Genomic DNA, 57,671 nt, shown 5'->3' with positions numbered 1-57,671 from the left:
AGCGCCCTGGACATCGCGCCGCCCGACGACGGCGAGCCGGTGGACACCGAGCGTCACCTGGCCGAACTGCTGCTCAGCGCCGACCTGGAGGCCCTCGCCGACCTGCGGGCCCGGGTCCTGCAACCGCTGGCCACGCTGCCCGCCGCCAGCGCCGAACGGCTCGCCGAGACGCTGCGCTCGTGGCTGCTGCACCAGGGTCGACGCGACGACGTCGCCGCCGACCTCTTCGTCCACCCGCAGACCGTGCGGTACCGGATGGGTCAGCTCCGCCAGCTCTACGGCGAGCGCCTCACCGATCCGCGCAGCCTGCTCGACCTCACCGTGGCGCTGGCGCTGCCGGCACCCACCCCGCCCGCCGCAACCACCTGAGCGGCGCGGCACACGGCGCGGTGTGTGGTGCGGCGCGGTACGCGGTGCGGCGCGGTACGCGGTGCGGCGCGGTGCGGTGTTAGGAAGGGTCCCCTGCTATGCACCAGGCGTTAGCAGGGGACCCTTCCTTGCACTCGGCGCGCGGTCATTCCAGCGTGTGCGGCCCGAGCAGGCGGATCTCCTCGACGTCCAGCCGGGCCTGCAACTCGCGCAGCACCACGTCGTCAATCTCCCGGGCGTCGCGCATCCGGGTGATCTCGCGGCGCTTGTGGTCCAACGCGGCCAGCCGTAGCCGACGTTCCGCCTCCTGGGCGGCGGCCGTCTCGTCCTCCGGCTCGGCCTGGGCCGCGTCGAGGTGCCCCGCGTACTCGTCCTGGAGCCGCCGCAGAATGTCCGCATCGGTGCCGATCCGCTCGGCGATGTCCGGCAACGCGTCGAGGGTGACCTGGGTGGCGCGGACCCGGGCCTGCCGGCTCTCGTCCTCGCGTTCCGGGTCGCCGGTGAGCCCTGCCCAGGTCAGCAGGAGCGGCAGCGTGGTGCCCTGCACCAGCATGGTCAGCAGGATCACCGTGGCCACGCAGAAGATGATCAGATCTCGTTCCGGGACCTGGTCGCCGTCGATGCTCAGCGGGACCGCGAGTGCCGCCGCCAACGAGACCGCGCCTCGGAACCCGGCCCAGCCGGCGACGGTACGGATCCGCCAGTTGACCCGGCGGTTGCGCGAGGCCGCTCGATGATCCACCAACCGGGCGACGAAAGCGGTCAGGTGCAGCCAGAGCATCCGCACCGCCACCAGCATCACGGCCACCACCACCGCGATGGCGAGCGCACGCGGCAGCGACACGCTGGTGACGCTGCGTACCGCCCGAGGGATCTGCATGCCGACCAGGACGAAGAGTCCACCGTTGATCAGGAAGGTGGTCAGGTCCCAGAACGACAACGCCAGCACCCGGGACCGGGCCCGGACCACCCGAGGACTGGCGGCGGTCAGCATCAACCCGGAGACCACCACCGCGAGTACGCCGCTCTCGTGCACGACGTCGGCGAGGAAGAACGCGGCGAACGGGGTGAGCACGCTGATCGCGCCCTCCCGCAACGGGTCGTCCAGGCGCTTGCGGATCAGGATGACCACGGTGCCGACCAGCAGACCGGCCGCAATGCCGCCGAGGAACGACAGGCCGACCCGCTCCACGAGCTCGAACACGGTCGGCGCGGCGCCGCCGCCCAGCAGCCCGAGCGCCACGGCGAACAGCACCAGAGCGGTACCGTCGTTGATCAGGCTCTCGGTGTGCAGCGTGGTGAGCAGGCGCCGGGGCATCCGCTTGGCCAGACCGGCGACGGCCGCGGCGTCGGTCGGGGCGAGCACCGCACCGAGCACCCAGGCCACCGCCGGGTCGACGCCGAAGCGCTGCGCGACCAGTGACACCACCACCATCGTGACGCCGACCAGCCCGACCGCCAGCAGAGTGATCACCACGATGTTCGCTCGGACCTCGCGCAGGCTGGTGGTCAGGCTCTCCCGGTAGAGGATGGCCGGCAGGAACAGCAGCAGCACCACCTCGGGGGGAAGGATGACGTGCGACAGCGGCGGCAGCAGCGCCAGCAGCGCGCCCATGCAGATGAGCAGCACCGGCGGCGCGACCCGGTAGCGACCGCCGACGGTGGTGCCGACCAGCACGGTGACGCCCAACGTGATGATCAGCAGCAGCTCGCTCACGTCGCCCCCGTTCGTCGCCCACCACATGGTGGTACGCCGAACGGCCGCCTCGGGCGGATTCAGCCGATGGCCCGTCCCACCGAAGAGATCGACTTACCGACCCTGGCAGTCAACCGGGCCAGCGCCAGCAGGCGTCGATGCGGCCGTCGCGGCCTGCGGGGGCTTCGACCCGGGTACCTCCTTCGGCGCCTGTCGAGCTGAACCGTTTGCGCTATCGCACCGCTGGACCCGTGCGACATGGCCGTTGCCATAGCCGTTGCCGTTGCCGCCTACCTCCGATCCGTTTTCGCTCTCAGCTCGAAAGGGCCCGCCCTGCTGTATGTCAGCCCGCCGCTGTAGCCCCCATCCACACGGATGGGGGCTACCGCCGATCGGCTGTTCCGGGCGGGAACGGCCTGGTCGGACCGCAGACGTGAATCCCGCGATCAGCGCAGCGTGACCCCCGCGATCAGCGCAGCGTGCCGAAGAACGTGCGCAGGTCGGCGACGAAGAGGTCCGGCTGCTCCAGGGCGAAGAAGTGTCCGCCGGTGTCGTACTCGGCCCAGCGCACGACGTGGTGGTCGCGTTCGGCGAGTCGCCGGATGGTGACGTCGCGGGAGCGGGACACCAGCACCCCGGCCGGCACGGTGGACCGCTCCCCCACGCCCCAGTCGCCCGCCGCGTCGTCCCCGGAGGCGGCGTCCCCGAATGCGGCGTCGGACCAACCGGCGGCGGTGATGTCCTCGTAGTAGACCTGGGCGGCGGAGCCTGCCGTGCCGGTCAGCCAGTACAGGGTGACGTTGGTCAGCAGCCGGTCCCGGTCGATCACGTCGTCGAGGTGCCCGTCGGCGGGCCGGTCGGTCAGCCGGTGGAACATCTCCACGATCCAGGCGAGCTGGCCCACCGGCGAGTCGTGCAGCCCGTACGCGAGCGTGTGCGGTGACTTCGCCTGGATCTGGAGGTACCCGTCGTTGTAGGCGCTCAGCGCGTCCAGCCTGGCCTGCTCGACGTCGGTGAGTCCGTCGAGTTCGCCCTCGGTCCCGGAGGGGAAGGTGAGCAGCGCGTTGAGGTGCACGCCGACCACCCGCTCCGGGGCCAGCCGGCCGATCGCCGGGGCGACGTACGAGCCGGTGTCGCCGCCCTGCACGCCGTAGCGGGCGTAGCCGAGCCGGTCCATCAGCTCGACCATCGCGCCGGCCATCCGCTCGCTGCCCCAGCCCGGCCCGGACAGCGGCGCGGAGAAGCCGAAGCCGGGCAGCGACGGGATCACCAGGTGGAAGGCGTCCGCCGGGTCGCCGCCGTGCGCGCGCGGGTCGGTGAGCGGCCCGATGGTGTCCAGGAACTCCAGGAACGAGCCCGGCCAGCCATGCAGCAGGAGCAGCGGGGTGGCGTCCGGCTCGGGTGAGCGTACGTGCAGGAAGTGCAGCCGCTGCCCGTCGACCTCGGTGAGGTGGTGCGGGAGCGTGTTCAGTTCCGCCTCGTGGGTGCGCCAGTCGTAGCGGGTACGCCAGTGCTCGGCCAGGTCCCGGAGGTGATCCACCGGTACGCCTCGGGTCCAGCCGACGTCGGGCAGTTCGGGCCAGCGGGTCGCGGCCAACCGGGCGTGCAGGTCGTCGAGCTGGGACTGCGGGACGTCCAGGCGGAACGGGACGATGTCGTCGGTCATGGGGTCGACGCTAGGAGCCGGTTAGGTCAGTTCCGGTCCTAAGCCGGTGGCATCCTCGATCACATGTCGACGCCCTCCGCACGCCTGCTCCGGTTGCTGTCGCTGCTCCAGACGTACCGCCAGTGGTCCGGCGCGGAGCTGGCCGCGCGGCTCGGGGTGACCGCGCGGACCGTGCGCCGCGACGTCGACCGGCTCCGCGAGCTGGGCTACCCGGTGCACGCCACGCAGGGCACCGGCGGCTACCGGCTCGGTGCCGGGGCGGCGCTGCCGCCGCTGCTGCTCGACGACGACGAAGCGGTGGCCGTGACGATCGGGTTGCGGACCGCCACCGCAAGCGCGGTCAGCGGCATCGGCGAGACCGCGCTGCGCGCCCTGCACAAGGTGGAGCAGGTGCTGCCGTCCCGGTTGCGGCACCGGGTCAGCGGCCTGCACCGCGCCACGGTCCGCGCCGAGGGCCCCGGCCCGACGGTGTCCCCGGACGTGTTGGTGGCCGTCTCCGACGCGTGTCACCGGCGGGAGCGGCTGCGGTTCGACTACACCAGTCATCACGGCGACCGGTCCCGGCGCACCGTCGAGCCGCACGCGCTGGTGAGCTGGGGCCGGTACTGGTACCTCGTCGCCTGGGACGTCGACCGCGAGGACTGGCGCTCCTTCCGGGTCGACCGGCTGCGTCCGCGTACGCCCACCGGGCCCCGGTTCGTCGCCCGCGAGCTGCCCGACGTGGACGCGAGCGCCTACCTGGCGCGGACGCTGTCCACCGGGCCGTACCCCGTCCGGGTCACCGTCACCATGCACGCCCCCGCCGCCGTGGTGGCCGAGCGGGTCTGGCCGGGCATGGGTGCGGTGGAGGCGGTCGACGAGCGCCGCTGCCTGCTGCACCTCGGCGCGGAGACGGCCGCCGACCTGGCCTGGATGATCGCGGTGCTCGGCGTCGACTTCACCGTGCCCGGCCCACCCGAGCTGGTGACCGCCCTGCGCGAACTGGGCGATCGTTGCCACCGGGGCGTGCCGGGCGACGACCGCGACGACGGCGGGAACCGCGACGGCCCGGCGTCCGACTAGAGGGCTGAGCGGCGGGCAACCGGGCGACGGCAGCAACACCGACCCGAAGGGCACGGGCGCGTCCGCAGCAAGACCTTCTAGTCCGATCGGAAAAGCCATGTCTCTGACCGAAGTCTCCGGTGCCTCCACACCGGACTCCACGCCCGGCCCGGGTCAGCCCGCCGTCGAGCCGTCGCCCGCCCGCCCGCAACGACGTCTCTCACCGCTGGCCGCGCTCCTGGTTCGCCTGCACTTCTACGCGGGCGTGCTGGTCGCGCCGTTCCTGGTCGTCGCCGCCCTGACCGGTCTGGCGTACACCGTCACTCCGCAACTGGACCGGATCCTCTACGGCGACGAGCTGACCGTCGCCGCGGTCGGCGACCAGCCGAGGCCGCTGGCCGAGCAGATCACCGCCGCGCGGGCCGCCCATCCGGACGGCAGCCTGTTCGGCGTCTCCCCCGGCAGCGGTGAGCACACCACCCGGGTGGTGTTCGCGCTGCCCGAGCTGGGCGACCGGCAGCACACCGTCTACGTCGACCCGTACACCGCGCAGGTGCGGGGGCAGTTGACCACCTGGTTCGGGTCCACGCCGGCCACCACCTGGCTGGACGACCTGCACCGCAACCTGCACCTCGGCGACCTCGGACGGCACTACTCCGAGATCGCCGCGAGCTGGCTCTGGGTGCTGGCGCTGGGCGGGATCGCCTTGTGGTGGCGTCGGCGCGGCGGACGCGGCCGGGCCACGCACATGCTGGTGCCGGAGATCTCCGCCGGCAAGGGCGTCCGGCGTACCCGGAGCTGGCACGCCACCGTCGGAGTCTGGCTCACGGTGGGTCTGCTCGTGCTCTCCGCCACCGGGCTGACCTGGTCCCGGTTCGCCGGCGGGAACTTCGCCGCCGGCCTGGACGCGCTGGACGCCGGCCGTCCCGCGCTGTCGACCAGCCTGACCGGCGTACCGGCCGACTCCGGCGGCGAGCACCACCACGGTGGGGCGCCGACGGAGACGGCCGACCCGGCCGCCTTCGACCGGGTGGCGACCGCCGCTCGCACCGCCGGTCTGGACGGGCCGATCGCAATCACCCCGGGCGAGCCGGGCAGCGCCTGGACGGTCGCCCAGTCCGACAACACCTGGCCGGTGAACCTGGACCAGGTGGCCGTCGACCCGGCCGACGGTACGGTGACCGCCCGTCTCGACTTCGCCGACTGGCCGCTGTTGGCACAGGTGAGCGCGCTCGGCGTACAGGCGCACATGGGTCTGCTCTTCGGTGTGGTCAACCAGGTGCTGCTCGCCGCGCTCGCCGTCGGCCTGCTCTGCGTCATCGTCTGGGGCTACCGGATGTGGTGGCAGCGCCGCCCCACCCGCACCGACCGGCGGGCGTTCGCCGGTGCGCCACCCGCCCGGGGCGGTCTGCGCGGGCTGCCGCTGTGGGTGCTGCTGGTCGGCGTACCGGTCACCGTCGCGCTGGGCTGGGCGCTGCCGTGGTTCGGTATCCCACTGCTCGGCTTCCTGGTCGTCGACACAATCCTGGGGCTGGCCGCCCGGCGGCGCGGCCGGACCGCGTCACCCGTCACGCGGTGAGCTGTGCCGTCCCGGTCGGGAAATCCGGCCGGGACGGCGCCCGGCGGGCCCACGTGGTGGACGCCCACGGAAATCGATGCGTCCCGACCATGGCGCGCAGCGCGGTTACGGGGTAGAAACATCTCGACCCCTGATTCTTCACACCGTGATACAAGTCCGCCCCGCCGAGAGAGCGCTCTCACGGGGTCCACCGCGTCGTCGGGCCGGAGATCGCGCCGCCCCGACGGGAAGGACGAACGAATGCCGACTCGACCACACCGCCGGCGGCTCGGTCGCGCGCTGGCCTTCGGCCTCGTGCTGACCACCGCCGCCGTCACCATCACCACCCCGGCCGGCGCGGGACCGCCCCGCCCGGTCACCCCGAACTTCGGGCCGAACGTCACGATCTTCGACCCGAGCATGCCGGTCAGCCGGATCCAGGCCACCCTCGACGCGGCCCACGCCGCCCAGGTCGACAACGAGATGGGCACCACCCGGCACGCGTACCTGTTCCGGCCGGGTAGCTACGGCACCGCCGCGCAGCCGCTCCAGATCAAGGTCGGCTACTACACCGAGATCTCCGGGCTGGGCGCCTCCCCCACCGACGTGGTCATCAACGGCAAGATCGAGGCGTACAACCGGTGCCTGACCGAGGGAGGCACCGGCAACTGCATCGCGCTGGTCAACTTCTGGCGCACGCTGTCCAACCTGTCGCTGCGCATCAACGCCGCCGGCCAGGACGACTGCCGCGCCTCGGCCAACTTCTGGGCGGTCTCCCAGGCGGTGTCGATGCGTCGGCTGGACATCAGCGGCGGTGGACTGTCGCTGATGGACTACTGCACCAACGGGCCGCAGTACGCCAGCGGCGGCTTCATCGCCGACTCCCGGCTGCCGGCCACCACCAACGGTTCGCAGCAGCAGTGGCTGACCCGCAACAGCGAGGTCGAGAGCTGGTCCAACGGGGTGTGGAACCAGGTCTTCTCCGGCGTGGTGGGCGCGCCCGACGACGCCGGGTTCCCCGACCCGCCGTACACCACCCTGGACACCACGCCGGTCAGCCGGGAGAAGCCGTACCTGTTCGTCGACGCCAAGGGCAAGTACCAGGTCCGGGTGCCCGCCGCCCGCCGCGACACCCGGGGCATCACCTGGGCCAACGGGCTGACGCCGGGACGCACCATCCCGATCGGTGACTTCTTCGTCGCCAAGCCGTCCGACTCGGTGCAGACGATCAATTCGCAGCTCGCCCGGGGCAAGCACCTGCTGCTCACCCCCGGCGTCTACGACGTGGCCCGCAGCATCGAGGTGCGCCGTCCCGACACGGTCGTGCTCGGCATCGGGCACGCCACGCTCACCGCCGTGAAGGGAGCCGTACCGCTCGACGTCGCCGGGGTGCCCGGCGTGGTCGTCGCCGGAGTCACCATCGACGCCGGCCTCACCGAGTCGCCGGTGCTGCTGCGCGTCGGCCGCAAGCACGGCCGCGACCACAGCACGCCGAAGAACCCGACCACGCTCTCCGACGTGTACTTCCGCATCGGCGGGCCGCACATCGGCAAGACCGACACCGCGCTGGAGGTCAACAGCGACCACGTCCTGATCGACCACACCTGGGTGTGGCGCGGCGACCACGGTGTCGAGGGCTTCGCCGAGGGGGTCAACGGCGACACCGACCGCTGGCGGACCAACACCGGACGGTACGGCGCGGTCATCAACGGCGACCACGTCACCGCCACAGGCCTGTTCGTGGAGCACTTCCAGCGGTACAACACCGTCTGGAACGGCGAGCACGGCACCACGGTCCTCTATCAGAACGAGCTGCCGTACGACCCGCCCACGCAGGCGGACTGGATGAACGGCACGGTCAACGGGTGGGCCGGCTACAAGGTCGCCGACCGGGTACGCCACCACACCCTGTTCGGCGGCGGCGTGTACGTGTTCAACCAGAACAACCCGTCGATCCGGACCGAGAACGGGTTCGAGGTGCCGGTGCGGCCGGGAGTCCGGCTGCACCACATCATGACGGTGAACCTCAGCGCCGGCACCATCGACCACGTGGTCAACGGGGTGGGCGAGGCCGCCGACATGGACCGCGTCGGCGCACCCGTCTATCTGCGCCAGTACCCGTAGGAGTGTAAGGAGGGGTCCCCTGCTAACGCCTGGTGCATAGCAGGGGACCCCTCCTTACATCACGACCGGACTGCGGCGTTCCAGGAGGACGACGTCACGCCAGCGGCCGTGGTGCCGGCCCACCCGTTCCCGGGTGCCGACGACGCGGAAGCCGGCCCGCCGGTGCAGCGCCAGACTGGCGACGTTCTCCGGGAAGACGCCGGACTGGATGGTCCAGACACCGGCCGCCTCGGTCGAGGCGATCAACCCGTCGAGCAGCAGCCGGGCCACGCCCCGCCCCTGGGCGGCCGGATCCACGTAGACGGAGTGCTCGACCACCCCGGCGTACACCGCCCGGGTCGAGGTCGGCGACACGGCGATCCAGCCGAGCACCACGTCGTCGGCGTCCACCGCGACCAGCCGGTGCGCCGGCAGCCGACCGGCGTCGAAGGCGGCCCAGCTCGGCGCGACGGTCTCGAAACTGGCCTGCCCGCCGTCCAACCCGACCTGGTAGATCGTCAACACCCGCTCAGCGTCCCCACTGCCCATCGGTCGAAGCCCGACGTCGGCCATGAGACTCCCACTCCCCCTCGTGAGGCACCCTCGCCCCGATCATCGTGGCACCGTGGCTGTTCGACACGCCGCCCCGGGAACAGCCACACCGCCACGATGAAGCACGCCCCGCCACGATCACCCGCGCACCGCCACGGCGTCAGCGGGAGGCGAGGAAGGTCTCGACCGCGTCGGCGGCGTGCCGCACCCCGCCGTTCGCCTGCACCTCGGACCGGACCGTGTCCAGCCGACGCCGCAGCTCCGGGTCGTCGGCGACCGCGTCCACGGCCGTACGCAGCGTCTGCGCGGTGACCTCCTCGGCCGGCAGCAGTCGGCCGACCCCGGCCGCGACCAGCCGGTCGGCGTTGGCGAACTGGTCCACCGCCTGCGGGATCGCCACCGTGGGTACGCCGCACCAGAGCGCCTCGGTGCAGCCGCCCATCCCGGCGTGTGTGACGAACGCCGAGGCGTGCGTCAGCACCGCCACCTGCGGTACCCGACGGTGCACCTCGACGTGGTCCGGCAGGGGCCCCACCGCGGCCGGGTCCACCTTGTCGCCGACCGCGAGCACCACGTGCCAGCGGGAGTCGGCGAACCCGTCCAGACACGCGCGATAGACCGGCATCTGATCGTTGTACGCGGTGCCGAAGGAGACCAGCAGCACCGGCCGCCCGTCGGCCGGTGGCGTCCAGCCTGGTTCGGCGAGCCGGGCGGGGTCGAGGCACGGGCCGACGAAACGTACCCGCTGCCGCGACACCCGGTCGGCGTACGGCTGCATCACCTCGGGGATCAGCGCGAGGACGTGCGACGGGCGGCTCAGGTACGCGTGCCCGTCCTGCTCGACGCCGTTGTCGGCGAGCCACCGCTCCAGCGTGGCGTAGTAGTCGCGCCCGGACTCCGAGGCACGCAGGGCGGTGTAGAACTCCGCCATGTCCTCGTCGTAGCCGTCCCAGGCGACCATCGCGGGCGACAGTTGCACGGCCGGTACGCCGTACCGGGCACCGAGCAGCGGCCCCGCCAGCCCGCCGATGTCGTACAGCACGAGGTCCGGTCGGTCCTCGTCGTAGCCGGCGGTCAGTCGGGGCAGCACCGCCACGGCCTCGTCGAGGAAGACCCGCATCGCCGTACCCGGGTCCTCCGGCCAGGCCGTGTCGCCCTGCGGCAGGATCGTCGGATGGGTGAGCGGCTCCGCGCCGGTGGACGCGACCAGGTCGGTCAGCGGTGCGCCGACCGCGTACGTGACCCGGTGGCCCCGGTCGACGAGTTCCCGGATCAGGGCCAGCGAGGGATAGACGTGACTCGGCGCGGTGCTGCCGATCATGGCGATATGACGGGGTGCGGGCATGCCGACGATTCTGACGACTATCCGGCCAGATGCCCGCCGATTTTCGTGTAGCCGCGCAGCAGGTCGCGGGCGATGATCAGGCGCTGCATCTCGTCGGTGCCCTCGAAGATCCGGTACAGCCGCACCTGCCGGTACCAGCGTTCGATCGGCAGCTCCCGGGTGTAGCCCATGCCGCCGTGGATCTGGAGCACCCGGTCCACCACCCGGTTGACCATGCCCGCGCCGTAGAGCTTCGCCATCGAGGAGGCGTGCCGTGGGTCCAGACCCGCGTCGACCGTCCAGGCGGCACGCAGGATCAGCCACCGGGCCGCCTCCAGCTCGGTCTCCGAGTCGGCGATCATCCACTGGATGGCCTGGTTGGCGCCGATCTTCGTGCCGAAGGTCTCCCGCGTGTTGGCGTGCTCGATCGCCATCCGCAGCGCCCGCTCGGCGCTGCCGACGGCATGCGAGGGGATGGTGTAGCGCCCCTTGCCGATCCACTCCATGCCGAGGGCGAAGCCCTGGCCGATTTCGCCGAGGATGTTGCGGTGCGGCACGCGTACGTCGTCGAAGACCAGCGACGCCGGCCCACCCTCGCCCATCGTCGGGATGAACTCCGACCGCCAGCCCATCGCCCGGTCCACCAAAAACGCGGTCGCTCCGCCGTTGCGGGCGCCCCGCTCGGGATCGGTGACCGCGATGACGATGGCGAAGTCGGCGTCGTTGCCGCCGGTGATGAAGGTCTTCTCGCCGTTGAGGATCCAGTCGTCACCGTCGCGGCGCGCGCGGAACCGGATGTTGGCCGCGTCCGAGCCGGCGCCCGGCTCGGTGATGGCGAAGCAGGAGAGCCGCTCCCCCTCGATGGTCGGCAGCAGGAACTCCTTCTGCTGCTCGTCGGTGGCGTGGAAGAGGATGTTGTCGGCCTCGCCGCCGAACCGGAACGGCACGAACGTACGGCCGATCTCGGTCCAGATCAGCGACTGGACGACGGCGGGCAGCTCCATGCCGCCGTACCGCTGCGGGGTGGCCAGGCCCCAGAAGCCGAAGGTACGCGCCTTGAGCTGCAACTCGCGCAGCTCGGCGCGTTCCAGGCCGGGCTGGTGGGCCCGTTCCCGGCGCAGCAGTTCCTGCTCCAGCGGCATGACCTCGCGGGTGATGAAGTCGCGGGCGGTGTCGCGGATGGCCCGTTCCTCGTCGGACAGTCCGAAGTCCATGTGCGCACCCGTCCTTTCGGTTGGGCTGGTGACGTCTCTGCGTTTAAACTAGCGCTGCAAGTTTTCGGCTGTCCAGACCTGCGGTGTGGCAGAGTTCCGCCACAGAGCACCGACCCGAGGAGGAAGCCCATGCCCCGGCCACGACAGGCGTTGCTCAGCCGGGAGCGGATCGTCGAGGCCGCGGTGGCGCTGATCGACGCCGACGGGCTGGCCGGCTTCTCCACCCGTCGCCTCGCCGCCGAACTCGGCGTCCGGGGCCCCTCGCTCTACAACCACTTCGCCACCAAGGACGCGATCCTCGACGCGGTGGCCGACAGCATCACCGGCCAGGTGGACGTCTCGTACTTCGGCACGGCCGACTGGCGGGTGGCGCTACGCCGGTGGGGCCACACCTACCGCGCCGCCCTGGCCGCCCACCCGAACATCGTGCCGCACCTGGCACAGGGACCCGGACGCCGACCGGCGGCGCTGGCGATGGCCGACACCGTCTATGGCGCACTCGTCACGGCGGGCTGGCCACCGGCCCGGGCCACCCACATCGGCGCGCTGATGCGGTATTTCGTGACCGGCTCGGCACTCGGCTCGTTCGCCCGGGGCTTCGTCGAGGATCCGAGCCTCTACGCCGACCAGTACCCGCACCTGAGCCAGGCGCACCGGCTCGCCGAGCACCAGCAACAGGTCGACGAGGGCGCCTTCACGCTGGGCCTGGACGCCCTGATCGAGGGGTTGTCCCGCAGCTACGAACGCACGGTGGGCCCGCTGTCACCCCTCCCGCCGACCGACGAGGCGTACTAGGGTCGAAACTTCCACTGCTAGGCGAGGTGAGGGCCGCATGGATCTCGCACGGACCGACTTCTACCTGGACGGGCGCTGGGTCACGCCGGGCGGCGGAGAGTCGCTGGAGGTGCACGACCCGACGACCGAGGAGGTCGTCGCGACCGTACCGGCCGGCACCGCCGAGGACGTGGACCGGGCGGTGGCCGCCGCCCGCGCGGCGTTCGGGAGCTGGTCGGCGACCGACCCGGCGGACCGGGCCGCCCACCTCGACCGGCTGCACGCCGAGCTGACCGCCCGCGCCTACGACATCGCCCGCACCGTCGTGCGGGAACTCGGCACCCCGCTCAAGGTCGCCACCCGGGTACAGACCGGCCTGCCGCTGACCGTGCTGCGCAGCTACGTCGACCTCGCCGCCCGACCACCCGCGCCGGAGACCGTCGGCAACACGCTCGTGGTGCGGGAGCCGGTGGGCGTTGTCGGCGCGATCACCCCGTGGAACTACCCGCTGCACCAGGTCGTGGCCAAACTCGCGCCGGCGCTGGCCGCCGGGTGCACGGTGGTGCTCAAGCCGAGCGAGCTGACGCCGCTGACGGCGTATCTGCTCTTCGACGCCGTGCACGCCGCGGGCCTGCCGCCGGGCGTGGTCAACCTGGTCACCGGCACCGGTCCGGTGGTGGGCGAGGCCATCGCCGCGCACCCCGACGTGGATCTGGTCTCCTTCACCGGCTCGACCGCCACCGGTCGGCGCGTCGCGCACCTGGCCGCCGACCGGATCGCCCGGGTCGCGCTGGAGCTCGGCGGCAAGTCCGCCAACGTGATCCTCGACGACGCCGACCTGGCCACCGCCGTCAAGGTCGGTGTCGGCAACGCCTTTCTCAACTCGGGGCAGACCTGCACCGCGTGGACCCGGATGCTGGTGCAGCGGGCCCGCTACGACGAGGCCTTGGACCTGGTGGCCAAGGCCACCGAGGGTTACCAGCTCGGCGATCCCCTCGAACCGGCCACCCGGCTCGGTCCGCTGGTCTCGGCGCAGCAGCGGGACCGGGTCCGCGAGCACGTCGTCCGGGGGCTGGCCGACGGTGGCCGGCTGGTCGCCGGTGGGCCGGACGCCCCGGTGCCGGACCGGGGCTTCTTCGTCGCCCCGACGGTGATCGCCGACGTCGACCCGGACAGTGCTCTCGCCCAGGAGGAGGTCTTCGGGCCGGTGCTGGCGGTGATCCCGGTCGACGACGACGACCACGCGGTCACGGTCGCCAACAACTCCCGGTACGGACTGGCCGGCGCGGTCTGGTCCGCCGACGAGGAACGGGCGCTGCGGGTGGCCCGGCGCCTGCGGACCGGTGCCGTCGACATCAACGGGGCGCCGTTCAACCCGATGGCCCCGTTCGGCGGCTACAAGCAGTCCGGTCTCGGGCGCGAGCTGGGCAGCCACGGGCTGGCGGAGTTCTGCGAGATCAAGGCGATCCAACGGTGAGGGGCGTGGTGGCCCGGGCCGCCGACGCGCCGCTGCGGGTGGAGCCGGTCGAGCTGCCCGAGACCGGCTCCGGGCAGGTACGGGTCGGCATCCGGGCCTCCGGCGTGTGCCACTCCGACCTGTCCATGGCGAACGGCACCCTGGCCGCGCCGTACCCGCTGCTGCTCGGACACGAGGCGGCCGGCGTGGTGGAGGCGGTCGGCGACGGCGTGGACCGGGTCGCCCCCGGCGACCACGTGGTTCTCAACTGGGCACCGGCGTGCCGGTCCTGTTGGTTCTGCCGACGCGACGAGCCCTGGCTGTGCCGGCGCAACGGCGCAGCCGCCGTGGCCCGGGGACACACCGTGGACGGTCGGCCGCTGCACGTGACGCTCGGGCTGGGCGCGCTCGCCGAGCAGGTGCTGGTGCCGCAGGAGGCCGCCGTGGTGGTGCCGTCGGAGCTGCCGTTCCCGGCCGCCGCGCTGCTCGGCTGCGCGGTGCTCACCGGGGTCGGCGCGGTGCGGCGTACCGCGCGGGTGGCCGCCGGCGACTCGGTCGCGGTGATCGGTCTCGGCGGGGTCGGGCTGTCGGCGGTGGCCGCCGCCCGCGCGGCCGGTGCCGGTGTGGTGATCGGGGTGGACGTCGCCCCCGCCAAGGCCGAGTTGGCCGCCGCCGCGGGCGCCACCGACTTCCTGCTCGCGGACGACTCGTTGGTGCGCGCGGTCCGGGGGCTGACCGGCGGTCGGGGCGTCGACCACGCGGTGGAGTGCGTCGGGAGGTCCGCCACCATCCGCAGCGCCTGGCAGAGCACCCGCCGGGGCGGCCAGGTCGTCGTGGTGGGGATGGGCGGCAAGGAGGACATCGTCGGCCTGAGCGCGTTGGACATCTTCCACTCCGCGCGGACGCTGCGCTCCTCGGTCTACGGATCCTCCGACCCCGACCGGGACGTGCCGGAGCTGGCGCGGGCGGTGCTCGACGGCACGCTCGACCTGAGCTACCTGGTCACCGACCGGGCCACTCTCGACGAGGTGCCGGCGGCGTTCGCCCGGATGGCCCGGGGCGAAGGCGCCCGAACGGTCGTCCAGTTCGACTGAGCGCCTCCGGGCCGGTGGACGACGACGGTCCGTGATGGCATCCCTCGGAGGAGTGCCACCACGGACCGGTCGGGTGCGTCAGGTCAGCCGGCCTGCGCCGGGCTGCTCTGCGCGGTGTTGTAGAGGCTGTCGCCCTGGTAGCGGGCGGTCACCGGCTCGGTCAGCGGGCCGCTGACGTTGCCCTTGAACTCGGCGACACCGTTGCGCACGGTCGCCGAACCGAGGCGCTTGTCGCCCGCGTAGAAGTCGACCTTGCCGGAGGGCTTGCGGTCACTGGTGGTCACCGAGGCGACCTCGGCGGTCGCGATGATGCGGTACCGGTGCGAGTTGCCGGCCCGGATCGACTCGACGTCCAAGTCGACGGTGGTGCTCCGGAACGCGACGGTCCGCAGGTAGTCGTTGAGCATCTGCCGCCACACGTCCCAGACGTGCACACCGTCGATGTTGAACTCGGTCACCTCGACGCCGGCCGCACGCCAGTTCTCGGTGCGGGCGACCGAGTCGGGCGCGATGTTGATCAGCCAGTCCTGGAGACCGGTGCCGACGTGGATGCCGCCGGACACGGACTTCATCCGCGCCACCTGCTCCGCGGAGGGGTTCACCGCACCGCCGGCCGCGCCCCACGCACCGTGGTAGCCGACCAGGTCGGTGTTGTCGTACAGCAGCGTGATGGCGCGGGCGCCACCGGCGGAGAGACCACCGAAGGCGCGGTCCTCGGCGCGGGTGGAGACGTGGTAGTTCTTCTCCACGAACGGGATGACGTTGTTCCGCAGCTCGTCGACGTAGCCCTGGTTGCCGTCGGGCAGGCCGTTGAAGTCGGTCGAGACGATCACCATCGGCAGCGCCTTGCGGTCCCGGATCGCGTTCTCCAGGATCTCGTGGGCCACGCCCTCCATGGTCCAGTCGGTGGCGTTGCCGCCGCCGCCGTGGCTCAGGTAGAGCGTCGGGTACGCGGTGGCGCGCTTGGCGTCGTAGCCGTGCGGCAGGTAGACCACCACGTCGTGCTTGCCCACCGGGTTGGTGGACAGCGGCGAGTCGTACCAGCGCTGCTCCAGCTTGCCGGCCTTGTTCGCGGCGACCGGCGCCTGGTAGCTGTTGTCGTAGGTGGGGAAGCGCTTGCTGTTCGGCACGTAGACCCGGCTGAGCAGCGCACCCGGGGCGGTCGCGTGCGGCGTGACCTCCAGCGGGTTGGCCGGGTCGGGGTGCAGCGTGCAGCCACTGGCCGTCGGGCTGTCGCAGTCGTGGGTGAACGCGTACCGGAAGGTGCCGGAGGGCAGCGGCGTGGTGAACGTCCACACCCCGTCGCGTCCCTGCTGCATCGGCAGCGGACGCCACGGGTCGGCGAGGATGTCGCCGGGCTGCCACTGCGCGCCGGTGCGGGCGTCACCGCAGCCCACGCAGGTCACGCTCTCGGGCTGGGAGAACCACCACTCGCCGTAGATCTGGACCGACTGCACACCGGCGGGCGCCTGGTAGCGGAAGGTGACCGAGTGGCCGGTGGGGGCCTGGTTGGTCTGCACGACCTTCGGTCCGAGGTCGGCGGCGGGGGCCGCGGACGCCGCGGGAGCCGCGAGGGCTCCGGAGGCGACCGTCAGCCCGGCGACGGCCGAGACGGCCAGCGCGCGGCGCAGCCGGCGGGTCGGCGCGGCTTGAGGATGAGCAACGGGCATGTGTGCGTTTCCCTTCATCGGCTGGTCGCCCGGTTGTTCCCGGGGATGTCGCACGGGCGACCAGTGGTGGGTGCTGACGAGTCCATCGCTCCCCTGGTGTGTGACCGGTCCGTGACAGTCCGATGAGGACCGGCACGGGCCGGACGGCGCGCCAGGGCGCTCCGATCCCGGTGCGGTGCGGGGTCGCACCGGGCCCGTCGTGCCGCTCCACCTGCTGATTAACGTGATCGTCACACAAAGGTGATATCTTTGTAAACACATTGGTGACACCTTTTGCCGCCGATCCGCCCCGCGCCGACCTGGCCGCCGGCACGCGGCGCGCTAGTCTCTGGGCAGGCGAGTGATCGGGGATCCTTGATGGGCGAGGCGACACGCGACGCGGCGCGGGCCGCAGCGCCGGTGCTGCACGACGCCGTGCTCGACGCTCTCGGGTTGGAGATCACCAGCGGTCGGCACGTCGCCGGACAGGCGCTCACCCTGGAGCAGTTACAGCAACGCTTCGGCGTCTCGCGGACCGTGATGCGGGAGGCGATGCGGATCCTGGAGTCGTTGCACCTGGTGGCCTCCCGTCGCCGGGTCGGCCTGGTGGTCCAGCCGATGCACCGGTGGCGGGTGCTCGACCCGCGCGTGATCCGCTGGCGGCTCGACGGGCCCGGCCGCGCCGCGCAGTTGCGGACGCTCACCGACCTGCGGGTGGCGGTCGAACCACTCGCCGCCGCCGGGGCAGCCCGGCACGCCACCGCCGAGGAGCGACAGCGACTGCGCGCGTTGGCCGCCCGGATGCGGCAACTCGGCGAGGCCGGTGAACTCGACGCGTTCCTCGCCGCCGACGTCGAGTTCCACGCGCTGCTGCTCCAGGCCTGCCTCAACGAGATGTTCACCGCGCTGACCGGGGTGATCGCCGAGGTGCTCGCCGGCCGGACCGAACACGGGCTGATGCCCAAGTGCCCCCGACCGGTCGCCCTGGACCTGCACGAGCAGGTCGCCAACACGGTCGCGGCCGAGGACGCCCGGGGCGCCGAGACCGCCATGCGGGAACTCGTCGAGGAGGTACGCGACGCGATCGGCACCGCCGACGCGACCGCCCCGACTTGCACTGAGTGAGAAGGCGACTCCCGACCGACCGGCCGCGCCCGGGACCATCCGACTGACCGTCGTACGTCGACAGGAGGTCCGGATGCCGTTCGCACGTGACCAGTGGTATGTGGCCGCGTTCAGCACCGAGGTCGGGCGGGACCTGCTCGCCCGTACCGTGCTGGGCGAACCGCTCGTGTTGTACCGCACCGAGTCCGGCACGGCGGTGGCGCTCGCCGACCGGTGTGTGCACCGGCGCTACCCGCTGTCGGAGAGCCGCCTCGACGGGGACACCGTGGTCTGCGGCTACCACGGCTTCACCTACGACCCGAGCGGCGCCTGCGTCTTCGTACCCGGGCAGCAGCGCATCCCCCGGACCGCGCGGGTGGCCGCGTACCCGGTGGTGGAGCAGGACACCCTGGTCTGGGTCTGGATCGGCGACCGGGACCGGGCCGACGCGTCCACCATCCCCCGCGCGCCCTGGCTCGGCGACCCGCGCTACACGACGGTACGCGGCATGGCGCCGCTGGACGCCCGGTACGGCCTGCTGGTGGACAACCTGATGGACCTGTCCCACGAGACCTACCTGCACGGTGGCTACATCGGCACACCCGAGGTGGCGGACACCCCGATCACGACCGAGGTGGACGAGGATCGGGGCGTCGTCTACGTCAGCCGGCACATGGACGACGCGGCGTGCCCGCCCTTCTATGCCCGCTCGACCGGCATCCAGGGCCGGATCACCCGCTGGCAGGACATCGAGTACCACCCGCCCTGCCTCTACCTGCTGCACAGCCGGATCGCCCCGCAGGGCGTCTACCCACCGGCCCAGGGCGACGACGACCAGGCGTTCCACGCCGAGATCGTGTACGCCATCACCCCGTCGACCGAGCACACCACGTACGACTTCTGGGCGGTGGCCCGGGACTTCGCCGTCGACGACGAGTCGGTCAGCGAGTACCTGCACCAGAGCAACCACACCGTGGTCATGCAGGACGTCACCGCCCTGAACATCCTGGAGCGGGTGATCGCCGCAGAGCCGGAGCGCTACCAGGAACTGAGCATCAACATCGACACCGGCGGGCTGGCCGCCCGACGGCTGCTCGCCCGGATGGTCGAGTCGTCCACGGTGGAGGCGCCCCGGTGACCGCGCCGGCCGGCGGGCTCACCGGCGACCGGGTCTATCGGATCCACTGGCTGCCGGGCACCGACACGCTGCGCGGCATCTGCCACTGCGGTGCCGAGCGGATCGCCGAGGAGCCGGTGCCGTTGTGGGAGTGGCTGCTCGCCCATCCCCGGGACCACCGGCCACCGACGGCGACCGTACCGTCCCCGCCGCAGCGGGCGGTGGTGCCGGCATGACCGCGACGGAGACGACGCTGGTGGTCGCCGGCCGGGAGGCGGTGGCCACCGGCGTGGTGGTGCTGACGCTGTGCCGCCCGGACGGTGGCGAGGTGCCGGGCTGGACCCCGGGCGCGCACGTCGACCTGGACCTGGGGTCGGGACTGGTACGCCAGTACTCGCTCTGCGGCGACCCGGCCGACCGCACTTCGCTCCAGGTGGCGGTGCACCTGGCGCCGGACGGGCGCGGCGGTTCCCGGCACGTGCACGAACGCCTACTGCCCGGCGCGACGGTCCGGGTGGTCGGGCCGCGCAACGCCTTCCGGCTGGTCGAGGCCGACCGCTACCTCTTCCTCGCCGGAGGCATCGGCATCACCCCGATCCGGCCGATGGTCGCCGCCGCCGACGCCGCCGGTGCCGACTGGCGGCTGGTGTACGGCGGACGCAGCCGCAGCACCATGGCCTTCGCCGCCGACCTGCGGCAGACGTACGGCGACCGGGTGCGGCTTCATCCGCAGGACGAGGCGGGCCTGCTCGACCTGGACGCGCTGATCGGCGACGCGGACGACGCGGTCGTCTACTGCTGCGGGCCGGAGGGGCTGATCGACGCGGTGCAGCAGCGCTGCCGAGCGTGGCCGCCCGGCCGGCTGCACGTCGAGCGGTTCGCCCCGACGGTGCAGGCCGGTGGTACGGGCGCACCGGCCGGTACGGGCGACCACGCCGTGGAGGTCGACCTAGCGCTCTCCGGCCGGACCGTGCACGTACCGCCGGACACCTCGATCCTGGCCGCGCTGGAGCAGGCCGGTACGCAGGTGCTCTCCTCCTGCCGCGAGGGCACCTGCGGCACCTGCGAGACGACCGTGCTCGACGGTGTGCCGGAGCACCGCGACAGCCTGCTCACCGAGGAGGAACGGGCCGCCGGGGACACCATGCTGATCTGCGTGTCCCGGGCGCGTACCCGGCGGCTCGTGCTGGAGCTGTGACCGGTCGACGGGGATGATGGCGGGGTGCAGGCACGGCCCGGACGCTCGGTCACCAGCAAGGTGCTGGCGCTGCTCGACGCGTTCAGCCCCGGCGAGCCGGCGCTGACCCTGAGCGAACTGGCCCGGCGGGCCGAGCTGCCGTTGCCCACCGCGTACCGCCGGGTCGCCGAGCTGGTGGCCTGGGGCGCGCTGGAGCGGGGTGACGACGCGCGCTACCGGGTCGGCCTGCGCCTGTGGGAGGTCGGTTCGCTGGCGCCGCGCGGGCTGGGGCTGCGCGAGCTGGCGCTGCCGGTGCTGGAGGACCTGTACGAGGTGACCCACGAGAACGTCCAGCTCGCCGTCCGGCAGGACCTCGAACTCGTCTTCATCGAGCGGATCGCCGGACGGCACGCGGTGCCGGTGCTGACCCGGGTCGGCGGTCGCTTCGCGCTGCACGCCACCGGTGTCGGGCTGGTGCTGCTGGCGCACGCACCGGCGCAGGTGCAGGAGCGGGTTCTCGCCGCGCCGCTGACGCGGTACACCGAGCTGACCGTCACCGACCCGGTGCGGTTGCGCCGCCAACTCGCCGAGATCCGCCGCGCCGGGTACGCGATCAGCGACCGGCAGGTCACCATGGACGCCCTCTCCGTCGCCGCGCCGATCGCCGGGCCGGACGGGGTGGTGGCTGCGATCTCGCTGGTGGTGGCGTACGACCGGGCCGATCCGCTGGCGCTGGCGCCGCTGGTGCAGGCGGCCGGGCGGGTGGTCTCCCGCGCACTGGGTCGCCCGTCCGCGTCGACCCGGCCGGGGCCGTTACCCCGACGTCCCCGTACGCAGTAGCTTGTCCGGGTGCGTGTTCTCGCCTCTCCGGCCCGTCGTCCCGGCCCGACCGGAGCGCCCGGTGGCGCGCCGTGTTGACCGAGGGCCGGGTGCGGCAGCCGGAGCCCACCACGCCGTCGGATCGGGCGGCGGTGGGTCGGGCCCGGGCGCAGCGGCTGCTGGTGACGCTGCTCGGTGACCACTGGCACGCCGGCCGGTCCCCGCTGCCCTCCGGCGGGCTGGTCGCGGTGCTCGCCGAGTTCGGCATCGCCCCGGCCAACGCCCGTGCCACGCTCGCCCGCCTGACCCAGCGCGGCATGCTCGAACGCACCAAGGAGGGCCGGCGGACCAGCTACCGGCTGACCGAGTCGGCGTCGCAGACCCTGCGCCGGGGTGCCCGGCGCATCTTCGCCAGCAGCGACTCAGACGACTGGGACGGCATCTGGACGCTGCTCGCCTTCACGCTGCCGCTGGACGACGCGAACCAGCGCCGGCTGCTGCGGGCCCGGCTGCGCTGGCTGACGTTCTGGCCGTTGTACGACGCGACCTGGGTGACCCCGCACGACCGGTTCGACGAGGTGCACGAGCAGCTCGGCGAGCTGGGCGTCACCGACGCCGTGGTGCTGCGCTCGCGGGACTTCGAGCTGCTGCCGAGCACCCGCGCCCGGCTGGAGGCAGCCTGGCGCATCGACGTGCTCGCCGACGGCTACCAGCGATTCCTGGAACGCCACCGTACGGTGGCGCGGCGGGCCGAGGCCGGTGCGCTGGGCCCGTCGGCGGCGCTGGTCGCGCGGACCGAGCTGGTCAACGACTGGCGGGCGCTTTTGGGCGACGATCCCGACCTGCCGGCCCGGTTCCTGCCGGCGTCCTTTCCCCGGGCACAGGCACGGGTGATGTTCCTGCGCACCGCGCAGGCCCTGGCCGAGCCGGCGCAGCAGCGCTTCGAGGAACTCGTCCGCACTCCCGAGCGGGGCTGACCGGACTCCCGAGCGGGGCTGAGCAGAGGCGACGACGCGGCCGATCTTCGCCATCCATAGATACGATGCAGAATCGTTGACGCGCGATCAGATTTCGCATTATGTTCGCCACACGTGCCTGACCAGCAGGTCCAGCCGTCCGTCTCCGGCTGAAAGGGGTCCCGTCATGCCCACCGATCGACCTCAGGAGCGCACCAGACCACGATCATGGAAGGGAGCGCTGGCCGTGGCCGCCACGGCGGCGCTACTCGCCGGCTCCGCCGCACCGGCCCTCGCCGCACCGCCACCCCACGCGGGTCCCGCCGACCGCGCCTTCGAGGTGACCGTCCTGTCCGGACGGGCCGACACCGTCAGCGGCGGCGACGCGCTGGTGCGCGTCGCGGTGCCGCGCACCGTACCCCCGCACCACGTGAAGATCCGGCTCGACGGCCGGGACGTCACCGACCGGTTCCGGGCCACCGACGACAAGCGCACGCTGCTCGGTCTCGTGGACGGGCTGGCGCTGGGCGCCAACGAACTCGAGGTCCGCGCGAACGGGCAGGGCCACGGCCGGCCCCGCGCCACGCTGACCCTGCGCAACCATCCGGCCGCCGGCCCGGTCATCTCCGGCCCGCACATCCCGCTGTTCTGCACCGCGTCGGGCAACCCGTGGAACCTGGGCCCGGTGGACGCGGACTGCCACGTGGCGCAGCCCCGGGTCACCTACCAGTACCGCACCACCGCCGGGAGCTTCGTCGCGCTGCCGGACGGCCCGCTCCCGGCCGACGTGGCCACCACCACGACCAGCGACGGCCGTACCGTGCCGTACGTGGTCCGGGTCGAGCGCGGCACCATCAACCGCGCGGTGTACGAGATCGCCCTGCTGCACCGGCCGGGCACCGCGCCGCCGGACCCGTGGACGACCACCGACGGATGGAACGACCGGCTGGTCTACACCTTCGGCGGTGCCTGCGGCATCGGCTACACCCAGGCCACCAGCACCGGCGGGGTGCTGAACCACAGCCTGCTCAGCAGGGGCTACGCGGTGGCCAGCGCGACGTTCAACGTCTTCGCCAACAACTGCAACGACGTCACCTCCGCCGAGACCGCGATGATGGTCAAGGAGCACTTCGTCGAGTCGTACGGCGTACCGCTGTTCACCATGGGCTGGGGCGGCTCGGCCGGCACCATGCAGCAGTTGCTGATCTCCAACGCGTACCCGGGGATCCTGGACGGGGTGATCGGCCAGATCGGCTACCCGGACGAACGCTCGGTGACCCTCACCGGGCACGAGTGCCGGTTCATCACCCAGGCGGCCCCGGCTGCCGGGTTGTCCACCGCCCAACGCACCGCGGTGACCGGCTTCGCCAGCCCGAACACCTGCGGCGGCTACCAGAACTTCGACAGCGTCGACTGGCCCGCCACCTGCCCGAACCACGTCCCCGCCGGGCTGCGCTACCACCCGGTGACCAACCCGGACGGCATCCGCTGCGCGATGGCGGACTTCATCGCCAACGTGTACGGCGTCGACCCGGCCACCGGCGCCGGGCGGCCGATCATCCCGGACACCGTCGGCGTGCAGTACGGGCTGCGGACCCTGGACGCCGGGGTGATCAGTCCGGAGCAGTTCGTCCGGCTCAACGAGGGCATCGGTGGCCTGGACGTGGAGGGCAACCGCACCCCGCACCGCACCTCGGCGAACGTCGACGCGATCGAGGTGGCGTACGCGACCGGGCGCGTCAACCAGTTCGACGGTGGTCTGCGGTGGACGCCGATCATCGAGACCCGTGGTTACACCGACCCGAGCGGTGACTTCCACGACCGCTTCCGCTCCTGGACCATGCGGGAGCGGCTGCTCGCGGCCAACGGTCACGCGGACAACCACATCAGCGTCACCAGCGCGTCCGGGGCGCCCGCGTCGACGAGCCAGACGCAGGCACTGGTCGACATGGACTCCTGGCTGACCGCCCGGACGGCGTTGGCGGCGAGCCGGCCGCACCTGGACGAGACGGCACTGACCCGGCTGTCCCGGCCGGCCGGGCTGGCGGACCACTGCGTCGCGGCGGACGGACAGCGGATCGTGGAGACGTTGACCCTCGACCCGGAGGCACGGTGCAACCAACTCTTCCCGTTCCACCGCAACCCGCGCGTGGAGGCGGGCGGGCCGACCAGTTCCGCCGTGCTCAAGTGCCGGCTCGCGCCGCTGGACCGGGCGGCGTACGGCGTGGACTTCACCGACGATCAGTGGCAGCGGTTGCGGGCGGTCTTCCCGGACGGGGTCTGTGACTGGTCCCGGCCCGGCGTCGGTCAGGTCCCGCTGACCGGCACCTGGATCCGCTTCTGAGCGCACCGGTGTCGGGCGACGTCATCCGGCGTCGCCCGGCACCGGCTCGGTCCGGCCCAGCTCCGTCCGGTACCGACTCAGCTCAGTCCGGCACCGGCTCAGTCCGGGAAGGCGAGCAGGCGCAGCAGTTGCGCCAGCCGGGCGTGGTCCTCGGGGGTGACCGCGGCCAGCAACCCCAGCTCCACGGCGTGCGCGGAGGACTGGGCGCGGGCGAACAGCTCGCGCCCCTCGTCCGTGGCGACCAGGACGTTGGCGCGTCGATCGGCGGGGTCGGTGCGGCGCTCGACCAGGCCGCGTTTCTCCAGGTCGTCGATGAGCGCCACCACCTGACTCGGGTCCAGCCGGAGGAACTCGGCCAGCTCCCGTTGGGTGGGGCGGGTGTCGTCGGCGGCCAGCGCGAGCACCGAGTACGAGCGGGCCTTCAGGCCGTGTTCGGCCAGGGCGGCGTTGGCCGCGGCGAGGGTGAGCGCGTTGGCGCGCACCAGCAGGAAGCTCAGATCCCGGCCGAGCACGCTGTCCCGCAGGCCGTCGGCCGGTCGGGCTCTCTCGGGAGGGGGCACGGCGACGATGATAGCAAGCCTCACCAATAATTGACTTTCTCAACGATTCATGTTCCGATCGATCTCGACGCGAAGGAGTGCCCATGTCCCTGGACGGCAAAGTCGCAATCGTCACCGGAGCCGGACGCGGTCTCGGCCTCGCCTACGCCCGTCAGTTGGCGGAGCGGGGTGCCGCGGTCGTGGTCAACGACGTGGACGAGCAGGCGACCGGCGACGCCGTCGCGGCGATCCGGGCGGCCGGCGGACGTGCCGTCGCGGTGGTCGCACCGGTCGGCCCCACCGAGACCGCGCAGGCCCTGGTCGCCACCGCGGTCGAGAGCTTCGGTCGGCTCGACATCCTGGTCACCAACGCCGGAGTGCTACGCGACACGGTGCTCTGGAAGATGACCGACGAGGACTTCGACACCGTGATCGGCGTGCACCTGCGCGGCACCTTCACCACCGTGCGCGAGGCCGTGCGGCACATGCGCCAGGCCGGCGAGGGCGGGCGGATCATCTGCATCGGCTCCCCCACCGGCCAACGCGGCACCTTCGGCCAGACCAACTACGCCGCCGCCAAGGCCGGCATCGTCGGCATGGTCCGGACCTGGGCGTTGGAGCTCAAGCGGGCCGGAATCACGGTCAACGCCGTTGTCCCGGTCGCCGCGACCGCGATGACCGCCACCGTCCCCTACTTCGCCGCCGCGGTCCGCGCCGAGGCCGCCGGTGAGCCGATGCCCGCCTTCTTCCGGCACGACCTCGGCTTCGGCACCTCCGACGACGTGGCCGGGTTGGTCGCCTTCCTCGGCTCCGACAGCGCCGCCGAGGTGACCGGCCAGGTGATCGGCGTGGGCGGCGACCGGATCCAGATCTGGACCCACCCGGAGGTCGCGCTCACCGCCCACCACGAGGGCGGCTGGTCGTACGACGCACTGGTCACCGCGTGGCCGACCGAGTTCGCCGGTGCGCTGCGCAGCGTCGGCGAGCGCTTCCCTGAGTTGCCCGAGGAGTTCCGCGACACCGCCTCCTGACCCGCCGGACGAAGGTTCCCGAGCATGTACCAGCCCGCGATCGACCTGGACGCCGTCACCGCGATCGACATGCACGTACACATCGAGATCGACGACCACGGCCACGCCTCGCTGCCCGATCCGCTCGTCGCCGCCGCCTCGAAGTACTTCCGCACCGATGGCCCGCGTCCGGCGGTGGACGCGGTGGCGCAGTACTACCGCGAACGGAACATGGCGGCCGTGGTGTTCAGCGTCGACGCGCGGACGCAACTGGCGCACCCGCCGCTGTCCAGCGCCGACATCGCCCGTGCCGCCGCCCAGCACGCCGACGTGCTCGTGCCGTTCGGCTCGGTCGACCCGCGCACCGGCGAGGCGGCCCTGGAACTCGCCGCCCGGCTGATCGAGGACGAGGGCGTACGCGGGTTCAAGTTCCACCCCACCGTGCAGGGCTTCGACCCGAGCCACGAGGAGTACGCGCCGCTGTGGGGCTTGATCGAGAAGGCGGGACTGCCGGCGTTGTTCCACACCGGGCAGACCGGCATCGGCGCGGGACTGCCCGGCGGCTACGGCTTCCGGCTCGGGCTGTCCAACCCGATGCTGCTCGACCCGGTCGCCGCCGAGTTCCCGGACCTCCAGATCATCATGGCCCACCCGTCGGTGCCGTGGCAGGACGAGGCGCTGTCGGTGGCGACGCACAAACCGAACACCTGGATCGACCTGTCCGGCTGGAGCCCGAAGTACTTTCCGGCCGAGCTGGTGCGCTACGCCAACTCGATCCTCAAGAGCCGGGTGCTCTTCGGCACCGACTACCCGCTGCTCACCCCGGACCGCTGGCTGCGGGACGTGGCGAGCACCGACCTCAAGCCCGACGTGCTGCCCGGCATCTTGAAGGACAACGCCGCCCGGCTGCTGCGCCTGGCCGGATGACGACGGAAGGACACCCGTGACCACCACCATCGCCTACGACCAGCTCGCCGGCCTCGGCGGCACCGACCTCGGGCACACCGAGTACCGGACCGTCACCCAGGACCAGATCGACCTGTTCGCCGACGCGACCGACGACCACCAGTGGATCCACGTCGACCCGGAACGTGCCAAGGACGGCCCGTTCGGTGCGCCGATCGCCCACGGCTTCCTCACCCTCTCTCTCGCCGTGCCGTTCTGGACGGAGCTGCTCGACGTGACCGGGGTGTCCACGAAGGTGAACTACGGCCTGGACAAGGTGCGCTTCCCGGCACCGGTGCGGGTCGGCTCGCGGGTGCGGATGCGGGCCGTCGTCGCCGAGGTCACCGAGGTGGCCGGCGGTTACCAGATCGCCGTCGACCAGACCATCGAGATCGACGGCGCAGGCAAGCCCGCCGTCGTCGCCAGGGGGATCTACCGCTTCTACGCCTGACCTGCCGGGACCGCCGCCGACCGACCGCACACCGACGCCGTCCACCGCCCTCCACCACCGGGAGACTGCTGATGCACCACCAAGGGATCGGCGCCTGGCTGGCCAAGCGCCGACTCAAGTCACCGGAGCAGATCGCGCTCGTCTACGGCGAGCAGGCGACCATGACGTACCGACAGCTCGCCGACGCCACGGACGGTGTCGCGGCGGCGCTGCGGCACCTCGGCGTCGGCAAGGGGGACACCGTCGCGTACCTGGGTGAGAACAGCCCCCAGTTCCTCCAGGTGATGTTCGGGACCACGCGGCTGGGCGCCGCCTTCGTGCCGGTCAACACCCGGCTGGCGACTCCCGAGATCACTCACGTGCTCAGCGACAGCGGTGCCCGGGTGCTGGTCCACGACCCCGAGTTCACCGCCCGGGTGGCCTCGGTCGCGGCGTCGTCCCGGCCGTCGCACGTGGTGCCGACCGGCCCCGGGAGCGCGGAGGCCCCGGGCCTCGATCGGCTGGCCGAGACCGCGCCCCGGGACGACGCGCCCGAACGGATCACCATGCGGGACCCGGCCGCGATCGTCTACACCTCGGGCACCACCGGGCGGGCCAAGGGCGCCGTGCTGACCCACGGCAACCTGACCTGGACGGCGCTGAACTGCATCGTCGACTACGACGTGGTGTCCACCGACATCGCCCTGATGATCTCGCCGCTGTTCCACGTCGCCTCGCTCGGCATGGGCGCGCTGCCGATCCTCCTCAAGGGCGGCACCCTGGTGCTGGAAAAGGGCTTCGAGCCGGGACGCGCGCTCGCCCAGATCGCACGGCACGGCGTCACCATGCTCAGCGGCGTACCGACCACCTTCCAGCTGATGGCCGACCACCCGGACTGGGCCACCACCGACCTGTCCACCCTGGGCAAGCTCACCTGCGGCGGCTCGGCGGTGCCGGTCCGGGTGCTCAACGCGTACGAGGAGCGGGGCCTGTCGTTCTCGCAGGGCTACGGCATGACCGAGGCGTCACCGGGAGCCACCTCGCTGCCGCCGGCCATGACCCGGGCGAAGCAGGGCAGCGTGGGCCTGCCGCACTTCTTCACCGAGGTACGCGTCGCCGACACCGACGGCGGCCCGGCTCCCGCCGGCAGCATCGGCGAGATCGAGATCGCCGGCCCGAACGTGTTCCGGGGCTACCACCGGATGCCCGAGGCGACGGCCGGCGCGTTCACCACGGACGGCTGGTTCCGCTCCGGTGACCTCGGCTACCTGGACGACGACGGCTACCTGCACATCGCGGGCCGCCTCAAAGACATGATCATCTCGGGTGGGGAGAACATCTACCCGGCCGAGATCGAGCTGCTGCTCGGCGAGATCGACGGGGTTACCGGTGTGGCGGTCATCGGCGTCCCGGACGAGCGCTGGGGCGAGGTGCCCTGGGCGATCATGACGATCCGCGCGGGTGTCGCCGTGGACGTCGACACCGTCCGCGATTTCCTTGACGGCAAGGTGGCCCGTTACAAGCTGCCCAAGAACGTGGTCATCGTGAACGAACTGCCGCGGACCGCGTCGGGGAAGGTGCGGAAGGCGGACCTGCGGAGCCGCTTCGGCGGGTGGTGGCAGCGCGAGTGGTGACCAGCGCGGCGAACTCCGCGGCGGAGGCGTCGGCCAACCGTTCGTGCATCCGTCGGTAGACCTGCGTCGACCGGGCGGCCGGCCACTGCGCGTCCATGAACTCGCGCGGTAGTCGCGGATCGGCGCGCAGCAACGCGAGCCAGTCCGCCACCAGCATCGTGCGGACGGTGAGCGCGCTGGGGGCCTGCGTCGCCGCCTCCGGGTCCTCCCACACCTCGATGAACGCCAGGTGCTCGCGTCGGATCGCCTCGATGTCCCAGGCGGCCCGGACGCTCTCGGCGATCGGGAACCCGGCCAGTTCGCGGGCGTGGAAGGCGATCACCGTGTTCGGCGGCAGGTCCCGACACAGCGGTTCCAGCGACCCGGCGAGGTCGACCTCGCCGGGCGCCAGCCACAGCCCGTCGCGCAGCGGCGCGAAGCCCTCCCAGGTCAGCGTGGACCGCAGCCGGTGACGCAGGGTCCGCTGCCCCTCCGGGATGGTGAACGTGACGAGGGTCCAGCCGGTGCCCTGCGGATCGAACGGGCGTGGGCCACGGACCCGCTCGGTCGCCTCGCGCAGCACCGCCACGCCGTGCTCGGTCAGCGAGAACTGGATCTCCCGGCCGCTCTTGCTGCGGGCGAGGATGCCGGTCTGCACGAGCCGGTCGAGGGTGGCCCGGGTCGCCGGGGCGGCGACCCCCGCCCCCTCCAGCACCCCGATCAGGACACTGGCGCGAACCGGCCCCGGATCGTCGTCGACGACGTGTTCACCGAAGAACGCGAGCAGCAGTTGCTTCGGCTGACGACTGCGCACAGTCCTCCCTCTCGGACGGCTCCGACCTGGCGACGGTCACGGGGCGACGGTCTGGGCGCCCTTGGCGCGCCGGATCTGGTCGTAGACGTGGGTCCGCAGCTCCGTGAAGCGGGGTAGCGCGCGAGTCGTGATCTGGTCACGCTCCGGCGGCAGGTCGATGGCGAGATCCTCCTGCACCCAGGTCGGCGACTTGGACAATACTAGAACCCGTTCGCCCAGGTAGACCGACTCGTCGATGTCGTGTGTAACGAAGACGATCGATATCTTGCGGGTCGCGTGCAGCTCCCGCACCAGGTCCTCCAGGTCCGCCCGGGTCTGGGCGTCGACCGCCGCGAACGGCTCGTCCATGATCAGCACTTCCGGCTCGTACGCGACCGCCCGGGCGATCGCCACCCGCTGCTGCATGCCGCCGGAGAGCTGCCAGGGGTGGCTGCGGGCGGCGTGCCCGAGGCCCACCGCCTCGATCGCGTCGGTGACCAGCCGCTCGCGTGCCGCCCGGGACAACTTCTTGTGCCGCAACGGCAGTTCGACGTTGCCCCGCACGGTCAGCCACGGATAGAGGCTGCGGCCGTACTCCTGGAAGACGACGGCCATGGCGGGACTCGGGCCGGTCACCGGGGTCCCGTGCATCTCGACCAGCCCGCCGGTGGGCCGCAGCAACCCGGCCAGGCATTTCAGCAGCGTGGTCTTGCCGCAGCCGGAGGGGCCGACGATGCAGACGAGTTCACCGGCGGCCATGGTGAAGCTGACGTCCCCGATCGCCTCGACGTCGCCGGACGCGGACTCGTACACCTTCCGTAGGTGCTCCACCTTGAGCAACATGTCCCGCTCAGGCACGGTTGACCTCCCTGATTCCGTGGTACCAACGCAGCACCCGCCGTTCGACGACACCGAAGGTCGCGGCGAGCAGGACGCCGACGAGGCCGAGCAGGAGGATGCCGCTCCACATCTCGGCGATGAGGTAGTTCCGCTGGAAGTACGCGATCCGGTAGCCCAACCCGGCGGACGAGGCGAACATCTCCGAGATCACCATCAGGATCAGCGCCACCGAGAGCCCCTGCCGGACGCCGGCCATGATGCGTGGGCTCGCCGCCGGCAGCACGAGGAAGCGCAGTCGCTCCCACCAGGTGATCCGGAACGAGTCGGCGGTCTCGGACATGACGCTGTCGGTGGCCCGGACACCGTCGATGGTGTTCAGCAGGATCGGCCAGACGGCGCCGGAGACGATGACCACCACCTTCATCGTGTCGGTGATGCCCAGCAGCAGCATCACCACCGGGATCAGCACCGGCGGGGGGATGGCCCGGAAGAACTCCAGCAGCGGCTCCAGCAGTTCGCTCAGCCACCGGAACAGTCCGATGAGCGTGCCGAGGGCGACGCCGATCACGATCGACGCGGCGATGCCGAGCACGAGTCGATAGAGGCTGGGCAGCACGTCGTGGACGAAGGCGGGGCCGACCCAGGTCTCCCGGAACGCCTCGCCGATGGTGAGCGGGCCGGGGAAGAACCGGTTCGTCGACACCGTCGACGCCGCACCCCAGACCACCAGGAGCAGGAAGGGCAGCCCGAGCGAGTAGAGGAAGCCCGACGCGACGCGGGACGCGACATGACGACCGCGCGGCCGGGCGGCGATCCGTTCGGCGCGCGCGGTCATCGGGGCTCCTCTCCTCGGACGGACTGGTGCCAGGACAGTGAGCGCCGCTCGACGAACCGGAAGACGAGGTTCACCAGCAGCCCGAGCAGGCCGGTGACCACCACCAGGGCGTACAGACCGACCGCGTCACCGGCGGAGCGGGACAGCTCGATCATCCGTCCCAACCCGGGGTTGCCGATCACCATCTCCGAGGTGATGGCGAGGATGAGCGCCACCGCCGCGCCCAGCCGGACACCCGTCATCAGGTACGGCAGGGTGGTCGGCAGCACGAGATAGGTCAGGCGCTCGCGCCGGGTGAGCCGGAAGCTGCGCGCGGTGTCCCGGGCCACCGCGTCGACGTCCGCCACCCCATAGATGACCTGCACGAACACCTGCCAGAAGGACGCGTAGATGATGATCACGAGCGCGGCCTTCATCTGGATGCCGAACATCAGCACGGCCAGCGGGATGAGTGCCACCGAGGGGATCGGGCGCAGGAACTCGACCATCGTGTGGGTCGCGCGACGCAGGACGGGCACCAGCCCGACGAGGGTGCCCAGGACGACCGCGGCGACCGTCGCCACGGTCAGCCCGATCGCCCACGAGGTCATGGTGTGACCGAGCCGCCGCCAGAAGGCGACGTCGCGGAACTCCTCGGCGAGCCGGACCAGCACGTCCGTGACGTACGGCAGGTACTGCGAGTTGACCAGGCCGAGCGTCGGCACCAACTGCCAGACGACGAGGAATCCCACCAGACCTGCGGCGCCCAGCAGCACCTTGCGTGGCGGGCGGGTCCGCCGGATGGATGACACGTGCATGTCGCTCCCGTGGTCGGCGGCGACGCCCTCCCCGGCGGTCGGCCGGGAAGGGCGGGACCGCGAGGGCTACTGCTGCTGGATGAGACGGTCGAAGTTCGGCTGCCGATCGAGCACCTGGTACTTGCCGGCGAGCGTGGCGAGCGTGGTCAGGCTCTCCCGGTCCAGGTCCCAGCCGAACTCGGGCAGTCGTACCGAGTCCGCCACCGGCTCGGGAAGCTGCAAATTGTCCTTGATGGCTTGCCGGACGTCCGCCTCGTTGGCGGGGTCCTGCGCCCACTGGAGCGTCTCCTTCATCGCCGTCGAGAAGGCGGCGATCAGCTCGGCGTCGGACTCGGTCCGCTCCTTCGTGGTGATCGTGGTCAGCGTGGCGAGCCCCGGGACGACCTCCTGGTAGGGCGCGACCACGAAGGCGTCCCCCCGGCCCCGCAGCTGCGTGACGAACGGCTCCGGCACCCAGGCGGCGTCGATGTTGCCGGCCTCCAGCTGGGCCGGCGCGTCCGGGAACGCGACCTCGACGAACCTGATGGTGGACGGGTCACCGCCGTCCTTCTCCACCGCGGCCATGATGGTCACGTCACCGGCCGCGCCCAGACTGTTCACCGACACCCGCTTCCCGGCGAGCTGGGCGGGCCGGGTGATGCCCGACGCCGCGGACGCCACGACGGCGTTGATGTCGTCGCCCTCGGCGTACGAGGACGCGTAGTTGCCGATCATCACCACGCCGAGGTCCTGCAGGTCGGCCCGGAACGGACCGAACGGCTGGCCGATGGCGAACTCGATGTCACCGTTGATCAGCGCCGGAATCGCCTGGGCACCGCCCTGCGCGGGCAGCACCTCGACCCCCAGCCCGTGCTTGGCGAAGATGCCCGCCTCGATGCCGCCCCACAGCGCGGCGGTCTCGGTGATGGGTAGCGCCGCGACCCGCACCTGGCGCAGGTCGCCGTCGGACGGCTCGGTGCCGGTCGCGTCGGAGTCGGTACATGCGGTGAGGGCGATCGCGACGGCGGCGACCAGCCCGAAAGTGATGACCTTCTTCATGGACGGGGCCCTTCCTGGGCGGGGGCGGTGGGGTGCGTCGACACGGCGGATGCCTCGAAGGTGCGGACGCGTTCGGGTGTGAGTGGGGTCACCCTGCCGTGGTGGCCATGTTCAGTCACCCGAGCACCAGATGTCAAGAATTTCTGACGCCCGTCATGAATAGGTTGAATATTGCGGTGGTGTCCCGTCCAACGCGCGGGTCAGCTCGGTACGTGACCGCACGCCGAGCCGGTGGAACACGTTGCGCAGGTGGTGGTCGACGGTCCGGGTGGACAGGAACATCCGATCGGCGATCTCCCGGTTGGTGGCGCCCTCGGCGACCAGCCGCGCGATGCGGAGCTGCTGGCCGGTGAGCAGCCGTTCGGCCGGGCGCTGCGGCACACCGACCGACTCCCCCGCCGCCCGCAGCTCGGCCGTCGCCTGCTCGGCCCAGGTCTGCGCGCCGAGCAGCACGAACGCCTGCCGGGCGCGGTGCAGGTACGCCCGGGCGTCGCGCGGTCGACGGCGACGCCGCAGCTCCCGGCCGAACAGCAGCTCGGTGCGGGCCCGCTCGAAGGTGGCGACGTCGGCCGGGTGCAGTCGCAGGGCGGCCCGGAACGATTCCTCCGCCTCGGCGCTGCCCCGGGGCGCCAGCAGCGCGTGGCACCGCGCGGAGAGCGCCCGTCGCGACGAGCTGGTGGTACTGCCGACCCAGCGGTCGAAGACCGCCAGCGCGGCGTGGGCCTGCGCGGGACGACCGGCGCAGGCGGCGGCCTCCACCAGATGCGGCGTCGCCATCACCTGCACCAGGACCTGACCCCGGCCGGTGCCCGGGCGGGCCAGCGAGGTGAGCCGGTCGGCGGCGTCGGCGTACCGGCCGTCCACCAGGTCGAGCACGGACAACGCCCACTGGGCCAGCGCGTACGGGCGGCTGCCCGGCGCGGCGCTGTCCCCGATCTCGGCCACGTACCGCAGGCCGGCGTCCCGGTCGGCGCGGACCGCGGCGAGCACGGCGAGCAGACCGAGGTGCACCCCCGCGCTGGCATGCTGGTCACCGGAGCGGGCCAGCAGCAGCCCCTCGCGGCAACTGCGTGCCGCCGCGTCGTGCCGGCCCAACCAGTACTCGCTCATCGCCCGCAGCTCCAGCGCGCGCGGCAGCAGGCACACCTCGCCCCGGGTCCGGGCCAGTTCCACCGCGCGGTCGGCGAGCCGGTGCGCGGCGGCGTCCACCGCCACCAGCAGGCCGGCGACGGCCGCGCCGGTCAGCGCGGTCGGGGTGAGGGCGACGCCGGACCGGCCGCCCAGGACGACCGCCCGGCGCAGCAGCGGCCCACCGCGCGCGTGTTCGCCCCGCAGTGTCGCGGCGATTCCGGCGACCAGGGTGGTCAGTAGTTCCGCCTCCGGGTCGTCGGTGTCGCGACGCATCGCGGCCGGGTGACGGGCCACCTCGGCGTAGCGGTACTGCTCCCCGGAGAAGCACACCGCCTCGCCGGCCCGCAGCAGGGCGAGCCGGGCCGCCGCGCGATCGGTGCCGGTCAGCGCGTCGGCGGCGGCCAGCAGCACGGGCAGCGCGGTGGACGGCGTGCCGCAGCGCAGCCGTATCTCGCCGCGCAGCAGGGCGGACCGGCCGCCGAGAGCGACCTCCCGGGGCGTGACCGGTCCACCGACCCCGGTGCCCTCCGGCGGGTCGGGCAGCGCCCGCAGCAGGGCGCGGGCCTGGCCGGTGCGCCCGATCGTCCAGGCATGACGGGCGGCGGTGAGCCGCCGCTCGGCGGCCAGCGCCGGGTCGTCGGTCAGCTCGGCGGCCCGGGCCAGTGCCGCCGCCGTGTCGACCGAGTACCCGCCGTCGTCGGCGACCGCCACCAGGTCGGCGGCCAGCACCGGGTCCGGGGCGTCGGTGGCGGCGGCTCGGTGCAGCGCCCGCCGCAGCCGCTGACCAGGAGCACCGCAGGCGGCGGCGAGCAGCAGGTGCGCCGTCCGCCGCTCGGTCGCCGAGGCGGTGGCCTCGACCATCGCGCGGGCGAGCGGTCGGGGGAAGGTGACGTCGCCGTACGGGCCGGTCCGCACCAGCCCCGCCGTCTCGGCCGGGGCCAGCGCCTCGACGGCCGTTCCGGCGGTCCGGGCGGCTCGGGCCAGCACGCCGGAGCCGATGTCGGCGGCGAGCGCGGTCAGCAGCAGGACGCGTCGGGTGTCGGCGGGCAGCCGGTCCAGCATGGCCCGGTACGCGCGGCCGAGGTTGCCGTCTGCGGGCGGCGCGCCGGGCAACGGCTCGCGCCCGAGCCACTGGCCCCGGGTGAGCGCGTCGGCCAGGTCCACCAGGGCCTGGGGATTGCCGGCACCGATCGCGGCCAGCGTGGCGAGCACCGAGTCCGGCGGTGGTCCGGGGCACCGGGCGGCGAGCAGCGCACGACTGGCGGTCTCGTCCAGCGGCGGCAGTCGACGGCTGGGAATCCCGGCCAGCGGGCTGCCCTCACCGGCGGTGAGCAGGAGCGTGACCGGCAGGTGCCGCAGCCGCCGGGCCACGAAGGCCAGGATCCGGGCGGTCGGCGCGTCCCCGGTGTCCAGGTCGTCCATGGTGCACAGCAGCGGGCGTTCCCGCGCGGCACGGCCCAGCAGTCCGAGGACGGCCACGGTGAGGGTGAGCCGGTCGCCGTCGCCGCAGCCGTCCCCGGTCAGCGCGCGGTGCAGCACCCGACGCTGCCGCTCGGGCAGGTCGGCGGCGTGGTCGCGGACCGGATCGAGCAGCCGTTGCAGACCCGCGTAGGGCAGCTCGGCCTCGTCGGCCAGTCCGGCCGCGCTGAGCACCGTCCGGTCGTCGGCGTGCCGGTGGGCGTACGCCAGCAGGGTGGTCCGGCCCGCGCCGGGCTCGCCGTGCAGCAGCAGGGCCGCCCCCGGTGGTGTCGCGAGCAGGTCCCGGATCTGCCGACACTCGTGTTGCCGACCGCAGATGAAGGTTATTTGCACTCGTGATGCATTAACCATGCATCGAGTCTCGCCCACGTCGGGCGGCTTGGAAAGGGGGATCAGGCTTCGGCGACCGTCCTGAACAGGGCCTCCACGGTCCGGGTCAACACGGCGCGGGCGGCGTCCACACCGAGACCGAGACCGTCGCGCAGCGTCGACCAGGCCGGCCAGGTGCTCGCCGCCACCACCGCGTGAACCAGTTGGTCACGACCTGCGCCGGCGCGCGCCAGCTCGGCGGCGAACAACTCCTCGACCTCGTCGCGTACCCGGGCCAGGTGCTTGAGCCGGTTGCGACGCAGTTGCGCGGAGAACGGCTCGCGCATCTGGGCCGCCCGCGCCGCCGGTGCGATGAGTTGCAGCAGCTTCGCCCGCTGCCGGCAGTACGCGTCCACCCGCTTGGCCAGCGGCAACGTCGGCGAGATCGGCCGCCAGGCGGCGTCCTGCTGGCGCAGCAGCTCCCGGCCGCTCGCCTCGAACAGGGTCTCCATGTCCTTGAAGTTGGTCCAGAGCGTCCGCAGCGAGATCCCGGCCCGCTCGGCGATGCGCTCACCGGTCGGGCGCAGGTCACCCTCGGAGATCAGGGCCAGGTGCGCCTCCACGATGGCCGCCCGGGTGCGCTCGGCCCGGGCGGTCCGCCCGTCGACGCGGCCTGTCGCCTCGGCCGCCGTCGGTGTCGCCGCCCGACCCGCTGCCTCGGCCCTGCCCATCCGCGCCCGCCTCCCCCACCGTCACGTTCCGTCGTGCGAGCCGAGTCTAGACGCGTGCGACGGCGGGGGTTTGCGCCCGATATGCCGTGCTGCGTGTCCGGCGAGTCGGAGTGTCGGCGGTCAGGTCGTCGGCACCCCGTCGGCCGGGGGTGTCACCGGCGGCGCGGTGTACTCCTCGACCGACCCGTCCTCCTCGTCGGTCTGGTAGGTGGGGCCGAAGTAGCGCTGCACTCCCCCGTCGACCCGGCTCAGCCGGCCGCCGCCGTACCCGGAGTGGTCGGTGGCGGAGAACCGCAGCGGCGCCACACCCGGGCCCTGGAAGCCACCCCGGGCGACGGCCGCCAGCAACCCGCCCCGGGTCAGCTCGGGCCCGGCGGCCAGCAACACCTGCACGAAGAGGTACCCGACGGCCATGCCGTAGACGACGTTGCCGTCGAGTTCCGCGCCGCCGTTGTACTCGGCGTTCACCCGGCTGAAGAGCTGGATCCACGGGTCGCCGGTGTCGGTGGGCATCGGCAGGTAGTTCAGCCCGACCATCCCCTCCAGCAGACCGGCGGCGTCGCCGAGCTGACGGGCCAGGGTCGGCTGGTCGGCGCCGACGTTCGAGACCAGCCACTGCGGGCGGAAGCCCAGCCGGGCGGCGGTGCCGACGGAGAGCGCGGTGAAGCCCGGCACGGTGGCCAGGATGACGACCTCGCAGCCGGCCGCCTTGAACGCACCGATCTGCGGCGCCACGTTGGTGTTGCTGGTGACGTACGTCTGCCGGGCCACGATCGCCTCGGCGCCCAGCACCTTTTCCACACCGACCAGGGCGTCCCGCCCGAAGTCGTCGTCCTGACCGAGGAAGCAGACCTTCCGGCCGGGCAGCGTGGTCCGCACGTGGTGAGCGAGGATCTTGCCCTCGACGGTGTAGTCCGGGTTGAAGCCGAAGGTGCCCGGGTAGCGGTCGGGCTGGTCCCAGTTGCGGCTGCCGGAGGCGACGAAGAGGTCGGGGACCCGGTTGGTGTGCAGGAAGTCGAGCACGCCGGTGTGGGTGGGCGTACCGAGACCGTTGAGGATCGCGAAGACCCGGTCCTGGAGCACCAGTTGCCGGACCACCTGTTGGGTGTTCGCCGGGTTGTACCCGTCGTCCACGAACCGGTAGGTGATCTTCCGGCCGTGCACGCCGCCGGTGGCGTTGACGTGGTCGAAGTACGCCTTCGTGGCCGGGGCGATCTTCGAGTAGCCGGCCGACGCCGGACCGGTCAGCGGCATGTGGGTGCCGACGACGATCTCCGTGTCGGTGACTCCGGGGACGGTGCCGGAGGAATCGTCGCCGCCGCAGGCCACGGAGCCGGCGAGCAGGACGAGCGCGGTGGCGGTCGCGAGACCGCGTCGTGTCGTGGAGCGCATGGGACACCGACCTTTCATCGGTCCGGTGGTGCGGGGTGGTGGGTGGGGTGTGGCGGCCGTCGTTTCCGCAGCGCCCGGCCCAGGCGGGACAGGGCGCCCTGCACGCCACCGGGCGCGGCGATCATGACGACGATCAACGTGCTGCCGAAGATCGCCAACGGCAGGTTGCCCTCCAGTCGTCGGGCGGTCGCCGGTGCGAGGGTGAGCAGGTCGGTCACCGAGTGCGCGAGGTCGGGCAGGGCGACCAGCGCGACGGCGCCCCAGACCGCGCCGGCCAGCCGGCCGAGGCCGCCGATGACCACCGCCATCACCAGGAACAGCGACAGGGTCAGGCCGAACGCGCCGGGCGACACGCTCTGCGCCAGCACCGCCAGCAGGGCACCGCCGAGACCGGCGGCGGCGGCGCTGACCACGAACGCGACGACCTGGGTACGGGCCACGTGGATGCCGGCGAGGCGGGCGGCCACCTCGTCGTCGCGTACCGCCCGGAAGGCGCGGCCGTACCGACTGCGGACCAGGTTCGCCAACAGCACCAGGCAGAGCAGGGCCGCCGTGGCGGCCGACCACAGCTGCCAGCGCTCGTACGGGAACGCGGCCCCCAGGGCGGCCGGTGCCGGGGCGGTCGGCACCGCCAGGCCCTGTTCACCGTTGAGGAGACCGTCGAAGGTGACCGCCGACGCCGGCACCACCACCGCGACGGCCAGGGTGAGCCCGGCCAGGTACGGGCCGCGCAGCCGGGCGGCGGCCACCCCGACGACCACGCCGACGACCACGGTGACCAGCACCGCCGCGCCCAACGACACCGGCAGCACCGCACCGGAGGTGACGCCCCGGTCGGCGAAGGCGCGCTGGCACAGCGCGACGGTGTACGCGCCGGTGGCCATCAGCGCCCCGTGCCCGAGGGAGAGCTGACCGCACAGTCCGGTCAGGACGGTCAGCCCGGCGGTCGCACAGACGTACGCGGCGACGGTGGCCAGTTGGAAGTTGCGGAACGGGTCGAGCTGGTAGCTGAGGACCAGCACCACCAGCGCGGCGACGAGCGCCACGGCGAGGTGTCGCAGCAGGGTCGGCACCGGCCGGAATCCGGTGGGCGCGTCGACGGCGGGGCGGGGCGGCGACGCCGCCCGGGTGGCGCTCACACCCGCCTCGCGCGCACCGGGGCGAACAGGCCACCGGGACGCAGCAGCAGCACCGCCAGCAGCAGGGCGAGCACCGCGAGGGGGATGAGGTCACCACCGGCGTACCCGCTGACGTAGGAGAGCAGCAGCCCCACGCCGAGGCCGCCGACGACGGCGCCGGGTGGGCTGTCCAACCCGCCGACCACCGCCGCGGTGAACGCGGTGACGAAGACCAGGTCCATGGCGTGCGGGTGCAGGCCCAGCTCGGTCGGCACCACCAGCATGCCGGCCAGGGCGCCGACGCCGGAGGCCAGCGCCCAACCGAGGGTCCGCATCCCGGCCACGTCGACCCCGAGCAGCCGGGAGACCTCGGGCGCGAACGCCGCCGCGCGCATCCGCAGGCCGACCGCCGTCCGGGTGAAGATCCAGACCAGGGCCGCGCCGACCACGCCGACGGTGGCGAGGACGAACAGGTCGTACGGCGACAGCACGGCCAGCCCACCGGCGGTCAGTGCGGTACGGCTCAACGGGGCCTGGACCGGCAGGTACTCGTTGCCGTGGACCATGCCGAGGACGGCCTGGATCAGCAGCACCAGCCCGAGCGCGACGATCACCGGGTTGAGTGGTGAGCGGTGGTCCACCAGCCGCATCACCGCCACGTCGACGAGTGCGCCGAGCAGCAGACCGGCCACCAGCGCGGCGGCGAACCCCACCCAGTACGAGCCGGTGGCGGCGGTCACCGCGTACCCGGCGTACGCGGCGGCGACGGCCATCGCGCCCTGGGCGAAGTTGACGATGCGGGCGGCCCGCCAGATGAGCACCAGGGCAAGGGCGAACGCCGCGTACACCGCCCCTCGGGACAGCCCGTCGAGGGTGAGGAAGAGGAAGCGGTCCAACGATCCTCCTTCTGCGTCAGAACCCGAGGTAGGCGTGGCGCAGGTCGGCGTCGTCGCGGAGCCGGGCCGCCGGGGCGGCGAGCACCACCCGGCCGAGCGCCATCACGATGCCCTGGTCGGCGACGGCGAGCGCGCTGCGGACGTTCTGCTCGACCAGCAGCACGGTCAGCCCGGTGTCGTCGCGGAGCCGCCGCAGCAGCGCCATGGTCTGCGCCACGACCCGAGGTGCCAGGCCGAGCGACGGTTCGTCGAGCAGCAGCAGCCGGGGCCGGGCCACCAGGGCCCGGCCGAGCGCCAGCATCTGCCGTTCCCCGCCGGAGAGCTGGTGGCCGAGGTGGCGGCGCCGCCGGGCCAGCGGTGCGAAGAGGTGATAGACCTCGTCGAGGGCACGGGCGGCGTCCGCCCGGTCCGACCGCCACAGGGCCCCCAGCCGCAGGTTCTCCTCCACCGTGAACTCGCCGATCACGCCGCGCCCCTCCGGGACGTGCGCCAGGCCGCGCCGGACCAGGTGCTCGACCCGTACGCCACGCAGGTCCTCACCGGCGAAGCAGACCGTGCCGGCGGTGGGACGCAGCACACCGGAGAGTGCCCGCAGCAGGGTGGTCTTGCCGGCGCCGTTGGCCCCGAGCACGGCGGCGATGGTGCCGGTGGCCACCCGCAGGTCCACGCCGTGCAGCACCGGCACCGGGCCGTAGCCGACGGCCAGCGCCTCGACGCTGAGCAGAGCCGGCGGCGCGCTCACGACGCGGTCCCGCCGGGGTGCGTCGCGTCCTGCGGCACCGTCGCGGTTTGCGGCACCGCCGCGCCCAGGTAGGCGTCCAGCACGGCCGGGTCCTCGCGGACCTGCTCCGGCGGACCGGTCGCGACGACGCGACCGAAGTCGAGCACCACGATCCGGTCGCAGACCGCCATCACCAGGTCCATGTGGTGTTCCACCAGCAGGACGGCACAGGGGTCGGTGGCCCGGTGCGGGAGCGCGCGGACCAGGTCGGCCAAGGCGGCCACGTCCTCGCCGCCGAGCCCACCGGCGGGCTCGTCGAGCAGCAGCAGCCGGGGGCGGGCGGCCAGCGCCCGGGCCAGGCCGACGCGTTGGCGGATGGCGAGGGGCAGGGTGTCGGGTGCCGCCGAGGCGTACGCCGCGACGTCCAGCTCGTCCAGGACGGTCATCGCGTGCCGGCGCAGCCGACGCTCGTCGCGGTCGCTGCGGGGCAGCCCGAGCAGCGCCGGCAGCAGGCCGGTCCGGCTGAGGTGCGAGGCACCGGCCATCACGTTCTCCAGCACGCTGAGCCCGGCGAACAGCCCGGTGCCCTGGAGTGTCCGGGCGATGCCGAGCTGGTTGAGGCGGTGCGGTGCGGGCCGCAGCGGCCGGCCGTCCAGGGTGAGCGTGCCCCGGTGCGGGGTGACGAAGCCGCAGACCACGTTGAACAGCGTGGTCTTCCCGGCGCCGTTGGGGCCGATCACGCCGACCACCTCGCCCGGGGACACCCGCAGTGAGACGTCGTCGAGCGCGGTGAGGCCGCCGAACCGCACGCCGACGTCGTGCAACGCGAGGCCGTCGGTCATCGACCCACCTCCTCGCGTCGGGCCAAACTAATTACACTCGGAGTGTACGTTTCTCCGTGATGACGTCAAGCCCTCGCAGCCCGTGACGACGGTGCCGGGAAAGCCACCGAGCGGTGTCACCAGGCACGCCACCGATCGCCGTTCCATGCACTCCTCATGCACGGTGAGGCCGCCGGTCGGTGGACCGGCGGCCTGCGATCCGTGGTGGCGCGCGTCGGATCAGTGCGGGCAGGTGGTGCGGTACTCCTCGACGGCCAGGCCGCCCGGCCCCGGGCAGAGGAACTGCTCGTACCGGGTGTCGTCGTCGACGAACCGCTTGAGCCAGGCCACCGCCTGCTTGGCGGTCGGCGTGTTCACCGTGTTCGGGAAGAAGTGCCCGGCGTTGTTCAGCTCCAGGTACGCCTTCTCCGCCGAGGCCGGGATGCTGGTGTAGAACGGCTCGGAGTGCGTGGCGACCGGAGCGGTGCTGTCGCTCTCCCCGCCGATGATCAGTGTCGGCACCCGCAGGTTCGACCAGTTCTTGGTCAGGTTCCACGGGGCCAGCGGCACCGCGGCCTGCAACGACGGTCGACTCGCGGCGGCCTCCAGGCTGCCGCCGCCGCCCATCGAGTGACCGGCCACCGCCAGCCGACCGGCGTCGATCCGGCCGCGCACCGAGCTGCGCTGGGTCAGGTAGTCCAACGCGGCCAGGAGCTGACGTCCCCGGCTGGCCGGCTGGTCCAGACGGGTGATGGTGTCGATGCCGATCACCACGAACCCGTGCGAGGCGATCCGGGGACCGAGCCAGCTCAGGCTCGACCAGGAGGCGGTGTAGCCGGGCGAGATGGCGACCGCGCCGAAGGTGCCCTCGCTGGTGCTGGTCGGGTAGTAGATGACGCCGCCGCCGAAGCCGCTGACGCTCAACGAGGAGACGTTCGTCGAGGAGGTGGCGAATGGACCGCGACTCGCCTCCAGGATCGCGTCGGTCGGTGCCGGGCCGCGCTCGTACGGGCTGGCCGCCTGGGCGGGCGCGGCGGTGGCGACGAGGCCACCGGTGGCGGCCAGCACGGCGGCCGTCGCCAGCCGGGCCACCAGGGTCGCGGAACGGGAACGGGAACGGGTGGTGGTGGATGATCGCACGTCGGGCACTCCCTCGGTCCGGGCGGTATCGACTGCGATCAGTGTTCGAGATGTCCGGCCGGCAGCGCATCGGCAAAATCGCCAGTCACCGGGGTGGGCGGGGGGGGGGGGGGCGCCGCCCCCCCCCCCCCCCCCGGCCCGGTTCACCGCACCGTGCAGAGCGTGCCGTTGAGCCGGAAGGCGGTCGGCGTCACGTTCGGGCCGCTGTACGCCCCGACGAACCCGGCGGTGACCGTGCCCCCGGCCGGAATCCGGCGGTTGTCGTCGGTGCCGGTCACCCGGACGGCGGTGCCGACCTGTTCCCAGGTGGCGTTCCAGCCGCTGCTCACCTGCTGCCAGCTCGTCGGCCAGGTCCAGGTCAACGTCCAGCCGTCGACCGCGCCCGCCCCGGTGTTCGCCACCTCGACGTCGGCCACGTAGCCGTTGCCCCAGTCCGTGGTGCTGGCGAACCGGACGGCGCAGGTGCTGGTCGCCGGGCTGCCGGTGGTGAAGGTGAGCGGCGGGGACGCCCAGGAGACCCGGCCCGCGGTGTCGCGGGTCAGCACGTTGACCGTGTACCGGGCGCCGGGGGCGAGGTTGTCCACGGTGAGGCTGGTGCCCGAGGTCTCCCCGAGCTGTTCGCTGACCGCACCGTGCTGCCGGTACACCTCGTACTTGGCGATCGGGGCGGCGCCTCTGGTGGCCGCCGGCCAGGAGATGGTCGCACTGCGGTGGGTGACGTCGTCGACCGTGGGTCGGCCGGGTGCGCTCGGCTGACCGCCCGGCGCAGCGGCCGGACGCACCACGAGCGTGGTCAGCGAGTACGGCGGCAGGGTCCGGCTGGTCGCGCTGCCGGTCTGCGCGGTGGCGACGGCGGTGGCGCCGTTGGTGTGGGTGTGCACCGTGGGCGCGGCGGCCGACGGGGCGAACCCGGCGTAGTCGATGTCGACCTCCCGCGCGTTGTCCGGGTCCTTGTTGATCAGCAGCACCGCGACCTCCCCGTTGGCCCGGCGTACCGCGTGCGCGGCGACCAGCGGGTCACTGGTGCCGGCCCGGACGAACTGGTCGCCGGTGCGCGCGAACCGGCTCATCATGGTCAGCCCGTGGTACGACGCGAACGGCGTGTTCAGCGGCGGCTCGCAGACCGACCCGTCCGAGGTGCAGGTGCCGCTGGAGAGCATCCCGAAGTCGCCGTAGTCGGTCTGCCCCGCCACGGTCGTCACCTTGCCGATGCCGTTGCGGACGTTCCACCACTGCACGGTGAAGACCCCGTTGGCCAGCAACCCGCTGTAGGCGTCGGCCAGGAACAACGCGGCCGGTTGGCTGGTCATCCCCTCGGCGGTCACGTTCACCTCGGTGAGGCTGATGCCGATGCGGTCCGCGTCCGGTCCGGCGTACCGGCTGATCTGCTGCCGGAGCAGGTGCACCGCGTCGGTGATGTGGCTGGTCCGGGGCAGCGACTCGGCCGGGCTGCCGCCCGGGTACCAGTGCACGTCGACGAAGTCGATCTTCGGCCCGGCGATCGACAGCACGGTCTGGTTCCAGGGGCCCGGGTCCGCGCCGGCGGTCAGCCCGTCGGGCCAGTTCGCCGGCATGGTCAGCACCGCGCCGACCTTGATGTCCGGGTCGACGGCCTTCATCGCGTCGGCGTAGTCGACGACCAGGTTCGCGTAGTAGGTGGCGCTCTTGTCCGGGTGCTCGTCGGCCTCCCAGGCCGAGCCGTAGTGACCGTTGCCGTAGTTCTCGTTGCCGACCGCCCAGTAGCGGGCGTCGTACCCTTTGGTCACGTTGGCGTAGCGCACCCACTCGGCCGCCTCCTGCGGCGTGCCGGTGCCGTAGTTCGCAATGATCATCGGCTGGGCGCCGGCCCGGCGCACCCCGGCCATGAAGGTGTCGAAGTCGGTGTTCGGCGCGACGTACCCGCCCGGTGCCGTGTGGTCACGCCAGTGGTAGATGTCGGCGTACGAACCGCCGGGGTACCGCATCATCTGCACGCCGGCCGCGCGCAGCAGGTCCGACGTCTCGGTGGTGCCCAACTGCGAGTCCCAGATGGCGTGGTTCACGCCGAGGGCGGTGTCCGGCACGGCGGCCAGCCCGGCCCGCGCGTTCACCGTCACCGCCACCGGTGCCGTCGCCGCGCCGACGCTGGGCGGCGCGACACCGAGCAGCGCACCGGTGGCGAGCAGCAGGCTCGCCGCCAGGGCCGCCCGGCCGCGCCGGGAGAGTCGCAACGGCGGGTTCAGGGGTCGAACACCGTGCCTGTTCGAGATGGTCATGGTCGTCCTTCGTGTGTTCACGGCGGCGACCCGCCCGGCCCGGCGTCCGAGGCAGGCGGCCTCGGACGCGGGCGGACGCCACGACAACAGCTCGTCCGCCGCCTCCCGGGAGGCCGTGGCGGCTCCGGGTGCCCCTGAGGCGACGGTCAGCGCGCTCACGCGACCGGCATCGACGCATCAGAATCCCACACGCTCCGACGTGGACTCAACGACGCGCCGGACCGATTCGGTGGCGAGCCAGCGGTCAGGCCACCTCGGGGGTGGCCCGGTCGATGATCGCGGCGAAGTCGACGCCGGCCGGCAGGGTGCCGTACGCATGCCCCCGGTCGACGCCGAGGCGGGAGGCGCAGAAGGCGTCGGCGACGGCCGGATGACCGTGGCGCACCAGCAGCGCGCCCTGCAACACCAGGGCCAACTGCTCGACCACCCGACGGGCCCGCACTTCCAGGTCCACCGGGTCGTCCAGGGCGACCTGGAGCTGGTGCACCGCAGCGTCGAGTCGGGAGTCCACACCGGCGGCCATGCCCACCTCGGCCTCGAACGCCGCCCGCACCTCGGGCTGCCCGGCGAGCGCCCGCAGCACGTCCAGCGCGGCGACGTTGCCGGACCCCTCCCAGATCGAGTTCAGCGGCGACTCGCGGAACAGCCGGGGCATCCCGGACTCCTCGACGTACCCGTTGCCGCCCAGGCACTCCAGCGCCTCGGCGGCGTGCCCCGGCCACCGCTTGCAGACCCAGTACTTGCCGACGGCCAGGGCGATCCGCTTGAACGCGGTCTCCACCGCGTCACCCCGCACCGAGCGGTCCGTCGCCCCGGCGAGGCGCATCATCAGCACGGTCGCCGCCTCGGACTCCACCGCGAGGTCGGCCAGGACGTTACGCATCAGCGGCTGGTCGGCCAGGTACCGGCCGAAGACCTGCCGGTGCGCGGCATGGTGCGCGGCGGTGATCACGCCCTGCCGCATCCCGGCCGCCGCGCCGATCACGCAGTCCAGCCGGGTCAGGTTGACCATGTCGATGATGGTGCGGACGCCCCGGCCCTCGTCGCCGACCCGCCAGGCGACCGCGTCGTCGTACTCGACCTCGGCGGAGGCGTTGGACCGGTTGCCCAGCTTGTCCTTGAGGCGCATCAGCCGCATCGGGTTGCGGTCGCCGTCGGGCAGCACCCGGGGCACCAGGAAGCAGGTCAGCCCGTCCGGCGCCTGGGCCAGGGTGAGGAACAGGTCGCTCATCGGCGCCGAGGTGAACCACTTGTGCCCGACCAGCCGATAGCTGCCGTCGGCCTGCGGGCGCGCGGCGGTGGTGTTCGCGCGCACGTCGGAACCGCCCTGCTTCTCCGTCATCGACATGCCCGCCAGCAGTCCCCGCTTGCCCAGCGGCTCGCGCAGCCCGAAGTCGTACACCCGTGCGGTGAGCAACGGCTCGTAGCGGTCGGCCAGTTCCGGCGCGTGTCGCAGCGCCGGCACCACGGCGTAGGTCATCGAGATCGGGCACCCGTGACCGGCGTCCGGCCGCCAGGTGTAGAACTTCGCCGCCCGCGCGACGTGTGCGCCGACCCGTGGGTCGGCCCAGGGCGCGGCGTGCAGCCCGTGGCCGACGGCGGTGCGCATCAGCTCGTGCCAGGACGGGTGGAACTCCACCTCGTCGACCCGACGGCCGTAGCGGTCGTGGGTGCGCAGCGTCGGCGGGTGTTCGTTGGCCAGCCGGCCGTGTTCGGCGGCGGCCTCGCCGCCCGCCAGTCGGCCGAGTTCACGCAGGTCGGCCGTTGCCCACTCGGCACCCTCGCGGGCCAGCCCGGCCAGCAACGCCGGGTCGTCGGCGACGTCGTGGCCGACCAACGGCGGAACCTGGTTGAACACCTCGTGCGTGGCCACGTACGGGACTCCCCTCGGCGGTGCGGGCGCGAACCATCATCCAGTCTCCACCGGCGCGGGCCGGTAACCCCGAACGTGGCCGGTCAACGCCGCAGGGCCGGTGAGGTCAGGGCCACCAGCCCGGCCACCGCCAGCACCCCGGCGCAGCCGTGCAGCACCGTCGAGACCCGCGCGGCCTCGGCGAGCGAGCCGAGCAGGCTGGTGGTCAGCAGCAGTGGCAGGCTCTGCACGAGCACCAGCACGGACTGCACCCGGGCCAGGTGCGTGACCGGGGCGGCGGCCAGGATCAGCGGGCCGATGTGGGTGCCGAAGAGTCCGGACCCCGCGCCGACCGCCACCCCGGCCGCCACCGCCGACTTCGGCGAGCCGCCCGCCGCCAGCGCGGCCACTCCGGCGGCGGCCACCAGCAGTCCGGTGGCGGCCGCCCGGCCGGCGCGGGGCAGCGCGCCACGGGCCAGCACCGTCACCGCGGCGGTGGCCGTACCCAGCGCCACCGCCGCGACGACGGCACCGGTGACCTGCGGCGACCACACCCGCTCCCGGGCCAGCAGCGGCACGAGCAGCGAGGAGACCGGCAGCAGGAACCCGGCGGCGACACCGGTGAGCAGCAACGCGGGACGCAGGGCACCGTGCGACGAGACGACCCGTACCCCGTCCAGACAGGCCCGCCACAGCGACTGCGCCGGGTCCATGGGCGGTTCCGGGGCCGCACGGGCTCGTCGGTCCGCCGCTCGCGGCTGCGCCGACCGACCGGCCCGCGACCGCAGGGCCAGCAGAATCGACAGCATCACCAGGCAGGTCACGGCGTTGGTCAGGGCCGCGCCGGCCAACCCGGCCCCGGCCAGCAGCAGACCGCCCAGCGACGGCCCGGCGAGCAGAGCGAGTTGGCCGGCGAGTTGGCGGGCCGACATCGCGCGAGCCAGCGCGTCCGGCGGCACGAGACGACGGGGCATCGAGCCCGTGCTGGGCAGATAGAAGGCGTCCACGACCCCGATGGCCACGGCGGCGAGCAGCAGCGGCAGCCGTGGGTCGGTCGAGGACCACGCGGCGGCGGCCAGCGCCACGGTCACCGCGACCATCACCGCGTCCGACACGACCATGACCCGCCAGGCGCCGACCCGGTCGGCCACCGCGCCGCCCACCAGCAGCAACAGCGCGCGGGGCAGGTTGATCGCGGTCAGCACCACCGCGGCGAAGCGGCCCCCGTGCCCGGCCGCCACCCAGGTCATCGCGAAGGCCATGGCCTGTACGCCGACCAGACTCAACGCGGTCCCGCCGAGCCACGCCCAGTACGCGCCGGGCACCGCCGACCGGCCACCGATCGCCGCAACCACCACGGTCCTCCCCGTCCACCGCCGACGCGCCAGGCCGGCACCGCTGGTCGCGGTACCGGCCGGTGTCCCGGTGAGGCACTGTGCGGCCTCGACCCGGTGGAGGGTCAAGCCGCGCGCTAGTCCCCCAGTTCGGTGCGCGGGATCAGGTCGGGCGACCAGGTGAAGCGGTAGCGTTGGTCGGCCACCCCCTCGGCGAATGCCTTGGTCACCGCCGGGGAACTGACGATCCGCCAGTCCCGTTCCTTGTTCACCTCGAACCAGATCAGGCCGATGATGTCCGCGTGGCGCGGCAGCGACCGGAACGTCTCGGTGATCCACTCGGCCTTGCGTCCCACCATGTCGGAGGCAGCGGTCTCGGTGATGACCAACGGCTTTCCGGTGAAGGTACGGATCTCCTTGATGGTCTCGGCGAAGATCGCGTCGAAGGTGCGGTACTTCGAGAAGGCGCCCATCCCGTAGTAGCCCGACAGCCCCACCCAGTCGACGTAGTCGTCGCCCGGGTAGAGGCCGGCGAGGTCCGGCGTCGAGTTGCTCCACCTGGCGTTCGGGCTCCACACCCAGATCACGTTCGTGGCACCGGCGGCCTCGAAGAGGTCGTGCACGTGGCGCCAGGCCTCGACGTAGTCGCCCGGCTGGTTGCCGTTGGCCATCTCGCACCACGGGTACCAGTTGCCGTTCATCTCGTGCGCGAACCGGATCGCCACCGGATGCCCGAGCGCCTTGATCCCCTCGGCCCAGGACCGCAGGTACCGGTCGAAGTCGCCGCGGGTGATGTGGGACAACCGGTAGTCGGGCTGGTTCGAGCGGAGCTTGTCGATCTTGTGGCGCTCGGTCCCCTTCTCGCGGGCCTCCTCGTCCAACCGGTAGTCCCACGGTTCCCACGCCAGCATCGGCAGCATGCCGCGGTCGCTGATGCCCGCGAAGAGCGCCGGGTCGAAGGTGTCGGTCGCCCAACCCGAGCCGAAGAGCATGACCTGCGGCTGGTGACGCGCCGCCGCGGTGAAGGCGTCCACCGGCGTGAAGTCGTACGGCCCCTCCTTGGTCGCGACACCGACGAACGTCTTCCCGGCCGGCGGGAAGACCGCCGCCGGTGGCGACACAGCGGGCGACGGAGCGGCGGTCGCCTCGGCGACCAGGGCCCGGGACGGGTCGGGACGCTTCCCCGCCCCGTTCATCGGCGCGATCGCGAAGGCGTAGGCCAGCAGGAGCGCACTCAGCAGCGCCACCGTCACCCGTGGCACGGTCAGCCTCACCATGGTGTCCCCGGTTCCACCGCCACCCGGGCCTTCCCCCGGGCCGTCGGCCGGGCGCGCTCCGCCTGCGCGGTGTCGGACTCAGCGGGAACGGCCGGCTCGGTCCGGGCCGTCAGGCTCGACCCGAGTGCGATCAGCGGCGGGCCCAGACCGGTCAGGATGGTCAGGATCGGCCACACCCGGAGCAACGTGAAGTCGTGGTCCAGCGCGAAACTGGCGGCGAGCAGGCCGGCGGCGGCCGCCGCCCAGCACAGGTGCAGGCGAAAGGTGCCCAGCGACTCGGTGGTGCGCAACCGGCCCTTCGCGGTCACCACGAAGCCGAGCTTTCGGCGCAGCAGCGCACCGAAGCCAGCCCCGACGTAGATCGGACCCGCGAAGAGCGCCAGTGCCATGCCCACCAGGCCGATCTCCTCCCGCTCGTGCGGCGCGATGTTGAATCGGCGCAGCCAGAGCCAGAGCAGAAACCAGGTGCCGATGGTCGAGCCCCAGAGCACCGACCACACGGCGACGTCGAGTCGGGCCGCGCTGACCCCGGTGAGCAGGTACATGGCCGTCGCGAAGTTGCCCAGCAACAGGCTGACCGCCACGCTCGGGTAGTAGAACTGGAGCAGCCGGTACTGCCAGCGCCGGCGGGAGCGCAGTTCGCGCGGCGCGCGCAGCTCGGGATGGACCAGGATCTCGCAGATGCCGGCCGCCCAGCGCTTCTGCTGGTTGAAGTAGTCGGCCCAGGACGTCGGACCCTCCCCGATCGCGACCACGTCCGGGGTGTAGACGCCCTTCCACTGGTTCCCCGTCTGCGGATTCCTCGCGGCGTGGATCCGGATGCTGGTCAGGTGGTCCTCGATGATCGAGTCCTGGTAGCCGCCGACGCTGCGCCAGGCCGCCGGACGGTACAGGTGACCGGTGCCGGTGAGCAGCGGCGCGTCCAGCCCGTTGCCGCCGCGGGCGATGAGCCCGTTGTACAGGTACTGCTGCACCGAAGCGCCGTGGGCGACCAGGTTCTGGTGCATGTTGCCGTAGACCTGCGGCGTCACCACGAAGGCCACGTCCGGGTCGCGGAAGTAGCCGAGCGTACGTTCCAGGAAGTTCATCATCGGGACGTGGTCCGGGTCGACGTTGGCGACCACGTCGTACCGGTGCTCGTGCTCGGCCCGCCAGGCGTTGTGGTTGCCGGACTTCGTCCGGGCCCGGAACTCCCCGCTGGGCTGGTTGTACTCCGGCCGTCCGGATCGGCTGAAGTGGCGTACCCCGAGTCGCGTCGCCATCTCCTTCACCGCCGGGTCGTCGCCCTCGTCGAGGATCCAGACGTCGACCCGTCCGCAGTACACGATCTGCCGCATCCGACGCAGGGTCCGCTCGACGACGTCGAGCGGCTCCTTGCTGGGCACGATCGTGGTGAGCAGTGCGACCCGCAGGCCGACCGGCGGGTCGACCGGGACCGGGTCCCGGGCGTGGTAGGCGAAGACCCAGACGACCATGTTCTGCGCGAGGCGGATCAGCTCGACGCCGACCACCACGCAGAAGCCGAGCCGGGCAGCGGTGGTCTGCCAGCTGCCGAGCCCGGTCACGTCGGACCCCGGCACGTGTCCGGGGAGCAGCAGCCAGCCGACGAGCAGCAGGCCGGCCGCGCTGTTGAGCAGCACCAGCAGCGTCAGCATCAACCGCGCGGCGGGCGAGAGTACGTGCCGGAACTCGACGGCCGCCTGCGGATCCCGGGGCGTGACCAGCGGTCCGGCGGCCGCCCCGCATCTCGCGTAGGCCAGCCGGGCCCGGATGTTGAGCTGGCGACGGTCCGGACGTCGGGCGGGTGGCGGTCGGTCCGGAGCGACCTCCGGGGATCCACCTCCGGGGCTCGCTTTCGGTGTGGTTCGAGACAGGCGTGTGTCGACGACGACGCCCACGTTGCCTCCCAAGGCTCCGGCCACCGAGGCGGCCACGAAGAACACGAAGAGTTACAGTTGATCCCGTTCGCTCACCAGCAGCGCCAACGTGAGGCCGGTGGGTCGCCAGACCTGCGCCACCTGATACCGGGTGCGTAGCAGTTGTTCCTTGGCACCGCCGAGGGCGTGCACCGGGTCGGTCCGCTCGCCGAGTCGGACCACCCACAGTCGCCGGGTACCGGTCAGGCATCCGGCCACGTCGGCACATTCGGCGACCGGAAGCCGGCTGCGGAGGTGTCGTGGACCGGCGGCGAGGACGTCCTGCGGCCGACGGTCGGCCGGCAGGTAGTGCGCCACCACGTGCCGGCCGACCCACCCGCCCTCGGGATCGGCGGACTCGTAGACCACCCCGTCGCCGGGTTGCAGTCGTCTGTCGATGATCTCCGCGAGCTGCCGGGTGGCCTGCTCGTGCCCGTCGGGCTCGCGCCCCGCGACCTGGATCGGCGCGCCGATCACGGCGATCGCCGCCACCACCCCCGCGGCCCACCGCAGGCGCACCCTGGCGAGGGCCGCCGCACCGAGCGTGGCCCACGCGGGCAGCGTGAAGAGCATGAACTGCGGCAGCCAGACCGGTGCCACCTGCGCGACGATCAGCAAGCCGAGCGGCGGCACCACCGCCCAGGTGGTGTAGATGGCGGCGGGATAGCGCATCGGCAGGCTGAACAGCGCCAGCGCGAGCAGCACCACCCCCAGCGCGGTGACACCGAACAGTTCCCTGGGGGTCGCGGCAAGCGCGTCCAGGCTCGGGCTCGACAACCTCGGCAGCCGGCCGCCCTGCACGATCGCGTGCCACAGCAGCCCGGCGGCGGGCAGCACGCCGACGCCCGCCGCGACGAGCCATCGGCCGGTCACGGCACGCCGGAAGGCGAACACCGTCCAGCCGTGACCGACGAGCAGCAGGAGCGCGATCACGTTGCACAGACCCAGCACCACCACCGAACCGGCGTAGAGCGCGAGACGTCCGAACCTCGGCCGGTCGACGGCCGACTGGAGCAGCCAGGAGGCGAGCACCGCGGCGAGCAGGGTCAACGCGTACGGCTGGGCCTCCTGCGCGTACCGGGCCGAGGTCGGCAGCAGGGCGAAGACGACGCCCGCCAGCACGCCGGTGCCCGGCGTGAACAGCCGGGACGCCATCGCACCGACGAGCGCCGCCGCCCCGGTCATGGCCAGGATCGAGGGTCCGCGCAGCGCGAGGTCGGAGGTGCCGAAGACCTCCGACCAGCCCCGCACCAGGAGGTGGTACGGCACCACGGTGACGTCGATCGAGCGGAGCAGGGACCAGGTGTCCCGCCAGGACGACGCGGCGCTGCCCCAGGTGGCGAGTTCTTCCAGGCGCAGGCCGGGTGCGCCGGCCCGCACGGTGCCGAGCGCGCCCATCAGCAGCGCCGGCAGCAGCCATGCGGCAACCCGCCACCAGCGGGTGTCGGTCACCGGCCGGACCGGGCCGCCGTCCCGGCCCTCCCCCCAGGGGTCCTCGTCGCTGGCCTCCGGCGACGCGAGCCGGGGCAGGACGATGGTGTCGGCGTCCCTCATCGTGCCCTCACACATCTGGCATGGGTTCCGTCGTCCAGGAGCGTATTGAGCGGATTTCACCACGAGGTCGATATGCCGCAAAAACCGCCAAACCGGTATCGGGATCCCAAAGAACGCAATCAGCCCCGGCAGCCGGTCGGCGCCGCCGGTAGGACGCCGCCTCGCGCGGCTGTCGCACCAGACCCGGACGGCGGACGAATGCGGGGCTTCGACGCCCGCCGATCCGAGTCTTGCGCGCCCGTTAACCGCATCGTATTGTTAGCGATAACATCGACATCGGCGCATAACACAGTCGAAACCTCAGGCCCGTGGAGACGGGCGAGGGCCGCCCATCGCCGCAGGCAGCACACGATGCACCGCCCGTGTGACGAGGGCCCACCACGGCTCCGCCCACTCCCGCGCGTGCCGAGGTCTCGACGCCTCGACCTCCCGCGGCGACGCGGTCTGAACGCACGCCACCGCCTGGGCTCAAGGGCCGCCCCCCCAGTCCTTGTCGTGCCGGAGTCACGTCCCCGTCCCCACCCCGAGAAAGGTCAGTACGATGGCTCTGACTCGACGAGCGTTCACGCTGGGCGCGATCGCCACCGCCGGTCTCACCGCCTCCGGCCTGGCGATCAATCCGCAGGCCGCATCGGCAGCCACCTACACCGCATACCTGAAGACGTACTTCACCGAGTCACCGAACCAGTCGGCGGCCGACTACGGCCTGCACCTCGCGGTCAGCCGGGACGGCCTGAACTGGTCACCGCTCAACCAGAACAACCCGGTCGTCACCCCGACCGCCGGTGACCTGGGACTGCGCGACCCGTTCATCTTCCGCAAGCAGGACGGCACCTTCGTGGTCGTCGCCACCGACCTGTTCGGGCTCAACTTCGGCCGCAACAGCCAGTACCTGCACGTGTGGGACTCGACCAACCTGACCAGCTTCACCGGGTACCGACGGATCCAGATGCACACCTACGCCAACGTGCACACCTGGGCACCGACGGTGTTCTGGGACGCCGGACGCGGCCAGTACGCCATCGTCTACTCGGCCAACACCACCACGGACCTGTTCCTGGTGAACTACACCAGCGACTTCCGCACCGTCAGCGGGCCGCAGACCTACTTCAGCCCCGGCTTCCCGGTGCTCGACGCCGACATCCACGTCGACGGTGGTGTGACGTACATGTACTACAAGAACCTGTCCAACGGGAACCTGTACGGCGCCCGGTCGAACACCGGCGCCCCGAACAGCTTCACCACCTACACCGGCGGGCTGCGGCAGGGCAACGCGATCGAGGGCGCCCACCTGCTCAAGCGCAACGACGGGTCGGGCTGGTGGCTCTGGGGCGACTCGTTCAGCCCGATCAACAACGACTTCTACCTCTGGGGCACGAGCAACATCGGCGCCAACTCGTGGTCGGTGCTCAACCAGCGCGACTACACGCCGCCGCTGAACTCCAAGCACGGCTCGATCGTCGGCATCACCGAGGCCGAGTACAACGGCGCGGTCAGCCGTTGGGGCCTGCCGAACTGGGTCCGGTTGAAGTCCTGGAACCTGCCCGACTACTTCGTGCGGCACTCCAACCGGGCGATCCGCATCGACCCGTACCCGTTCGATCCGCACCGCGACCAGATGTGGCGGATGGTGCCCGGCCTCGCCGACTCGGCCGGGGTGTCCTTCGAGTCGATCAACGTGCCCGGCAGCTTCCTGCGGCACAGCGGGTACGTGGCCCGCCTCGACCCCAACGACAACAGCGCGACCTTCCGCGCCGACGCCACGTTCTACCGCACCGCCGGGCTGGCCGACGGCGCCTGGTCGTCGTTCCGCTCGTACAACTTCCCCACGTACTACCTGCGCCACGCCGGTTACGTGCTGCGCATCGACCCGCTCAGCTCGTCCTCCAGCGCCGCCGACCGTCAGGACGCCACCTTCCGGGTCACCTCGTAATGCCGTACCCACGGTGGCCGGGCCGTCGCCCCGGCCCGGCCACCGTCCGCCCGAGTCGCTCCCGTCCCCGCACCCGGAGGCCGTGATGCCCCAACCGTCCCTCAATCGTCGCCACCTTCTCCAGGCCGCCGGCGTGGCGGCCGTCGCCGGCACGATCGGCCCCGTGCTGCGCGGCCAGGCCGCCGGTGCGGCGATCCCACCGGCCCGGCCCGACATCGGCGTCTCCGCGTACGCCTTCGACGCGGGCCAGGTGCGGCTGACCGCCAGCCGCTGGCTGGACAACCAGAACCGGACGCTGAACTACCTGCGCTTCGTGGACGTGAACCGGCTGCTCTACAACTTCCGCGCCAACCACCGCCTCTCCACCGGCGGCGCGGCGGCGCTCGGCGGTTGGGAGGCGCCCACCTTCCCGTTCCGGACCCACTCCCAGGGGCACTTCCTGACCGCCTGGGCGCAGATGTGGGCCGTCCTGGGCGACACCACATGCCGCGACAAGGCCAACCTGATGGTGGCCGAGCTGGCCAAGTGCCAGGCCAACAACGCGGCGGCCGGGTTCAACACCGGATACCTCTGCGGGTATCCCGAGTCCGACTTCACCGCCGTGGAGAACCGCACGCTCAGCAACGGCAACGTGCCGTACTACACCATCCACAAGACCATGGCCGGGCTGCTCGACGTGTGGCGGCACATCGGCAACACCCAGGCCCGCGACGTGCTGCTGGCGCTCGCCGGCTGGGTCGACTGGCGCACCGGACGGCTCAGCTCCACCCAGATGCAGGCCATGTTGGGCACCGAGTTCGGTGGCATGAACGCGGTGCTGACCGATCTGTACCAGCAGACCGGTGACGGGCGCTGGTTGACCGCTGCCCAGCGCTTCGACCACGCCGCCGTGTTCAACCCCCTCGCCGCCAACTCCGACCAGCTCAACGGACTGCACGCCAACACGCAGATCCCGAAGTGGATCGGCGCGGCCCGCGAGTTCAAGGCCACCGGCACCACCCGCTACCGCGACATCGCCAGCAACGCCTGGAACCTCACCGTCAACACGCGCACGTACGCGATCGGCGGCAACAGCCAGGCCGAGCACTTCCGCGCGCCGAACGCCATCGCCGGGTACCTGCGCAACGACACCTGCGAGCACTGCAACACGTACAACATGCTCAAGCTGACCCGGGAACTGTGGCTGCTCGACCCGAGCCGCGTCGCGTACTTCGACTTCTATGAGCGGGCCCTGCTCAACCACCTGATCGGCGCGCAGAACCCGGGCGACAACCACGGCCACGTCACCTACTTCACGCCACTGCAACCGGGTGGCCGTCGGGGGGTCGGCCCGGCGTGGGGCGGCGGCACCTGGAGCACCGACTACAACTCCTTCTGGTGCTGCCAGGGCACCGGCCTGGAAAGCAACACCACGCTGATGGACGCGATCTACTTCCACAACGGCAGCACCCTGACGGTGAACCTGTTCATGCCGTCGGTGTTGACCTGGTCGCAGCGCGGCATCACGGTCACCCAGTCCACCAGCTTCCCGGCCGGCGACACCACCACGCTGACCGTGACCGGCAGCGTCGGCGGGTCGTGGACGATGCGGATCCGCATCCCGGCGTGGACGCAGGGCGCCACGGTCAGCGTCAACGGCACGGCACAGAACATCGCCACCACGCCCGGCACGTACGCCGCCCTCACCCGCAACTGGACCTCGGGTGACACGGTGACCGTCCGTCTGCCGATGCGGGTGGTTCTGGAGCCGACCAACGACAACCCGACCGTCTCGGCGCTGCGGTACGGCCCGGCGGTGCTCTCCGGCAACTACGGCAACACCGCGCTGTCGGCGCTGCCCGCCCTGGTGGCCGGCTCGGTGACCCGGACCAGCAGCACCGCGCTCACCTTCACCGCGACCGCCAACGGGTCCACCGTCAACCTGATCCCGTTCTATGACGCGCACGGCCACAACTACACCGTCTACTGGAGCACCGGCGGCTCGGGCGGCACCGGCGATGCGACGTTCCGGCTGGTCAACGCCGCGAGCGGACTGGTGCTCGGGGTCGAGAACATGTCCACCGCCGACGGCGCTCCCGCCCTGCAGTGGGGCGACACCGGCACCGCCGACCACAACTGGCAGCTCGTGGTCGACGGCGCGACGGTGCGGTTCCGCAACGCCAACAGCGGCAAGGTGCTCGGTGTGCAGGACATGTCGACCGCCGACAACGCCCAGGTCCTGCAGTGGGGCGACACCGGCACGGCCGACCACCGGTGGACGGTGGTGGACTCAGGCGACGGGTCCCACAAGATCCGAAACGGACACACCGGCAAGCTGCTGGGCGTCCTCAACGGTTCGACCGCCCAGGGCGCGCGGGTGGTGCAGGACCCGGACAACGGCACGCCGGACAACCAGTGGCGGTTCCTGCCCAACGGCGCGCGGCGGATCCAAAATCTGGCCAGCGGCCTGGTGCTGGGCGTGCAGAACATGTCCACCGCCGACGGTGGCCTGGTTATCCAGTGGGGCGACACCGGCACCGCCGACCATCTCTGGACCGCGCTCGTGGACAGCAACGGCTATCTGCGGTTCCGCAACTCGCACAGCGGCAAGGTGCTGGGCCTGGAGAACAGCGGCACCGGCGCCGGCACGCGGGTGGTGCAGTGGGCCGACAACGGCACGGCGGCCAACCGCTGGCGACTGCGGTACGGCTCGGGCGGCGCCTTCCGGATCCAGTCCGGCAACGGCGGACGTGTTCTCGGCGTCAGCGGTTCCTCGTCCGCCCAGGGGGCGCAGATCGTGCTCGCCGACGACAACGGCGGCAACGCCAATCTCTGGCGGTTCGTCTAGCCAGAAACAGTGTGGAGTGGGGGGGGGGGGGGGGGGGCCCCCCCCCCCCCCCCACGGGGGGGGCGCCCGCAGGGGGGGCGCCCCCCCGCCCACCCAGTGAAGTGTTTAGGGGAAAAAAATGGGGTGTGTGGG

Annotated in this window: 46 protein-coding genes (1 of these 46 only partly in view); 20 read left to right on the top strand and 26 right to left on the bottom strand. The window is 72.3% G+C overall.

Translation table 11 applies throughout. The features are described 5' to 3' along the window. Positions 1-369 carry the end of a PucR family transcriptional regulator gene (locus ACIBO1_RS14080; RefSeq protein ID WP_396745611.1) on the top strand. 867 nt of this gene lie to the left of the window's left edge, so 369 of the gene's 1,236 nt are visible here — the last part of the coding sequence; its start codon lies beyond the left edge, outside the window; its stop codon occupies positions 367-369. Between the two features lie 145 nt (positions 370-514). On the opposite strand, the gene ACIBO1_RS14075 is transcribed toward ACIBO1_RS14080, so the two are convergent. Both ACIBO1_RS14075 and ACIBO1_RS14070 read right to left on the bottom strand, forming a co-directional pair. Next, on the bottom strand, positions 515-2,086 hold the full coding sequence (locus tag ACIBO1_RS14075; protein WP_396745608.1) for a Na+/H+ antiporter: 1,572 nt from the start codon (positions 2,084-2,086) through the stop codon (positions 515-517). 448 nt (positions 2,087-2,534) lie between these two features. Then, the gene (locus tag ACIBO1_RS14070; protein WP_396745605.1) at positions 2,535-3,731 is read right to left on the bottom strand and encodes an epoxide hydrolase family protein; all 1,197 of its coding nucleotides are present in this window, start codon (positions 3,729-3,731) and stop codon (positions 2,535-2,537) included. Between the two features lie 63 nt (positions 3,732-3,794). Here ACIBO1_RS14070 and ACIBO1_RS14065 point away from each other — a divergent pair, with 63 nt between their 5' ends. The 3 genes from ACIBO1_RS14065 (at position 3,795) to ACIBO1_RS14055 (ending at position 8,454) form a co-directional block, all read left to right on the top strand. Continuing rightward, a complete protein-coding gene (locus ACIBO1_RS14065; protein WP_396745602.1) occupies positions 3,795-4,793 on the top strand; it encodes a helix-turn-helix transcriptional regulator in 999 nt (332 codons plus the stop codon). Between the two features lie 97 nt (positions 4,794-4,890). Beyond that, on the top strand, positions 4,891-6,351 hold the full coding sequence (locus ACIBO1_RS14060) for a PepSY-associated TM helix domain-containing protein (RefSeq protein ID WP_396745599.1): 1,461 nt from the start codon (positions 4,891-4,893) through the stop codon (positions 6,349-6,351). 240 nt (positions 6,352-6,591) lie between these two features. Then, positions 6,592-8,454, top strand: coding sequence for an adenylyl cyclase (locus ACIBO1_RS14055; RefSeq protein WP_396745596.1), 1,863 nt, complete (start codon positions 6,592-6,594; stop codon positions 8,452-8,454). A gap of 54 nt (positions 8,455-8,508) precedes the next feature. Here ACIBO1_RS14055 and ACIBO1_RS14050 read toward each other — a convergent pair whose 3' ends face one another. The 3 genes from ACIBO1_RS14050 to ACIBO1_RS14040 form a co-directional block, all read right to left on the bottom strand. After that, on the bottom strand, positions 8,509-9,006 hold the full coding sequence (locus ACIBO1_RS14050; RefSeq protein ID WP_396745593.1) for a GNAT family N-acetyltransferase: 498 nt from the start codon (positions 9,004-9,006) through the stop codon (positions 8,509-8,511). Positions 9,007-9,145: 139 nt separating this feature from the next. After that, entirely contained in the window at positions 9,146-10,330 is a 1,185-nt protein-coding gene (locus tag ACIBO1_RS14045; protein ID WP_396745590.1) for a macrolide family glycosyltransferase, read from the bottom strand. Between the two features lie 17 nt (positions 10,331-10,347). Continuing rightward, a complete protein-coding gene (locus ACIBO1_RS14040; RefSeq protein ID WP_396745587.1) occupies positions 10,348-11,523 on the bottom strand; it encodes an acyl-CoA dehydrogenase family protein in 1,176 nt (391 codons plus the stop codon). Between the two features lie 129 nt (positions 11,524-11,652). Between ACIBO1_RS14040 and ACIBO1_RS14035 the strand changes: the two genes are divergently transcribed. Genes ACIBO1_RS14035 through ACIBO1_RS14025 form a run of 3 tightly spaced genes read left to right on the top strand, consistent with a single transcriptional unit; the run spans position 11,653 to position 14,847 of the window. Further along, positions 11,653-12,318, top strand: coding sequence for a TetR/AcrR family transcriptional regulator (locus ACIBO1_RS14035; RefSeq protein WP_396745584.1), 666 nt, complete (start codon positions 11,653-11,655; stop codon positions 12,316-12,318). 37 nt (positions 12,319-12,355) lie between these two features. After that, positions 12,356-13,774, top strand: coding sequence for an aldehyde dehydrogenase family protein (locus tag ACIBO1_RS14030; RefSeq protein WP_396745581.1), 1,419 nt, complete (start codon positions 12,356-12,358; stop codon positions 13,772-13,774). After that, positions 13,771-14,847 carry a zinc-binding dehydrogenase gene (locus tag ACIBO1_RS14025; RefSeq protein WP_396745578.1) on the top strand — a complete coding sequence of 359 codons (1,077 nt, stop codon included), beginning with the start codon at positions 13,771-13,773 and terminating at the stop codon, positions 14,845-14,847. Before ACIBO1_RS14030 ends, ACIBO1_RS14025 begins: the two co-directional genes overlap by 4 nt. 83 nt (positions 14,848-14,930) lie before the next feature. On the opposite strand, the gene ACIBO1_RS14020 is transcribed toward ACIBO1_RS14025, so the two are convergent. After that, positions 14,931-16,517, bottom strand: coding sequence for an alpha/beta hydrolase-fold protein (locus ACIBO1_RS14020; RefSeq protein WP_396745575.1), 1,587 nt, complete (start codon positions 16,515-16,517; stop codon positions 14,931-14,933). A 357-nt stretch (positions 16,518-16,874) separates the two neighbouring features. On the opposite strand from ACIBO1_RS14020, the gene ACIBO1_RS14015 reads away from it, so the two are divergent. The 7 genes from ACIBO1_RS14015 to ACIBO1_RS13985 all read left to right on the top strand — a co-directional run bounded on the left by ACIBO1_RS14015 (position 16,875) and on the right by ACIBO1_RS13985 (position 24,013). Beyond that, positions 16,875-17,621 carry a FadR/GntR family transcriptional regulator gene (locus ACIBO1_RS14015; RefSeq protein ID WP_396745572.1) on the top strand — a complete coding sequence of 249 codons (747 nt, stop codon included), beginning with the start codon at positions 16,875-16,877 and terminating at the stop codon, positions 17,619-17,621. A 73-nt stretch (positions 17,622-17,694) separates the two neighbouring features. Further along, positions 17,695-18,738, top strand: a complete 1,044-nt coding sequence (locus tag ACIBO1_RS14010) for a Rieske 2Fe-2S domain-containing protein (protein ID WP_396745569.1) — start codon at positions 17,695-17,697, stop codon at positions 18,736-18,738. After that, positions 18,735-18,953, top strand: a complete 219-nt coding sequence (locus tag ACIBO1_RS14005; protein ID WP_396745566.1) for a hypothetical protein — start codon at positions 18,735-18,737, stop codon at positions 18,951-18,953. Before ACIBO1_RS14010 ends, ACIBO1_RS14005 begins: the two co-directional genes overlap by 4 nt. Next, positions 18,950-19,915, top strand: a complete 966-nt coding sequence (locus tag ACIBO1_RS14000) for a PDR/VanB family oxidoreductase (protein ID WP_396745563.1) — start codon at positions 18,950-18,952, stop codon at positions 19,913-19,915. Before ACIBO1_RS14005 ends, ACIBO1_RS14000 begins: the two co-directional genes overlap by 4 nt. Positions 19,916-19,939: 24 nt before the next feature. Next, positions 19,940-20,734, top strand: coding sequence for an IclR family transcriptional regulator (locus ACIBO1_RS13995; RefSeq protein WP_396745560.1), 795 nt, complete (start codon positions 19,940-19,942; stop codon positions 20,732-20,734). Between the two features lie 71 nt (positions 20,735-20,805). Further along, a complete protein-coding gene (locus ACIBO1_RS13990; protein WP_396745557.1) occupies positions 20,806-21,690 on the top strand; it encodes a PaaX family transcriptional regulator C-terminal domain-containing protein in 885 nt (294 codons plus the stop codon). A 226-nt stretch (positions 21,691-21,916) separates the two neighbouring features. Beyond that, positions 21,917-24,013 carry a DUF6351 family protein gene (locus ACIBO1_RS13985; RefSeq protein ID WP_396745554.1) on the top strand — a complete coding sequence of 699 codons (2,097 nt, stop codon included), beginning with the start codon at positions 21,917-21,919 and terminating at the stop codon, positions 24,011-24,013. A 98-nt stretch (positions 24,014-24,111) separates the two neighbouring features. Here the strand turns inward: ACIBO1_RS13985 and ACIBO1_RS13980 are convergent, their stop codons facing one another. Continuing rightward, a complete protein-coding gene (locus ACIBO1_RS13980; protein WP_396745551.1) occupies positions 24,112-24,573 on the bottom strand; it encodes a MarR family winged helix-turn-helix transcriptional regulator in 462 nt (153 codons plus the stop codon). A gap of 83 nt (positions 24,574-24,656) precedes the next feature. Between ACIBO1_RS13980 and ACIBO1_RS13975 the strand changes: the two genes are divergently transcribed. The 4 genes from ACIBO1_RS13975 to ACIBO1_RS13960 all read left to right on the top strand — a co-directional run bounded on the left by ACIBO1_RS13975 (position 24,657) and on the right by ACIBO1_RS13960 (position 28,571). After that, a complete protein-coding gene (locus ACIBO1_RS13975) occupies positions 24,657-25,583 on the top strand; it encodes an SDR family oxidoreductase (protein ID WP_396745548.1) in 927 nt (308 codons plus the stop codon). A 24-nt stretch (positions 25,584-25,607) separates the two neighbouring features. Beyond that, a complete protein-coding gene (locus tag ACIBO1_RS13970) occupies positions 25,608-26,489 on the top strand; it encodes an amidohydrolase family protein (RefSeq protein ID WP_396745545.1) in 882 nt (293 codons plus the stop codon). A gap of 16 nt (positions 26,490-26,505) precedes the next feature. After that, positions 26,506-26,958 carry a MaoC family dehydratase gene (locus tag ACIBO1_RS13965; RefSeq protein ID WP_396745542.1) on the top strand — a complete coding sequence of 151 codons (453 nt, stop codon included), beginning with the start codon at positions 26,506-26,508 and terminating at the stop codon, positions 26,956-26,958. 71 nt (positions 26,959-27,029) lie between these two features. Then, positions 27,030-28,571, top strand: a complete 1,542-nt coding sequence (locus tag ACIBO1_RS13960) for a long-chain fatty acid--CoA ligase (protein WP_396745539.1) — start codon at positions 27,030-27,032, stop codon at positions 28,569-28,571. On the opposite strand, the gene ACIBO1_RS13955 is transcribed toward ACIBO1_RS13960, so the two are convergent. From ACIBO1_RS13955 to ACIBO1_RS13865, 19 genes are all read right to left on the bottom strand, one after another. After that, a complete protein-coding gene (locus ACIBO1_RS13955) occupies positions 28,477-29,364 on the bottom strand; it encodes a PaaX family transcriptional regulator C-terminal domain-containing protein (protein ID WP_396745536.1) in 888 nt (295 codons plus the stop codon). The two genes, ACIBO1_RS13960 and ACIBO1_RS13955, sit on opposite strands and share 95 nt — an antisense overlap. Positions 29,365-29,400: 36 nt before the next feature. Then, complete coding sequence (locus ACIBO1_RS13950) at positions 29,401-30,201, bottom strand: ABC transporter ATP-binding protein (RefSeq protein ID WP_396745533.1); 801 nt, start codon at positions 30,199-30,201, stop codon at positions 29,401-29,403. Beyond that, positions 30,194-31,018, bottom strand: a complete 825-nt coding sequence (locus tag ACIBO1_RS13945) for an ABC transporter permease (protein WP_396745530.1) — start codon at positions 31,016-31,018, stop codon at positions 30,194-30,196. Before ACIBO1_RS13945 ends, ACIBO1_RS13950 begins: the two co-directional genes overlap by 8 nt. Beyond that, the gene (locus ACIBO1_RS13940) at positions 31,015-31,815 is read right to left on the bottom strand and encodes an ABC transporter permease (RefSeq protein ID WP_350696835.1); all 801 of its coding nucleotides are present in this window, start codon (positions 31,813-31,815) and stop codon (positions 31,015-31,017) included. Before ACIBO1_RS13940 ends, ACIBO1_RS13945 begins: the two co-directional genes overlap by 4 nt. Positions 31,816-31,881: 66 nt before the next feature. Continuing rightward, positions 31,882-32,853 carry an ABC transporter substrate-binding protein gene (locus tag ACIBO1_RS13935; protein WP_396745527.1) on the bottom strand — a complete coding sequence of 324 codons (972 nt, stop codon included), beginning with the start codon at positions 32,851-32,853 and terminating at the stop codon, positions 31,882-31,884. A gap of 153 nt (positions 32,854-33,006) precedes the next feature. Further along, complete coding sequence (locus tag ACIBO1_RS13930; protein WP_396745524.1) at positions 33,007-35,796, bottom strand: LuxR C-terminal-related transcriptional regulator; 2,790 nt, start codon at positions 35,794-35,796, stop codon at positions 33,007-33,009. A gap of 59 nt (positions 35,797-35,855) precedes the next feature. Then, a complete protein-coding gene (locus ACIBO1_RS13925; RefSeq protein ID WP_396745521.1) occupies positions 35,856-36,503 on the bottom strand; it encodes a TetR/AcrR family transcriptional regulator in 648 nt (215 codons plus the stop codon). 120 nt (positions 36,504-36,623) lie between these two features. Beyond that, positions 36,624-37,895 carry an ABC transporter substrate-binding protein gene (locus ACIBO1_RS13920; protein WP_396745518.1) on the bottom strand — a complete coding sequence of 424 codons (1,272 nt, stop codon included), beginning with the start codon at positions 37,893-37,895 and terminating at the stop codon, positions 36,624-36,626. Between the two features lie 14 nt (positions 37,896-37,909). Next, positions 37,910-39,034, bottom strand: a complete 1,125-nt coding sequence (locus ACIBO1_RS13915) for a branched-chain amino acid ABC transporter permease (RefSeq protein ID WP_396745515.1) — start codon at positions 39,032-39,034, stop codon at positions 37,910-37,912. Next, on the bottom strand, positions 39,031-39,909 hold the full coding sequence (locus ACIBO1_RS13910) for a branched-chain amino acid ABC transporter permease (RefSeq protein WP_396745512.1): 879 nt from the start codon (positions 39,907-39,909) through the stop codon (positions 39,031-39,033). The genes ACIBO1_RS13915 and ACIBO1_RS13910 overlap by 4 nt, the downstream gene beginning before the upstream one ends. Before the next feature lie 16 nt (positions 39,910-39,925). After that, complete coding sequence (locus ACIBO1_RS13905; RefSeq protein ID WP_396745509.1) at positions 39,926-40,651, bottom strand: ABC transporter ATP-binding protein; 726 nt, start codon at positions 40,649-40,651, stop codon at positions 39,926-39,928. Then, positions 40,648-41,472 (bottom strand): ABC transporter ATP-binding protein, encoded by an 825-nt coding sequence (locus ACIBO1_RS13900; RefSeq protein ID WP_396745506.1) that lies wholly within the window; start codon positions 41,470-41,472, stop codon positions 40,648-40,650. Before ACIBO1_RS13900 ends, ACIBO1_RS13905 begins: the two co-directional genes overlap by 4 nt. Positions 41,473-41,691: 219 nt before the next feature. Then, the gene (locus ACIBO1_RS13895; protein ID WP_396745503.1) at positions 41,692-42,591 is read right to left on the bottom strand and encodes an alpha/beta hydrolase family protein; all 900 of its coding nucleotides are present in this window, start codon (positions 42,589-42,591) and stop codon (positions 41,692-41,694) included. A 143-nt stretch (positions 42,592-42,734) separates the two neighbouring features. Continuing rightward, positions 42,735-44,846, bottom strand: a complete 2,112-nt coding sequence (locus tag ACIBO1_RS13890) for a cellulose binding domain-containing protein (RefSeq protein ID WP_396745500.1) — start codon at positions 44,844-44,846, stop codon at positions 42,735-42,737. A 244-nt stretch (positions 44,847-45,090) separates the two neighbouring features. After that, positions 45,091-46,719 (bottom strand): acyl-CoA dehydrogenase family protein, encoded by a 1,629-nt coding sequence (locus tag ACIBO1_RS13885; protein WP_396745497.1) that lies wholly within the window; start codon positions 46,717-46,719, stop codon positions 45,091-45,093. Positions 46,720-46,802: 83 nt separating this feature from the next. Next, positions 46,803-48,053, bottom strand: coding sequence for an MFS transporter (locus ACIBO1_RS13880; RefSeq protein ID WP_396745494.1), 1,251 nt, complete (start codon positions 48,051-48,053; stop codon positions 46,803-46,805). Between the two features lie 116 nt (positions 48,054-48,169). Then, the gene (locus ACIBO1_RS13875; protein WP_396745491.1) at positions 48,170-49,309 is read right to left on the bottom strand and encodes a glycoside hydrolase family 26 protein; all 1,140 of its coding nucleotides are present in this window, start codon (positions 49,307-49,309) and stop codon (positions 48,170-48,172) included. Beyond that, positions 49,303-51,207 carry a glycosyltransferase family 2 protein gene (locus tag ACIBO1_RS13870; RefSeq protein WP_396745488.1) on the bottom strand — a complete coding sequence of 635 codons (1,905 nt, stop codon included), beginning with the start codon at positions 51,205-51,207 and terminating at the stop codon, positions 49,303-49,305. Before ACIBO1_RS13870 ends, ACIBO1_RS13875 begins: the two co-directional genes overlap by 7 nt. A 51-nt stretch (positions 51,208-51,258) precedes the next feature. Continuing rightward, positions 51,259-52,779, bottom strand: a complete 1,521-nt coding sequence (locus ACIBO1_RS13865) for a glycosyltransferase family 39 protein (RefSeq protein ID WP_396745485.1) — start codon at positions 52,777-52,779, stop codon at positions 51,259-51,261. Between the two features lie 541 nt (positions 52,780-53,320). On the opposite strand from ACIBO1_RS13865, the gene ACIBO1_RS13860 reads away from it, so the two are divergent. Together ACIBO1_RS13860 and ACIBO1_RS13855 are read left to right on the top strand one after the other, a co-directional pair. Continuing rightward, the gene (locus ACIBO1_RS13860; RefSeq protein ID WP_396745482.1) at positions 53,321-54,712 is read left to right on the top strand and encodes a glycoside hydrolase family 43 protein; all 1,392 of its coding nucleotides are present in this window, start codon (positions 53,321-53,323) and stop codon (positions 54,710-54,712) included. An 85-nt stretch (positions 54,713-54,797) separates the two neighbouring features. Then, positions 54,798-57,539, top strand: coding sequence for a beta-L-arabinofuranosidase domain-containing protein (locus tag ACIBO1_RS13855; protein ID WP_396745479.1), 2,742 nt, complete (start codon positions 54,798-54,800; stop codon positions 57,537-57,539). Positions 57,540-57,671 lie beyond the last annotated feature (132 nt).

Origin of the sequence: Micromonospora sp. NPDC049903 (assembly GCF_044460945.1) — a bacterium.
Lineage (GTDB): Bacteria > Actinomycetota > Actinomycetes > Mycobacteriales > Micromonosporaceae > Micromonospora.
Note: the sequence above shows the minus strand (reverse complement) of the source record. Positions and strands in the feature narration are given on the sequence as shown.

Coding starts and splice junctions, on each gene's coding strand:
- ACIBO1_RS13865 (WP_396745485.1), bottom strand. CDS start 52,779: ATGAGGGACGCCGACACCATCGTCCTGCCCCGGCTCGCGTCGCCGGAG.
- ACIBO1_RS14065 (WP_396745602.1), top strand. CDS start 3,795: ATGTCGACGCCCTCCGCACGCCTGCTCCGGTTGCTGTCGCTGCTCCAG.
- ACIBO1_RS14030 (WP_396745581.1), top strand. CDS start 12,356: ATGGATCTCGCACGGACCGACTTCTACCTGGACGGGCGCTGGGTCACG.
- ACIBO1_RS13900 (WP_396745506.1), bottom strand. CDS start 41,472: ATGACCGACGGCCTCGCGTTGCACGACGTCGGCGTGCGGTTCGGCGGC.
- ACIBO1_RS14070 (WP_396745605.1), bottom strand. CDS start 3,731: ATGACCGACGACATCGTCCCGTTCCGCCTGGACGTCCCGCAGTCCCAG.
- ACIBO1_RS14000 (WP_396745563.1), top strand. CDS start 18,950: ATGACCGCGACGGAGACGACGCTGGTGGTCGCCGGCCGGGAGGCGGTG.
- ACIBO1_RS14055 (WP_396745596.1), top strand. CDS start 6,592: ATGCCGACTCGACCACACCGCCGGCGGCTCGGTCGCGCGCTGGCCTTC.
- ACIBO1_RS13860 (WP_396745482.1), top strand. CDS start 53,321: ATGGCTCTGACTCGACGAGCGTTCACGCTGGGCGCGATCGCCACCGCC.
- ACIBO1_RS13875 (WP_396745491.1), bottom strand. CDS start 49,309: ATGGTGAGGCTGACCGTGCCACGGGTGACGGTGGCGCTGCTGAGTGCG.
- ACIBO1_RS13945 (WP_396745530.1), bottom strand. CDS start 31,018: ATGACCGCGCGCGCCGAACGGATCGCCGCCCGGCCGCGCGGTCGTCAT.
- ACIBO1_RS14040 (WP_396745587.1), bottom strand. CDS start 11,523: ATGGACTTCGGACTGTCCGACGAGGAACGGGCCATCCGCGACACCGCC.
- ACIBO1_RS14035 (WP_396745584.1), top strand. CDS start 11,653: ATGCCCCGGCCACGACAGGCGTTGCTCAGCCGGGAGCGGATCGTCGAG.
- ACIBO1_RS14015 (WP_396745572.1), top strand. CDS start 16,875: ATGGGCGAGGCGACACGCGACGCGGCGCGGGCCGCAGCGCCGGTGCTG.
- ACIBO1_RS13960 (WP_396745539.1), top strand. CDS start 27,030: ATGCACCACCAAGGGATCGGCGCCTGGCTGGCCAAGCGCCGACTCAAG.
- ACIBO1_RS13935 (WP_396745527.1), bottom strand. CDS start 32,853: ATGAAGAAGGTCATCACTTTCGGGCTGGTCGCCGCCGTCGCGATCGCC.
- ACIBO1_RS14045 (WP_396745590.1), bottom strand. CDS start 10,330: ATGCCCGCACCCCGTCATATCGCCATGATCGGCAGCACCGCGCCGAGT.
- ACIBO1_RS13925 (WP_396745521.1), bottom strand. CDS start 36,503: ATGGGCAGGGCCGAGGCAGCGGGTCGGGCGGCGACACCGACGGCGGCC.
- ACIBO1_RS13970 (WP_396745545.1), top strand. CDS start 25,608: ATGTACCAGCCCGCGATCGACCTGGACGCCGTCACCGCGATCGACATG.
- ACIBO1_RS14010 (WP_396745569.1), top strand. CDS start 17,695: ATGCCGTTCGCACGTGACCAGTGGTATGTGGCCGCGTTCAGCACCGAG.
- ACIBO1_RS13920 (WP_396745518.1), bottom strand. CDS start 37,895: ATGCGCTCCACGACACGACGCGGTCTCGCGACCGCCACCGCGCTCGTC.
- ACIBO1_RS14020 (WP_396745575.1), bottom strand. CDS start 16,517: ATGCCCGTTGCTCATCCTCAAGCCGCGCCGACCCGCCGGCTGCGCCGC.
- ACIBO1_RS13855 (WP_396745479.1), top strand. CDS start 54,798: ATGCCCCAACCGTCCCTCAATCGTCGCCACCTTCTCCAGGCCGCCGGC.
- ACIBO1_RS13890 (WP_396745500.1), bottom strand. CDS start 44,846: ATGACCATCTCGAACAGGCACGGTGTTCGACCCCTGAACCCGCCGTTG.
- ACIBO1_RS13975 (WP_396745548.1), top strand. CDS start 24,657: ATGTCCCTGGACGGCAAAGTCGCAATCGTCACCGGAGCCGGACGCGGT.
- ACIBO1_RS13940 (WP_350696835.1), bottom strand. CDS start 31,815: ATGCACGTGTCATCCATCCGGCGGACCCGCCCGCCACGCAAGGTGCTG.
- ACIBO1_RS14050 (WP_396745593.1), bottom strand. CDS start 9,006: ATGGCCGACGTCGGGCTTCGACCGATGGGCAGTGGGGACGCTGAGCGG.
- ACIBO1_RS14060 (WP_396745599.1), top strand. CDS start 4,891: ATGTCTCTGACCGAAGTCTCCGGTGCCTCCACACCGGACTCCACGCCC.